53 protein-coding genes and 1 tRNA gene (2 of these 54 cut by a window edge) are annotated in these 57,671 nt (G+C 58.3%); 22 read left to right on the forward strand and 32 right to left on the reverse strand.

The annotated features are described in order from the left end of the window. On the forward strand, nucleotides 1–1,414 hold the 3' portion of the coding sequence (locus IEU99_RS06970) for an alpha-1,4-glucan--maltose-1-phosphate maltosyltransferase (RefSeq protein ID WP_128889996.1). It extends 605 nt beyond the left edge of the window; only the last 1,414 of its 2,019 coding nucleotides appear in the window; the start codon falls outside the window, past its left edge; the stop codon is at nucleotides 1,412–1,414. A 14-nt stretch (nucleotides 1,415–1,428) separates the two neighbouring features. Next, nucleotides 1,429–3,600 carry a 1,4-alpha-glucan branching protein GlgB gene (gene glgB / locus IEU99_RS06975; RefSeq protein ID WP_128889997.1) on the forward strand — a complete coding sequence of 724 codons (2,172 nt, stop codon included), beginning with the start codon at nucleotides 1,429–1,431 and terminating at the stop codon, nucleotides 3,598–3,600. 107 nt (nucleotides 3,601–3,707) lie between these two features. Here the strand turns inward: glgB and IEU99_RS06980 are convergent, their stop codons facing one another. Then, entirely contained in the window at nucleotides 3,708–4,580 is an 873-nt protein-coding gene (locus tag IEU99_RS06980) for a tetratricopeptide repeat protein (protein WP_128889998.1), read from the reverse strand. A gap of 2 nt (nucleotides 4,581–4,582) precedes the next feature. Continuing rightward, nucleotides 4,583–4,894 carry a thiamine-binding protein gene (locus IEU99_RS06985; RefSeq protein WP_128889999.1) on the reverse strand — a complete coding sequence of 104 codons (312 nt, stop codon included), beginning with the start codon at nucleotides 4,892–4,894 and terminating at the stop codon, nucleotides 4,583–4,585. Between the two features lie 84 nt (nucleotides 4,895–4,978). Here IEU99_RS06985 and mce point away from each other — a divergent pair, with 84 nt between their 5' ends. Beyond that, complete coding sequence (gene mce / locus IEU99_RS06990; RefSeq protein WP_128890000.1) at nucleotides 4,979–5,437, forward strand: methylmalonyl-CoA epimerase; 459 nt, start codon at nucleotides 4,979–4,981, stop codon at nucleotides 5,435–5,437. Nucleotides 5,438–5,471: 34 nt separating this feature from the next. On the opposite strand, the gene IEU99_RS06995 is transcribed toward mce, so the two are convergent. From IEU99_RS06995 to rho, 17 genes are all read right to left on the reverse strand, one after another. After that, entirely contained in the window at nucleotides 5,472–5,756 is a 285-nt protein-coding gene (locus IEU99_RS06995; protein WP_128890001.1) for an Rv1322 family protein, read from the reverse strand. Continuing rightward, nucleotides 5,757–6,431 carry an endonuclease NucS gene (gene nucS, locus IEU99_RS07000; RefSeq protein WP_128890002.1) on the reverse strand — a complete coding sequence of 225 codons (675 nt, stop codon included), beginning with the start codon at nucleotides 6,429–6,431 and terminating at the stop codon, nucleotides 5,757–5,759. Nucleotides 6,432–6,446: 15 nt separating this feature from the next. Next, nucleotides 6,447–6,911 carry a DUF2550 domain-containing protein gene (locus tag IEU99_RS07005; RefSeq protein ID WP_229718421.1) on the reverse strand — a complete coding sequence of 155 codons (465 nt, stop codon included), beginning with the start codon at nucleotides 6,909–6,911 and terminating at the stop codon, nucleotides 6,447–6,449. Nucleotides 6,912–7,034: 123 nt separating this feature from the next. Further along, on the reverse strand, nucleotides 7,035–7,406 hold the full coding sequence (locus IEU99_RS07010) for a F0F1 ATP synthase subunit epsilon (protein ID WP_128890003.1): 372 nt from the start codon (nucleotides 7,404–7,406) through the stop codon (nucleotides 7,035–7,037). Nucleotides 7,407–7,417: 11 nt separating this feature from the next. Then, on the reverse strand, nucleotides 7,418–8,863 hold the full coding sequence (gene atpD / locus IEU99_RS07015) for a F0F1 ATP synthase subunit beta (RefSeq protein ID WP_128890004.1): 1,446 nt from the start codon (nucleotides 8,861–8,863) through the stop codon (nucleotides 7,418–7,420). Between the two features lie 3 nt (nucleotides 8,864–8,866). Next, the gene (locus IEU99_RS07020) at nucleotides 8,867–9,844 is read right to left on the reverse strand and encodes a F0F1 ATP synthase subunit gamma (protein WP_128890005.1); all 978 of its coding nucleotides are present in this window, start codon (nucleotides 9,842–9,844) and stop codon (nucleotides 8,867–8,869) included. Nucleotides 9,845–9,900: 56 nt separating this feature from the next. Further along, nucleotides 9,901–11,529, reverse strand: coding sequence for a F0F1 ATP synthase subunit alpha (atpA, locus tag IEU99_RS07025; RefSeq protein ID WP_128890006.1), 1,629 nt, complete (start codon nucleotides 11,527–11,529; stop codon nucleotides 9,901–9,903). A 55-nt stretch (nucleotides 11,530–11,584) separates the two neighbouring features. Next, the gene (locus IEU99_RS07030) at nucleotides 11,585–12,406 is read right to left on the reverse strand and encodes a F0F1 ATP synthase subunit delta (RefSeq protein ID WP_128890007.1); all 822 of its coding nucleotides are present in this window, start codon (nucleotides 12,404–12,406) and stop codon (nucleotides 11,585–11,587) included. A gap of 5 nt (nucleotides 12,407–12,411) precedes the next feature. Then, nucleotides 12,412–12,981 carry a F0F1 ATP synthase subunit B gene (locus IEU99_RS07035; RefSeq protein ID WP_128890008.1) on the reverse strand — a complete coding sequence of 190 codons (570 nt, stop codon included), beginning with the start codon at nucleotides 12,979–12,981 and terminating at the stop codon, nucleotides 12,412–12,414. 29 nt (nucleotides 12,982–13,010) lie between these two features. Then, entirely contained in the window at nucleotides 13,011–13,253 is a 243-nt protein-coding gene (locus IEU99_RS07040) for an ATP synthase F0 subunit C (protein WP_123960393.1), read from the reverse strand. A gap of 93 nt (nucleotides 13,254–13,346) precedes the next feature. Continuing rightward, nucleotides 13,347–14,132, reverse strand: a complete 786-nt coding sequence (gene atpB / locus IEU99_RS07045) for a F0F1 ATP synthase subunit A (RefSeq protein ID WP_128890009.1) — start codon at nucleotides 14,130–14,132, stop codon at nucleotides 13,347–13,349. A gap of 468 nt (nucleotides 14,133–14,600) precedes the next feature. After that, complete coding sequence (locus IEU99_RS07050) at nucleotides 14,601–15,038, reverse strand: Cg1360 family ATP-synthase-associated protein (protein ID WP_128890010.1); 438 nt, start codon at nucleotides 15,036–15,038, stop codon at nucleotides 14,601–14,603. Between the two features lie 6 nt (nucleotides 15,039–15,044). Next, a complete protein-coding gene (locus IEU99_RS07055) occupies nucleotides 15,045–16,190 on the reverse strand; it encodes an MraY family glycosyltransferase (RefSeq protein WP_128890011.1) in 1,146 nt (381 codons plus the stop codon). After that, complete coding sequence (locus IEU99_RS07060; protein WP_128890012.1) at nucleotides 16,190–16,843, reverse strand: L-threonylcarbamoyladenylate synthase; 654 nt, start codon at nucleotides 16,841–16,843, stop codon at nucleotides 16,190–16,192. Before IEU99_RS07060 ends, IEU99_RS07055 begins: the two co-directional genes overlap by 1 nt. Next, nucleotides 16,840–17,700, reverse strand: coding sequence for a peptide chain release factor N(5)-glutamine methyltransferase (gene prmC / locus IEU99_RS07065; RefSeq protein WP_128890013.1), 861 nt, complete (start codon nucleotides 17,698–17,700; stop codon nucleotides 16,840–16,842). The genes IEU99_RS07060 and prmC overlap by 4 nt, the downstream gene beginning before the upstream one ends. 8 nt (nucleotides 17,701–17,708) lie before the next feature. Continuing rightward, a complete protein-coding gene (gene prfA / locus IEU99_RS07070; RefSeq protein WP_128890014.1) occupies nucleotides 17,709–18,782 on the reverse strand; it encodes a peptide chain release factor 1 in 1,074 nt (357 codons plus the stop codon). Between the two features lie 7 nt (nucleotides 18,783–18,789). Continuing rightward, complete coding sequence (gene rho, locus IEU99_RS07075; protein ID WP_371869480.1) at nucleotides 18,790–20,790, reverse strand: transcription termination factor Rho; 2,001 nt, start codon at nucleotides 20,788–20,790, stop codon at nucleotides 18,790–18,792. A gap of 550 nt (nucleotides 20,791–21,340) precedes the next feature. On the opposite strand from rho, the gene IEU99_RS07080 reads away from it, so the two are divergent. The 5 genes from IEU99_RS07080 to mobA all read left to right on the forward strand — a co-directional run bounded on the left by IEU99_RS07080 (nucleotide 21,341) and on the right by mobA (nucleotide 26,678). Further along, nucleotides 21,341–23,080 carry a long-chain fatty-acid--CoA ligase gene (locus tag IEU99_RS07080; RefSeq protein ID WP_128890016.1) on the forward strand — a complete coding sequence of 580 codons (1,740 nt, stop codon included), beginning with the start codon at nucleotides 21,341–21,343 and terminating at the stop codon, nucleotides 23,078–23,080. 137 nt (nucleotides 23,081–23,217) lie between these two features. Then, nucleotides 23,218–24,291: a GTP 3',8-cyclase MoaA gene (gene moaA / locus IEU99_RS07085; RefSeq protein ID WP_128890842.1), complete on the forward strand. Its 1,074-nt coding sequence runs from the start codon at nucleotides 23,218–23,220 to the stop codon at nucleotides 24,289–24,291. Nucleotides 24,292–24,352: 61 nt separating this feature from the next. Further along, on the forward strand, nucleotides 24,353–25,606 hold the full coding sequence (locus IEU99_RS07090) for a molybdopterin molybdotransferase MoeA (RefSeq protein WP_128890017.1): 1,254 nt from the start codon (nucleotides 24,353–24,355) through the stop codon (nucleotides 25,604–25,606). Between the two features lie 51 nt (nucleotides 25,607–25,657). Continuing rightward, complete coding sequence (gene moaC / locus IEU99_RS07095) at nucleotides 25,658–26,134, forward strand: cyclic pyranopterin monophosphate synthase MoaC (protein WP_128890018.1); 477 nt, start codon at nucleotides 25,658–25,660, stop codon at nucleotides 26,132–26,134. Further along, nucleotides 26,118–26,678 carry a molybdenum cofactor guanylyltransferase gene (gene mobA, locus IEU99_RS07100; protein WP_128890019.1) on the forward strand — a complete coding sequence of 187 codons (561 nt, stop codon included), beginning with the start codon at nucleotides 26,118–26,120 and terminating at the stop codon, nucleotides 26,676–26,678. The genes moaC and mobA overlap by 17 nt, the downstream gene beginning before the upstream one ends. Here the strand turns inward: mobA and IEU99_RS07105 are convergent. From IEU99_RS07105 to IEU99_RS07115, 3 genes are read right to left on the reverse strand one after another with little or no spacing between them, the layout of a single operon-like run. Further along, entirely contained in the window at nucleotides 26,675–27,079 is a 405-nt protein-coding gene (locus IEU99_RS07105) for a cupredoxin domain-containing protein (RefSeq protein WP_128890020.1), read from the reverse strand. The genes mobA and IEU99_RS07105 overlap by 4 nt on opposite strands. Next, the gene (locus tag IEU99_RS07110; RefSeq protein WP_128890021.1) at nucleotides 27,072–28,358 is read right to left on the reverse strand and encodes a beta-carotene 15,15'-monooxygenase; all 1,287 of its coding nucleotides are present in this window, start codon (nucleotides 28,356–28,358) and stop codon (nucleotides 27,072–27,074) included. Before IEU99_RS07110 ends, IEU99_RS07105 begins: the two co-directional genes overlap by 8 nt. Further along, on the reverse strand, nucleotides 28,339–29,436 hold the full coding sequence (locus IEU99_RS07115) for a DUF8744 domain-containing protein (protein WP_128890022.1): 1,098 nt from the start codon (nucleotides 29,434–29,436) through the stop codon (nucleotides 28,339–28,341). The genes IEU99_RS07110 and IEU99_RS07115 overlap by 20 nt, the downstream gene beginning before the upstream one ends. 30 nt (nucleotides 29,437–29,466) lie before the next feature. Between IEU99_RS07115 and IEU99_RS07120 the strand changes: the two genes are divergently transcribed. Beyond that, nucleotides 29,467–29,718: a DUF2249 domain-containing protein gene (locus IEU99_RS07120; protein WP_128890023.1), complete on the forward strand. Its 252-nt coding sequence runs from the start codon at nucleotides 29,467–29,469 to the stop codon at nucleotides 29,716–29,718. Between the two features lie 217 nt (nucleotides 29,719–29,935). On the opposite strand, the gene IEU99_RS07125 is transcribed toward IEU99_RS07120, so the two are convergent. Beyond that, on the reverse strand, nucleotides 29,936–30,508 hold the full coding sequence (locus IEU99_RS07125; RefSeq protein ID WP_164931163.1) for a molybdopterin-binding protein: 573 nt from the start codon (nucleotides 30,506–30,508) through the stop codon (nucleotides 29,936–29,938). 286 nt (nucleotides 30,509–30,794) lie between these two features. Here IEU99_RS07125 and IEU99_RS07130 point away from each other — a divergent pair, with 286 nt between their 5' ends. The 8 genes from IEU99_RS07130 to IEU99_RS07165 all read left to right on the forward strand — a co-directional run bounded on the left by IEU99_RS07130 (nucleotide 30,795) and on the right by IEU99_RS07165 (nucleotide 42,307). After that, nucleotides 30,795–32,120 (forward strand): nitrate/nitrite transporter, encoded by a 1,326-nt coding sequence (locus tag IEU99_RS07130; RefSeq protein ID WP_128890025.1) that lies wholly within the window; start codon nucleotides 30,795–30,797, stop codon nucleotides 32,118–32,120. Nucleotides 32,121–32,175: 55 nt separating this feature from the next. Further along, entirely contained in the window at nucleotides 32,176–35,901 is a 3,726-nt protein-coding gene (locus IEU99_RS07135) for a nitrate reductase subunit alpha (protein ID WP_128890026.1), read from the forward strand. Continuing rightward, on the forward strand, nucleotides 35,901–37,490 hold the full coding sequence (gene narH / locus IEU99_RS07140; RefSeq protein ID WP_123960411.1) for a nitrate reductase subunit beta: 1,590 nt from the start codon (nucleotides 35,901–35,903) through the stop codon (nucleotides 37,488–37,490). Before IEU99_RS07135 ends, narH begins: the two co-directional genes overlap by 1 nt. After that, complete coding sequence (gene narJ, locus IEU99_RS07145) at nucleotides 37,491–38,168, forward strand: nitrate reductase molybdenum cofactor assembly chaperone (RefSeq protein ID WP_128890027.1); 678 nt, start codon at nucleotides 37,491–37,493, stop codon at nucleotides 38,166–38,168. Between the two features lie 13 nt (nucleotides 38,169–38,181). Next, nucleotides 38,182–38,970 carry a respiratory nitrate reductase subunit gamma gene (narI, locus tag IEU99_RS07150; RefSeq protein ID WP_128890028.1) on the forward strand — a complete coding sequence of 263 codons (789 nt, stop codon included), beginning with the start codon at nucleotides 38,182–38,184 and terminating at the stop codon, nucleotides 38,968–38,970. A 63-nt stretch (nucleotides 38,971–39,033) separates the two neighbouring features. Continuing rightward, nucleotides 39,034–39,738 carry a molybdate ABC transporter substrate-binding protein gene (gene modA, locus IEU99_RS07155; protein ID WP_128890029.1) on the forward strand — a complete coding sequence of 235 codons (705 nt, stop codon included), beginning with the start codon at nucleotides 39,034–39,036 and terminating at the stop codon, nucleotides 39,736–39,738. Between the two features lie 86 nt (nucleotides 39,739–39,824). Next, nucleotides 39,825–41,615, forward strand: a complete 1,791-nt coding sequence (locus IEU99_RS07160) for an ATP-binding cassette domain-containing protein (RefSeq protein WP_229718422.1) — start codon at nucleotides 39,825–39,827, stop codon at nucleotides 41,613–41,615. After that, the gene (locus tag IEU99_RS07165) at nucleotides 41,612–42,307 is read left to right on the forward strand and encodes a helix-turn-helix transcriptional regulator (RefSeq protein WP_128890030.1); all 696 of its coding nucleotides are present in this window, start codon (nucleotides 41,612–41,614) and stop codon (nucleotides 42,305–42,307) included. Before IEU99_RS07160 ends, IEU99_RS07165 begins: the two co-directional genes overlap by 4 nt. Here IEU99_RS07165 and thrB read toward each other — a convergent pair. The 5 genes from thrB to IEU99_RS07190 form a co-directional block, all read right to left on the reverse strand. Continuing rightward, a complete protein-coding gene (gene thrB / locus IEU99_RS07170) occupies nucleotides 42,304–43,227 on the reverse strand; it encodes a homoserine kinase (protein WP_128890031.1) in 924 nt (307 codons plus the stop codon). The genes IEU99_RS07165 and thrB overlap by 4 nt on opposite strands. After that, a complete protein-coding gene (locus IEU99_RS07175; RefSeq protein ID WP_128890032.1) occupies nucleotides 43,227–44,570 on the reverse strand; it encodes a homoserine dehydrogenase in 1,344 nt (447 codons plus the stop codon). The genes thrB and IEU99_RS07175 overlap by 1 nt, the downstream gene beginning before the upstream one ends. Before the next feature lie 124 nt (nucleotides 44,571–44,694). Continuing rightward, nucleotides 44,695–46,089: a diaminopimelate decarboxylase gene (gene lysA / locus IEU99_RS07180; protein WP_128890033.1), complete on the reverse strand. Its 1,395-nt coding sequence runs from the start codon at nucleotides 46,087–46,089 to the stop codon at nucleotides 44,695–44,697. 126 nt (nucleotides 46,090–46,215) lie between these two features. Then, the gene (gene argS / locus IEU99_RS07185; protein WP_128890034.1) at nucleotides 46,216–47,868 is read right to left on the reverse strand and encodes an arginine--tRNA ligase; all 1,653 of its coding nucleotides are present in this window, start codon (nucleotides 47,866–47,868) and stop codon (nucleotides 46,216–46,218) included. 39 nt (nucleotides 47,869–47,907) lie between these two features. Next, on the reverse strand, nucleotides 47,908–49,560 hold the full coding sequence (locus tag IEU99_RS07190) for an L-lactate permease (RefSeq protein WP_128890035.1): 1,653 nt from the start codon (nucleotides 49,558–49,560) through the stop codon (nucleotides 47,908–47,910). A gap of 461 nt (nucleotides 49,561–50,021) precedes the next feature. Here IEU99_RS07190 and IEU99_RS07195 point away from each other — a divergent pair, with 461 nt between their 5' ends. From IEU99_RS07195 to IEU99_RS07210, 4 genes are all read left to right on the forward strand, one after another. After that, a complete protein-coding gene (locus IEU99_RS07195; RefSeq protein WP_128890036.1) occupies nucleotides 50,022–50,807 on the forward strand; it encodes a (Fe-S)-binding protein in 786 nt (261 codons plus the stop codon). Then, nucleotides 50,804–52,330: a LutB/LldF family L-lactate oxidation iron-sulfur protein gene (locus IEU99_RS07200; protein WP_128890037.1), complete on the forward strand. Its 1,527-nt coding sequence runs from the start codon at nucleotides 50,804–50,806 to the stop codon at nucleotides 52,328–52,330. The genes IEU99_RS07195 and IEU99_RS07200 overlap by 4 nt, the downstream gene beginning before the upstream one ends. 4 nt (nucleotides 52,331–52,334) lie before the next feature. Beyond that, entirely contained in the window at nucleotides 52,335–52,964 is a 630-nt protein-coding gene (locus tag IEU99_RS07205) for a LutC/YkgG family protein (protein ID WP_128890038.1), read from the forward strand. Between the two features lie 252 nt (nucleotides 52,965–53,216). Further along, nucleotides 53,217–53,289: transfer RNA gene (locus IEU99_RS07210), tRNA-Arg, on the forward strand. 50 nt (nucleotides 53,290–53,339) lie between these two features. On the opposite strand, the gene IEU99_RS07215 is transcribed toward IEU99_RS07210, so the two are convergent. After that, nucleotides 53,340–53,543, reverse strand: a complete 204-nt coding sequence (locus tag IEU99_RS07215) for a PspC domain-containing protein (protein WP_128890039.1) — start codon at nucleotides 53,541–53,543, stop codon at nucleotides 53,340–53,342. Beyond that, complete coding sequence (locus tag IEU99_RS07220) at nucleotides 53,536–54,024, reverse strand: MarR family winged helix-turn-helix transcriptional regulator (RefSeq protein WP_128890040.1); 489 nt, start codon at nucleotides 54,022–54,024, stop codon at nucleotides 53,536–53,538. The genes IEU99_RS07215 and IEU99_RS07220 overlap by 8 nt, the downstream gene beginning before the upstream one ends. Before the next feature lie 172 nt (nucleotides 54,025–54,196). Between IEU99_RS07220 and IEU99_RS07225 the strand changes: the two genes are divergently transcribed. Further along, nucleotides 54,197–54,721 (forward strand): YceI family protein, encoded by a 525-nt coding sequence (locus IEU99_RS07225; RefSeq protein ID WP_128890041.1) that lies wholly within the window; start codon nucleotides 54,197–54,199, stop codon nucleotides 54,719–54,721. On the opposite strand, the gene IEU99_RS07230 is transcribed toward IEU99_RS07225, so the two are convergent. Together IEU99_RS07230 and IEU99_RS07235 are read right to left on the reverse strand one after the other, a co-directional pair. Beyond that, entirely contained in the window at nucleotides 54,718–57,315 is a 2,598-nt protein-coding gene (locus tag IEU99_RS07230) for an AAA family ATPase (protein ID WP_128890042.1), read from the reverse strand. The two genes, IEU99_RS07225 and IEU99_RS07230, sit on opposite strands and share 4 nt — an antisense overlap. Then, nucleotides 57,312–57,671: the 3' end of a metallophosphoesterase family protein gene (locus tag IEU99_RS07235; protein WP_128890043.1), read on the reverse strand. Its footprint extends 777 nt past the window's final position; the window shows 360 of its 1,137 coding nt (coding positions 778–1,137); the start codon falls outside the window, past its right edge — the gene reads right to left on this strand; its stop codon occupies nucleotides 57,312–57,314. Before IEU99_RS07235 ends, IEU99_RS07230 begins: the two co-directional genes overlap by 4 nt.

The following is a 57,671-nucleotide window of genomic DNA, read 5'->3' on the forward strand; positions in this document are numbered from 1 at the left end:
ATTCCCGCGCTCTACCGGCGGTTGGGATGAACACGGCAAGCCCGTGCACGGCACCTTTGCCACCACCGCCGATGCGCTGGAGCGTGTTGCACGGATGGGCTTTGACACGGTCTACTTCCCGCCGATTCACCCCATCGGAGAGGTCAACCGAAAAGGCCGCAATAACACCTTGATTCCCGAGCCGGGCGATGTTGGCTCGCCCTGGGCAATTGGTTCTGCCGAAGGCGGCCACGATGCCACGCACCCTGCCCTGGGAACGCTCAAAGACTTTGCCAAGCTCATGCAGCGCGCCGAGGCACTCGGCCTGGAGGTGGCACTAGATCTTGCGCTCCAAGCTGCCCCGGATCACCCCTGGGCGAAAAGCCACCCGGAGTTTTTCACCGTCCTCGCCGATGGCACCATCGCCTATGCCGAAAACCCGCCCAAGAAGTACCAGGACATTTACCCGCTGAACTTCGATAACGCCCCGAAGAAGATCTACAACGAGGTGCTTCGGGTGGTGGAATTCTGGATCCAGCAGGGTGTGCGCACCTTCCGCGTGGATAACCCACACACCAAACCCACCAACTTCTGGCACTGGCTGATCTCCACGGTGCACGAGCAACACCCCGAGGTGATCTTCCTCGCAGAGGCCTTTACTCGCCCAGCGCGTCTCTATGGCTTGGCTAAGGCTGGTTTTAGCCAGTCGTACACATACTTCACCTGGAAAACCACCAAGGAAGAGCTCGAAGAATTTGGCCAAGACATCGCCTCAATGGCCGATGTGATGCGCCCGAATCTCTTTGTCAACACTCCCGATATCCTCCACGCTTCGCTGCAATATGGCGGACCTGCCATGTTCGCCATTCGCGCAACTTTGGCATCCACCATGTCGCCACTGTGGGGCGTGTACTCGGGCTTTGAAATTTTCGAGCACCGCGCATTGCACCACGGCAGCGAGGAGTACTTGGATTCTGAGAAGTTCCAGCTTCGCCCCCGCGATTTTGATGGTCCTTTGCACCGCAACGAGTCGCTTGAGCCCTATCTGACGCTGCTGAACCAGATCCGCCGCGATCATCCTGCCCTGCAGCAACAGCGCATCTTGGATTTCCACCCCACCAGCAACGAGAAGCTCTTGGCCTACTCCAAGGTCGATCCAGCCAGCGGCAATGCCGTGTTGGTGGTGGTGAACCTCGATTCCGAGTTCACGCAAGAAGGCACCGTGGATCTTCGCATGGATCGCATTGGCCAGGAAGACTATGCCGAATTCCAGGTTCGCGATTTGGTCAGTGCCAATGAATTCCCCTGGCGCAAGCACACCTTTGTGCGTTTGGATCCGCACAGCGATGTTGCCCACATTCTTGAGCTGCCCGATGTTCCACCAGAAGCCCGCGAGCAGCTTGCGTGGCGCGATGAAGTCGATTACCACAACTAACCCAAAAGGAAATCATGTCCGAGCACATTCATATCAGCGAGCATGATCGCCACTTGCTCACCACCTGCCGCCATTTCAATCCCCACGGCGTGCTGGGTTGGCACCTAATCGACGAGCGCAATGCTGTGATTCGCACCCGCCAACTTGGCGCTGAGCGCGTGACGGTCTTCAGCGATGGGCGTCGCTATGAAATGAACCCCATCGGCGACGATATCTTTGCCGTGGTGGTTGATTCCACGATCAGCGACTACGTCTTTGAAATCGACTGGCACGGCGGACACCACTCCACCACCGCTGATGCCTACCACTTCTTGCCGAGCATTGGTGAATTCGATCTTCACCTCATTCGCGAAGGGCGCCACGAGCGTCTCTGGGAAGTCCTTGGCGCCCGCCCCTCCCACATGGGAGATGTGGCAGGAACGGCCTTCGCAGTCTGGGCTCCGAATGCTGCTGGCGTGGCTGTGATCGGTGATTTCTGCGGTTGGAATCCCAACCAGTACCCCATGCGTTCCCTCGGCGCATCCGGCGTGTGGGAGCTCTTCATCCCCGGCATCGGACCTGGTGAGGTGTATAAGTTCTGTATCCACACCCCCGATGGGCGTCGCATTGATAAGGCGGATCCGCTCGCGCGCCAAACCGAGGCTCCTCCTGCTACTGGCTCCGTTATTGCCGGCAGCCACTACTCCTGGAATGACGATGCCTGGCTTGAGGCCCGCGCTCGCCGCGACCACATCAGCTCGCCTATGAGCGTCTACGAGGTTCACCTCGGCTCTTGGCGCCAAGGATTAAGCTACGCCGATTTGGCTACGGAGCTGGTGGATTATGTCGAGGAAATGGGCTACACCCACGTGGAGTTCCTGCCGGTAGCCGAGCACCCCTTCGGCGGTTCCTGGGGCTATCAGGTATCCGGCTACTATGCCCCCTCCGCGCGCTGGGGTTCTCCCGATGAGCTTCGTGCGCTTATCGACGCCTTCCACGCCCGCAATATCGGCGTGATCGTCGACTGGGTGCCGGCACACTTCCCCAAAGACGACTTCGCCCTCGGCCGTTTCGATGGCCAGGCTTTGTACGAGCACCCCGATTGGCGACGCGGCGAACAACGCGACTGGGGCACCTACGTCTTTGACTTTGGCCGCCCAGAGGTGCGCAACTTCCTGGTGGCCAATGCCTTGTACTGGCTAGAAGAATTCCACGTCGATGGTCTCCGCGTGGATGCAGTGGCCTCCATGCTGTATCTGGATTACTCCCGCGAAGAAGGCGAATGGCTGCCCAATATCCACGGCGGGCGTGAAAACCTCGAAGCGGTGCAGTTCCTCCAGGAGATGAACGCCACTGTGCATAAGACCCACCAAGGCGTACTGACCATCGCTGAGGAATCAACCTCCTGGCCTGGTGTGACCTCACCTACGGATCAAGGCGGCCTGGGCTTTAACCTCAAGTGGAATATGGGTTGGATGAATGACACCCTCGAGTATTTCTCTGAGGATCCCATCAACCGCATGTACCACCATCACGAGATCACCTTCTCCTTGGTTTATGCCTACTCCGAGCGCTTCATCCTGCCCTTTAGCCACGATGAGGTCGTGCACGGCAAGGGCTCACTGTGGACGAAGATGCCAGGTGATGCATGGAATAAGGCCGCGGGACTTCGCGCCCTCTACGCCTACATGTACGCCCACCCCGGCAAGAAGCTGCTCTTCCAAGGCCAAGAGTTTGCTCAGGTGCTCGAATGGTCCGAGGGCCGCTCGCTCGACTGGGACGATTGCGTTGGTTGGGAAGGCGAATACCACGAGGGCATTCGCTTGATGGTCAGCGACCTCAATCGCCTCTACCGCGACTCCACGGCGCTCTTTACCCAAGACGATCTGCCAGAAGGTTTCTCCTGGACCAAAGCCGATGATGCACAGAACAACATCCTGTCCTTCGTGCGCTACGGCAATAATGGCGAACGCATCCTCGCCACCTTCAACTTCGGTGGCACCTCTCAGCCGAACTACAAACTCGGCGTACCCAATGGTGGACGATGGGAATGCATCTTTAATTCCGACGCCGGCGTGTACGAGGGTGCAGACAACTGCCTCGAACAAACCGTCACCGCGTGGGACACCGGTTGGGATGGCTATAGCCACTCGCTCACCGTGCATATCCCGGCCATGAGCGCGCAGTTCTATCGCTGGATTGACTAAGAGCTCAAACAAGCACGCGGCCTTTCACCTGTGTTGGTGAAAGGCCGCGATTGCGATTTTCTAGTACCTAGCGCCGCATATCGGCTCCGGCTAGGCACCGCGGAACACTAAAACAGTGCGTTCGCCATCTCTCCGCGGGCGCGCAGCACTCGCGGGTCCGTTGATGGAAAGAGCGCGAACAGCTCCACGAGCCGCTCCCGAATCTCGTTTTTCTCTTTCCCGCTGCTTTGGCGCAACAATGCGATCAGACGATCAAATGCGCCGCCGGCGTCACCATTGGCGATCTGCGCATCGGCGGCAGCAAACGCAAGGGAGATATCTTCAGGCGAAGCATCTGCCAACGCAATAGGATCCTCACCCTTATGTGCCTCAAGACGCTGCAATAACCGCACATTATCGCGAGCCTGCTGTGCTTCAAGGTTTTTAGGTTCGCTGGCCAGAATCTTCTCATACACAGCGATGGCGGCGTCGAAATCGCCCTGGTTGAGCGCCTGCGTTGCCTCTGCAAAGCGTGGATCCTCGGCGGGTTGCTCCGGCTCCTGCTCCCCTGTGGCACCGGTGGCCTTTTGGATTGCGTTAATCCACTGCTGAAGGGCCTCTTTTGGCTGGGCACCTTCAAAATTGGCCAGGGGCTGGCCTTGGTAGAGCGCCACCACCGTCGGTAACGCACGCACGCCGAACATTTGGGCAACATCCGCGGCTTGATCGGCATCAACGTAAGCAAAGCGGAACGCTGCCGGCATTTCTGTGCTGAGTTCTTGGAAGTGCTGGCGCAGTTGCACCGATGCCTCGCTGCGCTGGGTGCCGATCAGCACCACCACGGGTGTGGAGTTCGAGATCTCTACCAATTGCTGCACATTGCCCGCATTGACGTTCAGCTCACCTGCGCCGCCTTCCTGCTGTGCTTGGGAAGCGCGCTGCGATTGTTGGGCAAGTGCGCCGAGATCGATCGCACCTTGGGCAAATTGCGGCTCTGTCATCGCTATTTAGCTCCTTGCTTCAAGTGGCGTTCTACGGATTCCACCTTGGTGGTGATCTGCTCATCGTATCCGGGGCGGATATCGGCCTTGAGTACAAGGCCCACGCGCGGCGATACGGCAAGTACTGCGTCGGTGGCGCGTTTGACCACATCCATCACCTCGTCCCACTCCCCTTCGATGAGGGTGAACATGGCGTTAGTCTCATTGGGTAGTCCGGATTCGCGCACCACCCGGATTGCTTCGGCCACGGCCTCCGACATTTCTGCCTGGGCATTTGGCACCTCGGTGGGGGCAACTGAAAAGGCGATAATCACAATGCCCCATCCTAGCGAAAAGCTGCTGGCAGGTGAGTTTTTTCACCCTGCGCGAACACGATTGCAGTACTAAACTGGTTGCCTATGAGCCACAATGTAGCTGATATTGAAATTCCCCACGAGCTTGTGATCTGCCTTGATCACGTTGGCATCGCGGTTCCTGATCTCGACGCAGCGGTGGAGTTCTACCGCAGCGCCTTCGGGTGGGTCAATCACCACCAGGAGACTAACGAGGAACAAGGTGTTACCGAGGCCATGATCGGCCCGAAGAACCTCAAGGAAACCGACGGCATGATCCAGCTCCTCGCGCCCTTGAACGAGGACTCCACCATTGCCAAGTTCATTGATAAAAAAGGCCCCGGCTTGCAGCAGATGTGCCTGCGCACCTCGAACATCGATGAGCTCTCCGCTCACCTGAAGGAACAGGGCGTTCGCCTGCTGTACCCAGAGCCCAAGCGCGGCACCGGCGGGGCTCGCATCAACTTCGTGCACCCCAAGGATGCCGGCGGAGTGCTGCTTGAGCTCACCGAACCCGCTGCCTAATACTTCCACCGCCTTCGGGCGGTGTTTTTTTAGCTTATCGACGTTCCCAGCATCCCTTATGCCAATGACGTCGATCTTCCGCCCCGCGCCCATAGTCTCGTGGCCACGCCACGATATGGGCGATACCGGGCGGAATATTTTGGTTACAACCGGGGCAGATATAGAACTTCTGCGCCGCATGTGAACCCATCTGCCGCATCAGGTAAATCTCGCCATTGGCCCATTTGGGGCCTTCTACCGCGCGTGTGCCGAAATAGGCGCCGCCATCGCGAGGCAATGGCCTGGCTGAGTAGTGCTGGCGTCGGTTTTTGCGTGCCATTTAAAACAGACGCAATTCTTGAGACTCTGCGCCGCGAAGCTCATCGTAGTCAAGCGTGACGCAGCGAATACCGCGGTCTTCTGCCAAGGTTCTTGCCTGCGGCTTGATCTGCTGTGCGGCAAACACACCTTGGACTGGGGCTAGGAGCTCGTCGCGATTGAGCAGTTCCAAATAGCGGCTCAATTGCTCAACGCCATCAATGCCGCCGCGGCGCTTTACTTCTACGGCGACGGTCTTGCCATCGGCGTCGCGACACAAAATATCCACCGGCCCGATCGCGGTGGGATATTCCCGACGCACCAAGGAGTAGTCGTCTCCTAGTGTTTCAATATGCTCGGCCAAAAGCGCTTGGAGGTGATCTTCCACCCCGTCTTTTTGCAGGCCGGGATCCTCCCCGAGGTCATAGCTGAGCTCGGAATGAATTTCTTCGATGTGGATGCGGAGCTGTTCTTTTTTCTTGTTCTCTACGACCCACAACACCGCGCCGTCTTCGAGTGCTTCTTCTACCAGGGAGCACGGGGGCGTCATCCAGTTCAGTGGCTTATAGGCGCGGTCATCGGCGTGGATGGAGACAGAGCCATCGGCTTTCACCATGAGCAATCGATCTGCCATGGGCAAATGGGCTTGGAGCCTACCTACATAATCCACGCTGCAGCGAGCAATAACGAGACGCATGCGCACTACCCTAGCTCATACGCTGGGGCGGTTTGTGCTCATCTTTCTACGCAGGGCTTTTACGTCGATTCGTTCCATGCGGGCATCGGGGGCAGCCTCGATCCAGGCGGTAAAGGCCATCTCTGCGCGGGGCTCAAGGGCCAGTTCGTACTCACGACCGTTAAAACGGACTTCAAGAATGTGTTGCGCTGGGGACAAAAATTCGGCCTCGTCCTGCGTAAGCGGACGATGGCCGATAAGCGCAACATCTTTGCGTTGGAAGGTCACGTTGGCGAAGGGAAGCACGGAGCGAAGCTTGTAATACTGCAGCGAAGAACCCGAATATCGGAACATGCCATGACGCCAACCATGCACACCTTGGGCGGGCATTCGACGCAGGGTGACGGATGTTCCACGGGAACGCAGGGTGATGAATCGCCAAGCAATGAGCATGGCAAACACGGCGAGTACTACAACCACGGAAAAGAGGAGAAACGCCACGTCAATTCACCTTTATGCTCGACCTGATGTGTCACTTGAGGCAAATACTACCCCTCTTTTTCCGTCCTGCAAACCACATGCAAAAGCTCCCATGAATTCTCATGGGAGCTTTGTGCTTGAGCGTTAAGACTCAGTGCTGCGACGCACGGCCTTGAGGTGAGCGCCAGCGCGCGCCTTCATAGCCTCGTCTTCGCTATGCAGGTTTTGTTCCGCCTCGGCGGTGTCTACCTCATCGGCCCAGACAGCGTAGTCGGCGAGGATGGTGACCTTCTCCTTCGTCACGGAGAGGAAACCACCCTGCACCGCCGCTACCTTCTTGGCACCGTCGATAGGACGAATGGTCACAACACCATCTTCGACCAATTGGCCAAACATGGGTTCGTGGCCGGGCAGCACGCCGATCTCACCCTCAGTGGTCTGCGCGGTGACGATGCTCGCCTTACCGGACCAAAGCAGTCGTTCGACGGAGACCAGTTCTACGGTGATGTCAGCCATGTGCGTGCCTCCTACTTCTCGGTCATCTTCTTGTAGGCAGCCTCAACGTCATCCAAACCACCCAAGCCGTTGAAGGCCTGCTCTGGGTAGTGGTCGAAGTCGCCGTTGCAGATGCGCTCGAAGGCGTCGATCGTGTGAGACAGCGGCACGTAGGAGCCTGGGATGCCGGTGAACTTCTCTGCGACGAAGAAGTTCTGGCCCAGGAAGCGCTCCAGACGACGTGCACGCTGCACGGTGATCTTGTCTTCTTCAGAGAGCTCGTCCATACCGAGGATGGCGATGATGTCCTGCAGTTCCTTGTTCTTCTGCAGAATGTGGATCACACGCTGGGCAACCTCGTAGTGGCGCTCGCCGACGATACCGGGCTCGAGGATACGAGAGGTAGAGGTCAGCGGGTTCACTGCGGGGTAAATACCCTTCGATGCAATCGCACGGTCGAGCTCGGTGGTTGCGTCCAGGTGGGCGAAGGTGGTGGCAGGAGCCGGGTCGGTGTAGTCGTCGGCAGGCACGTACACGGCCTGCAGCGAGGTAATCGACTTACCACGGGTGGAGGTAATGCGCTCCTGCAGCACACCCATCTCGTCAGCCAGGGTGGGCTGGTAGCCCACGGCGGAAGGCATACGACCCAGCAGGGTCGAAACCTCAGAGCCGGCCTGGGTGAAACGGAAGATGTTGTCGATGAACAACAGCACGTCCTGGTGCTGCACATCGCGGAAGTACTCCGCCATGGTCAGACCGGACAGCGCCACGCGCATACGAACTCCTGGGGGCTCGTCCATCTGGCCGAACACCAGGGCGGTGTCTTGGAGCACGCCCATCTCTTCCATTTCCAGGAAGAGGTCGGTGCCCTCACGGGTACGCTCACCGACGCCGGCGAACACCGAGGTACCGGAGAACTCGCGGGCGATACGGGTGATCATCTCCTGGATGAGCACGGTCTTGCCCACACCGGCACCACCGAACAGGCCAATCTTGCCACCCTTCACATAAGGGGTAAGCAGGTCGATGACCTTAATGCCGGTTTCGAGGATCTCAGTCTTACCTTCGAGCTGATCGAAGGGCGGCGGGTCGCGGTGGATGCCCCACTGCTCGCCGTCGCGGCCGAGGCCGGGCTCGTCGAGGCAATCGCCCAGTGCGTTGAAGACGTGGCCTTTCACCACATCGCCAACGGGCACCGAGATCGGCTTGCCGCTGTCTTTTACCTCAGCGCCACGGACGAGGCCGTCGGTCGGTGCCATGGACACCGTGCGCACGAGGTTATCGCCGAGGTGCTGAGCCACCTCGAGGGTGATGGTCTTGGCGACTGCTTCGAGGGTGACCTCGACAGTCAGCGCGTTATAGAGGGCCGGCAGCTCGCCGCGCGGGAATTCCACGTCGACGACCGGACCGATGACGCGCACAACGCGACCGGCGGAAGCCGCCTGTTGCGTGTTCTGCTCTTGTAGAGCTGTGGTCATAATCTAGTCACTTTCTCCGCTTTCGGCGAGCGCGCCTGCGCCACCGACGATCTCTGTGATTTCCTGGGTAATCTGTGCTTGGCGAGCCTGGTTAGCAACACGCGAAAGGTCTTTGACCAGCGCGGTTGCATTGTCAGTAGCCGACTTCATTGCCGTACGGCGTGAAGCGGATTCGGCTGCTGCTGCCTCGAGGAAGATAGCGAACAGGCTGCGGGACACGTACTTGGGAAGCAAAGCCTCCAAGAGGGTGTCGGCATCCGGCTCGAAATCAACGTCTGCGTGTGGGTCACCTGCATCCGTAAGGATGTCTTCGCCTTGTGGGATCGGCTCGGTGTGAATCACCGGTTCGATCGGCAGAAGCTGGTGCACAACGGCAGTCTGGGTCAGCATCGACTCGAATTCGGTGTACACGACGTGTACCTGGTCGAAGCCTTGAACGTCGTGGTCTTCATCGGCGTTCAAGCCAGCGCGTTGCTTCGTGGTGCCACCGGATCCGGCGATAAAGCCGTCGATCATGTGGCGACGAACATCGTGTGTTTCTTCCCACGAAGGATCCTGCGAGAAGCCTGTCCAAGCGCCAGCCACGGGCTCGTCGCGGAAGCGGTAGTAGCCAACGCCCTTGTTACCGGTGACATAGCGAACTACTTCATAACCGTTGTCTTCGAGCATCCGAATGAGTTCGGCTGCCTTCTTGAACACGTTGTAGTTGTAGCCACCGGCCATGCCGCGGTCACTGGTGACCACGAGCACGGCAGCACGACGTCCGCCTTCACGTTCGCGAAGCATCGGGTGATCAAGGGAGCTCGCCGATGCCAAGCGTTCCATAACGCTGTGGATCTCGTTGGCGTAGGGCTGTGAAGCTTCCACCCTGGCTTGAGCTTTGGTGATGCGCGAGGTTGCGATCAGCTCTTGAGCCTTGGTGATCTTCTTCGTGGAGTTCACTGACCGGATGCGGTCGCGTAGCTCTCGAAGATTAGCCATAAATCCTTCGCCTCCCTTCTGTACCTTGATGGATCATTGTTTGCAAGGCTTTAGCCTTACTTCTTAACGTTCAGCGTGTTCTTCTTCACCTGGTCGGCCGGCAGTGCGTCGACCTCAGGCTCATTGATCACAGGCTTGCCATCAGTGGTTTGGAAGGTGCGCTTGAAATCGTCGGTCGCTGCAACGAGGGCCTCTTGGGATTCCTCGGAAAGCTGAGCGCCACCGGCGATCTGCTCGAACACCTCAGGGGTAGCAGAGTGCAGATGATCAACCAGTTCAACTTCAAAGCGACGGATGTCTTCGACGGGAACGGTGTCGAAGTGGCCGTTGCCTGCAAGCCAAATGGTGACGATCTGGTGCTCTACGGACTGCGGTGCGTTCTCGGCCTGCTTGAGCAGCTCAACCAGACGTGCACCACGATCGAGCTGCTTCTTCGAAGCTGCGTCGAGGTCCGAGGCGAATGCGGCGAATGCTTCCAGGTCACGGTATGCAGCGAGGTCAAGACGCAAGCTACCGGAAACCTTCTTCATGCCCTTGGTCTGTGCTGCGCCACCCACACGGGAAACGGAGACACCGACATTAATAGCAGGGCGAACACCCTGGTTGAAGAGGTCAGACTCCAGGAAGACCTGACCGTCGGTGATCGAAATGACGTTGGTGGGGATGAAGGCAGACACGTCGTTTGCCTTGGTTTCAATGATCGGCAAGGCGGTCATCGAACCTGCACCCATGTCGTCGGAGAGCTTTGCAGCACGCTCCAACAGACGGGAGTGGAGGTAGAAGACGTCACCGGGGTAAGCCTCGCGTCCCGGAGGACGACGAAGCAGCAGGGAGATGGCGCGGTAGGCCTCGGCCTGCTTGGTCAGATCATCGTAGATCACCAGAACGTGGTTGCCCTGGTACATCCAGTGCTGGCCAAGTGCGGCACCTGCAAACGGTGCGAGCCACTTGAAGCCTGCGGAGTCGGATGCGGGAGCTGCCACGATGGTGGTGTACTCCAGTGCGCCGTGCTCTTCGAGCGTCTTGCGCACAGCAGCGATGGTCGAGCCCTTCTGGCCGATGGCGACGTAGATGCAGCGAACCTGCTTGTTCTTGTCGCCAGACTCCCAGTTGGACTTCTGGTTCAAGATGGTGTCGATGCAGACCGCGGTCTTACCGGTCTTACGGTCACCAATGATGAGCTGACGCTGACCACGACCAATGGGGGTCATTGCGTCGATCGCCTTGATGCCGGTTTGCATCGGCTCTTCCACGGGCTGACGCTGCAGCACCGAAGGTGCCTGCAACTCGAGCACGCGTTGTTCTTCGGCCTCGATTTCGCCAAGGCCATCAATAGGCTGACCAAGCGGGTTGATCACACGGCCCAAGAACTTGTCACCCACGGGGATGGACAAGACTTCGCCGGTGCGTCGGACTTCGTCGCCTTCTTTTAGGGTTTCGTAGTTACCCAAGACCACCACACCGATGCGATCGGTGTCGAGGTTCTGTGCGACGCCGATGACGCCGCCGGGGAACTCAATGAGCTCATTTGCCATAACTGAGGGCAGCCCGGATACCTGGGCAATACCATCAGCCGCGGAAATGACCACGCCGACCTCCTCACGGGAGGCCTCCGCGGAGTAGCTCGAGGTGTAGTTCGCAATCGCGCTACGGATCTCATCGGAGGAGATCGTAAGCTCCGCCATGTTCTTCCTGCTCTCGGTAGTTTCTTCCAGCAATTTCTTCTTCTGTCGTCGCGTATTAGACGAGGTGCGCACGGAGACGCTCGAGCTTGCCCGAGGTGGATCCGTCGATAACTTCGTCGTCTACACGGATGACCATGCCGCCGAGGAGGCTGGGATCAACCTCAGAGTGGATGGACATCTCGCGACCATAAATTCGCTCTAGCTTGTGCGACAGTGCGTCGGTCTGCTCGTTGCTCAAGGGTGATGCGGCCACCACGTGCGCGACCGTGCGACCCTGCAGTGCTGCAACGTCGTCGGAGATTGCACGGATGTCGTCGATGACGTTGTGCTCCGGTCGAGCAATGGCCTGCAGTGCCAGGGCCTCGGTCACAGCGGTGACCTTGCCGTAGAGCACCTTCGCCATGAGGTCACGTCGCCTGCTCGGTGCAGCACTGCGCTCGTCGAGCAACAGCGTCAGCTCCGGCTCACGTTCCAGGATTCGCGAAAGCTGGAAGAGTTCATCTTCCACCTGTGCGAGCTGGCCTTGACCCTCGGCGGAGCGCATCAGCGAACGGCGTCCCAGTGAAACCAAGCCTGCGCGGAATTCGCGCGGGTTGGACCACGTCTCGCGAGCGGAGGTGATGAGCACCTCAAGCGTCGCGGGGGAAACCTTTCCCTCAAACACTGCAGCAACCAAGCCGGCGCGCTGGTCTGCGCTCGTTGAAGCATCGGCAACCGCAACGCGCAGGGAACGATCCTGATCGAGGACGTCGACGACGTCGAAAAGCTCGGCGCCGATTTGTGCTGCGGTAGGGGCTGCCTGCTCCTTTGCATCCCACAACGCTTGATCGAGGTGGGAGGTAACGGCGGCTAGTGCTTCGCGGCTCGCTGCGTGCATGGTGCTCACTTTCCTGCGGGAGACACGGTATCGAGATCGGCCAGGAACCGGTCAATCGTGCCGGAGCGCTTGATGTCGTCGGAGAGCTGATCTCCAAGCAGACGCTCTGCAAGATTGATGGAGTTCTGTCCCATCTCGCGGCGAAGTTCAGTCACAACCTGCTCGCGCTGAGCAAGAAGCTGACGCTCACCGGATTCGATGATGCGGGCGCTTTCTTCGGTGGCCTTTGCCTTCATGTCAGCTTCGATCTGCTTGCCCTTAGCGCGGGCTTCTTCGCGGATCTCGGCTGCTTCGGCGCGTGCCTCAGCGAGCTGTGCGTTGTACTTCTCCAATGCGGCCTTGGCTTCTGCCTGAGCAGCCTCGGCGCGCTGGATACCGCCCTTGATTCGATCTTCGCGCTCGGCCAGCACTTCCTGGAACTTAGGTAGCACCAGCTTGGTGAACAGCAGCGCGACCACAACGAGCACGACGAGCGACCAGACGATGTCGTATCCAGCAGGAAGGAGCGGGTTAGGAGCCTCTTCCAAAGGCAGATGCTCTCCCTCTGCTGCAAGGTATTGAATGACGTTCGTCATGATTCTCGGCTTTCGTGTCGAAGTGTGATTTAGGTGAGGACGAAGCCTGCGGCGAGGCCGATCAGGGCGAGGGCCTCAACGAATGCGATACCGATGAACATGTTGGTGGTCAGCTTGCCGGCCATCTCGGGCTGACGTGCCATGCCCTCGAGAGCCTTGCCCACGAGGATGCCGATGCCGATGCCCGGACCCATGGTGCCCAGACCGTAGCCGACGGTTGCGATGTTGCCGGTGATGCCTTCAGCACCCTGGGCCAGAATGACTTCGTTCATGAGAATGTCGTTCCCTTTCTAGGTGCCCGGATGAAGTGTGTCTTCCGAGCGTTGGTGTTATTGAAACTTTGTGTCCGCTTGTGGCAAGCGAGGTCAGTGTTCGTCAGCGTGCAGCGACAATTCGATGTACACCGCACTCAGCAGAGCGAAGATGTACGCCTGGATGAAGACCACCAGGAGTTCGAATAGCGTGAACGCGACCGCGGCAACGAGGGTTACTGCGGACAGCGCCGTCCAGCCATTGAGCTGCCAGAAGAAGAAGTTCGTGGCAGAAAACAGCAGAACGAGAATGATGTGTCCGGCCAGCATGTTGGCCAACAAACGAATGGTCAACGTTGCGGGACGGAGGATGAAGGTGGAGAGGAATTCCAGGGGCACCACAAGCAGGTGCAGCAAGGGGTGCAGATTAGGAATAACCACCGAAGACTTCACGTACTTAAAGAAGCCGTAGCGCTTCGCGCCTGCGTAGATGAAGGCGATATAACCAAAAACAGCCAGCACCAAAGGCATGCCAACGCGGGCATTTGGCGAGATGTTAAGGAAAGGGATCACCGAAGGCAGGTTGCCGAACAGCACGATGAAGAAGATGGTCGCGAGCACAGGTAGGAAGCGCTTCGCTTCCTTTTTGCCCAAGATCTCTTCAGCGATGTTGATTCGGACGAAGTCCAACATGATCTCGGCGACGTTTTGCAGGCCGCTTGGGATCAGCTTCGGCTTACGCATTGCGATACCGAAGAATAGGACGATTACCAGGCCCATCAGCAGACGGACGAACATCAGACGGTCGATTGCGAACCAATCACTGTTAGCAAACCAGATTGGTTCCGGGAAGAATTCGTGTCCCACGGTGGGTGCATGAAATTCACCCTTCGTGGCCATAAATGTAACGCTCAGCGTTCTCTCCCGTGTTCGGGCCGATGCACATCACCGCAAAAACGGCGATACGCTCCGGTGCGATGGACGTCTGAAAACTCTCATGACTACCAAGGATTCCGTCGCACATCAGCAAGGTAGCCACTGGGATTAACACGGCCTAAAGCGCAAGGCGCAGCAGGTGTTTATCCGTTAAGAAACTCTATCAGGGGTTTCCCACAAATATCGACACACCTTCGAGCCATTTATTACCCCCGCGTTCACCTCTCGCACGCCATGCCCCTATGCAGGAAAAACAGTGGGTTGTAAGGTCGCTCACACCCGCCTTTTAGGGGCAAAAAGAAGCCGGGCAGAGCCCGGCTTGAGCACTTTTGAGCTTCAACCCTACCCCCGGCTACCCCCGGTATGCTTCGATGAGCTTCTTTGGATTGAAGATTTTTTACGGGTGTATCGAGGCGATGAATGCCAGCCCACTTACTCCGGGCGCTGCGATTCGGAAACGTAGGTCACGTTGGTGGTGATCACGCCGTACATCTCGCTGGCGAGCACGCAGATCATGGCAATGACCACGGTGACGAATAAGGCCATGTGATCGTAGAAGTACAGATCCTTGAGCACCACCATGATGATGAGGAAGACGATGATCTTCAGCAGCCAGCCTCCAAGGACCACGGCACCAGTAGTGGTGGTGGAGGTTCGCGCTGTGGCCAGGACGCTAATGACGGTGAGCAGCATAAAGCCGCCACCGATGGCAGCCCCGAGGAGCACACCCCAGATGCCAGGCAAGCCACGGAAGGCTCCCCAGGCTGCAAGGGAGATGATGCTGACGGCAATGAGGGCTCCGGTGCCAAGTTTGAGCGCACGCTGGAGCGGGCGACGGTGATCGTCGTAAGGCGATTGCGGAGTAGTCACGAAGCACTACCCTACTGCAGTCGGCTGTGAACGTTGCCTTGGGCGCCAAGTAAAGACCGCCGCCACTGCCGCTGAAATGACAATAAAGGCGATGGCATAGAGCGGCGGCACGATGGAAAAGGCCACCGCTCCGAAGGCGACCACCGACACCCAGGAGTACAGCACCAGTACCACTCGGCGGTGGGTATGGCCCATGCGCAGCAGGCGGTGGTGCAAGTGCATCTTATCGGCAGAAAAGGGCGACTTACCTGCGCGCATGCGGCGAACAACCGCCATGACCAGATCGAGGAGCGGGACAAAGACCGCGGCTACCACCACGATCAAAGGCGACATCAAGGCGAGCACATCTGCTACGCCAAACAGGCTCATATCGATTTTGCCGCTTGCAGAGGTCGAACCGGCAGCGAGCAATAAGCCGATCAGCATGGAGCCTGTATCACCCATGAAGATTCGCGCCGGCTCGAAATTATGGGGCAAGATGCCAGCGCAGATTCCAACGAGTGCCGCGGCGATGATCGCTGGCGGGTACGCCGAGACCATGCCGCCTTGGTCGTGCAAGACGGTGAGCGAAAACATCAAGATGCTTAGCCCGGCGATGCCACCCAGGCCAGCAGCTAAGCCATCGAGGCCATCGACGAAGTTGATGGCGTTAATCAACGTGACGGTCAGCAATACCGTCAGGATGGTGGAGGCCACGGGATCGAGCACCAAGGTGGTGCCGCCGCCGAAGGGGATGTAGATCACCGACCAGGTCAAGCCCAAAAGGCTCATCACGAAGCCTGCGAGGATTTGGCCTGCGAGTTTGGTAAAGGCGTCGAGCTCTAAGAGGTCATCTAAAACGCCAACCATCACGATGATAAACGCCGCCCACGTCACGGCATTCATCTCCGGGGTCACCGGCTGGAAGCCGCGAGTCAAGGCTGGAAGCTGGTCTGCAAGGAATACCGCGGCTAAAAATCCTGAGAACATTGCCACCCCGCCGAGGCGAGGGGTGGGCACGCGGTGCACGTCGCGTTCTCGAATTTCTGCCATGCGTCCACTGCTGACCATGATCACTCGCACCGCACCAGTGCAGAGGTACGTCAACGAGGCTGCGACTAAGAGCACGAGTCCTAGTTCACGCAGCGGTACGCCGGCTACTCCCAATCCCATTAGCGCTGCTTGACCTCGACGCTGGTGCCGAGCACCTCTTCGATGCGAGTCGCGCTAATCGAACCTTCGCGCAGCACCCGGGGTGTGGCACCGGAGACATCCACGATGGTGGATGCCTGGCCAACGGGGGTCTCTCCCCCGTTGAGGTAGACGCTGACGGCGTCGCCAAGTTGCTGCTTGGCAGCAATCGCCGTCTTTGGTGGTGTATTGCCGGTGATATTGGCGCTTGAGACTGCCATCGGCCCAGTCTCGCGAAGCAGCTCAATGGCGATGGGGTGCAGCGGCATGCGCAGCAGCACGGTGCCGCGGGTATCGCCGAGGTTCCACGGCAGGCTGGGCGCCTGGGATACGACGATGCTCAATGCACCCGGCCAAAATGCCTCGATGAGCGTTTCCAGGCGGTGATCAAAGCTGTGCACCAAACCGCGGGCGGTATCCCAGCTTCCCACCAACACTGGCACCGGCATATCCGGGCCGCGTTTCTTGGTGGCTAAAAGGTTGGCTACTGCCTGGTTATTAAAGGCATCACAGCCAAGTCCGTAGAGCGTATCGGTGGGTAACACCACCAGTCGCCCATCGGAGACAGCCGATTGGGCTGCTTTAATGCCGGCCTGGCGAGTGGCGCTATTGCTGCAATCGAAGATTCTGCTCACGAGTGTCCATTCAATATTGGGCTAGTGCGTTGGATTAGTTTACTCCCGGTGACAAAACGTGCTCGACCGGTGAAATCTTTGAGCACCCGAATGTCGCAAAAACCTGTGGCGGCAAAGGCTTCTTGCACCGCCTCGGAGGTGGCATCATCATGTTCCACACCGATCACCCCACCGTCTTTGAGCAGGCGAAACGCAACCTCTAAGAGGTTTGGAATCAGCGCCATCCCGTCGGCGCCGGCAAAGACAGCCTCGTGGGGATCAAAGTAGACCTCGGGTGACAAATCCTTGCTTTCTGGCACATAGGGTGGATTGCTCACCACCACATCGACGGATTGAGCAAGGTGTTCAAGCCCCGCTAGGTGCTCGATATCCCCCGCATCGCCTTGAATCAGGTGCACAGACTCAGGGAGGTTTCTTCTGGCGTATGCCGCGGCGTGCTCAGAGCGCTCCACCGCCCACACCTCGGCGTCGCAGTAGTAGGCGATGTATGCGGCGAGTGCACCGGAGCCGGTGCAGAGATCAACCACGGTGGCAGCAGGTGGGGTGTGTTTGACTGCCCAATCGGCAAGCACTTCGGTTTCGGGCCGTGGGATAAACACTCCCTCGCCTACGGTGAGCTCGAGGGGGCCAAAGGGGGCATGGCCGAGGATATGTTGCAGTGGTTCGCGAGCTTTTCGACGTTCCACGGCCTCCCAAAACCCTGTGGGGGTTGGCTCGTTGAGGTGGAAATGAAGCTCCAGAGTGCTACATCCGAGCAGATCGGATGCGATAAGTTTGGCGTCGACAAGCGGAGAGGCCACCCCTGCTTGCGCAAGAATGGCCTCGGCCTGACGCAACGCTTGAGCTAGATGCGTCACTGTGATGCTTACTCCGCTTCGAGACGTTCGGCGCGTTCAGCCGCTTGGAGCGCGGTGAACAGATCATCTAAGTCGCCGCCGAGCACCGAGTCAAGGTTATTGGCTTTAAAACCAATGCGGTGATCGGTAATGCGGTTTTCCGGCCAGTTGTAGGTGCGGATGCGTTCCGAACGATCCATCGTGCGGATCTGTGCTGCGCGGCCCTCGGCGGCCTCGGCATTGGCCTCTTCTTCTGCAATTGCCTGCAAACGAGCAGCCAACACCTGCATGGCACGAGCCTTGTTCTGGATCTGCGAACGTTCCTTCTGGCAAGTCACCACCAAGCCGGTAGGCAGGTGGGTGATACGCACGGCAGAGTCGGTGGTGTTCACGCCCTGGCCACCTTTGCCCGAAGAACGGTAGACGTCGATGCGAAGGTCCTTCTCATCGATTTCCACCTCGCCGACCTCGTCCGGCTCGGGGTAAACCAGCACACCTGCGGCAGAGGTCTGGATGCGCCCCTGCGATTCGGTCACTGGCACACGCTGCACACGGTGCACGCCGCCTTCGAACTTGAACACGCTCCACGCACCATCGCGGGAGGGTTGCTTGGAACGAATCGAAAGGGTCATGTCTTTCACACCACCCAGATCCGACTCCGAAAGGCCGAGCACTTCCATGCTGAACCCGTGCTTATCGGCATAGCGCTGGTACATGCGCACCAGCTCGCCTGCGAATAGGGCTGCTTCTTCTCCGCCTGCGCCTGCCTTGACCTCCATGACGATGTCATCGCCATCGTGGGGGTCGCGGGGTGCAAGCAGGTCTGCGAGCTGCTCTTCGAGGTTGACGATCTCAGCCTCAAGGCGCTGGGCTTCTTCTTTAAACTCAGCGTCTTCATGTGCCATTTCGGCGGCAGCCTCGTGATCTTCACGAGCCTGCACCAATTGGTTATTCACATTGATAATCGGCTGAAGCTCGGAGTATCGCTTCGAAAGCTTACGAAATAGCGCCTGGTCGCCCATGGTTTCCGGGTCGGCCATTTGCATCTCGATGCCCTGGTACTCGGCGACGATATCGTCAACCGCCGATACTTGGTTTGCCACGGGCGAATTACTCCTCTTCCGAATCTGCAGCCATTGGTGCAGAAGACATCACCTGCATGAGGAACTCCCCATTGTTGCGCGTCTTCTTCAACTGCTTGATCAGCAAATCGATCGCTGCCTGGGAATCCAGTGCAGAAAGGATCCTGCGCAGCTTGTGCATGACCCTTGCCTCCTCCGGAGGCAGCAGCAGCTCGTCCTTGCGGGTACCCGATGGATTGACGTCCACAGCCGGGAATACGCGACGCTCGGAGATCTTGCGATCGAGCTTGAGCTCCGCGTTACCGGTGCCCTTGAACTCTTCGAAGATCACCGTATCGCCGGCAGAACCGGTCTCGACCATTGCCGTGGCAATGATGGTAAGCGAGCCACCGTTTTCGATGTTGCGGGCAGCACCAAGGAAACGCTTTGGCGGGTACAGCGCGTTGGAGTCCACACCACCGGAGAGGATTCGACCGGATGCCGGGGAGCTGTTGTTGTATGCACGACCCAGGCGGGTGATGGAATCGAGCAGCACCACCACGTCGAGACCCTGTTCCACCAGGCGCTTTGCGCGCTCGATGGCCAACTCGGCCACGGCGGTGTGCTCGCTCGGTGGGCGGTCGAAGGTGGAGGCAATGACCTCGCCCTTCACGCTGCGCTGCATATCGGTGACTTCTTCGGGGCGCTCATCAACCAACACCACCATGAGGTAGCACTCGGGGTTGTTGGTGGCAATCGCGTTCGCCACGTTTTGCAGGATCGTGGTCTTACCGGCCTTCGGCGGGGAGACGATCAAGGCGCGCTGGCCCTTACCGATGGGCATGATCAAGTCGATCACACGGGTGGTGAGGATCTTCGGATCAGTTTCCAGGCGCAGACGCTGGTTCGGGTACAGCGGGGTGAGCTTGGAAAACTGCGGGCGCTGCTTGGCTTCTTCTACCCCAACGCCGTTGACGGAGTCCACGCGCACGAGCGGGTTGTACTTCTGGCGGTTGCGGCCGCGACCACCCTGGTCGTTATTGGCGCGTGCTTTACCAATGATCGCGTCGCCGGCGCGCAGGCCGAAGCGGCGAACCATCTGGCCATTGACATACACGTCGGCAGGGCCTGCGTGGTAGCCGGTGGTGCGAATGAAGGCAACGTTGTTATCGACGATGTCGAGGATGCCGGCTACGTCGAGAAGCTGCTCGTCATCGCGGGGCTGGTTGTTGTTTTGCTGAGCGTCTCCGCGGTTGTCATTGCGGTTATCCTCGCGGCCACGACGGTTGCGGCGGTTGCGGCGGTTGCCACGCTCGTTGTTATCGCCACGGTCGTTGTTGCGATCGTTGCGGTCATTGTTACGGTCGCCGCGGTCGTTATTGCGGTCGCCACGGTCGCCACCGCGATCATTACGGTCGTTGCGACCGCGCTTTTCGCGCTTATCCTGCTCAGCATCATCATCCTGACGCTGATCCTGGCGTTGATCGCGCTCTGCATCCTGCTGCTGGTTGTTGTCGCGATCATCGCGCTGTTCGCGGCGAGCACGGTTGCGGCGTGCGCGGCGAGCTGCGGAACGGGATTCATAGCGCTCATTGTCTTCGCGCTCTGCGTTGTTGTCCTTGGAGTCCTTGTCCTTGGAGTCATTAGCGTCCTTGGATCCCTTGGCGTCTTGGTCCTTGGAATCCTTGGAGCCCTTGGACTGATCCTCTGCATGGTCTTGCTCTGCTGGATCAACCTGCGAGGTGCGCACAGCACGACGGCGGCGCTTGGGCTGGTGCTCTTCTTGCTCAGATTGCTGAGCAGCCGATTGCTTCGAACCCTCTTGTTGCTGCACATCCCCCTCGGGTGCAGCTTCTTGGGCAGGGGCATTGTTTCGAGACGATGCCTTCTTGGCGCTTGCCTTCGGCTTGGAACCCGCTGCGGCTGGCTTATCTCCAGCTTGTGCACCGCTGATGGCGGCGATCAGATCGCCCTTGCGCAGTGCGGAAGTCCCCTTCAAGCCCAGTTCGCTGGCGAGTTTGCGCAGCTCGGGCAGGCGGAGAGCCGCCAAGTTTCTGTCTTGGCGAGGTGCGCCTTGATCTGTTTGGCTCACAGATTTCCTTTCGTCGCTGCTCGTCGAGTTTTTTCACATCACTGAGCATTCGGAAGCTGCAATGATGCAATACGCCTGGTAACGAGCATGCCGTGTGGTTATTTCCCAGTTTCCGGTGTGCCACCGGTCGTCGGTATGTAAAAACTCCTACTGCTTTTCAGCCACGTTTCGAGCCCGGCGTGCCGCAAGCCGCGATCACAAGCGCTATCTCCAAGGCTTGGAATGCGGGGCGGTTGGCGTCGAAACGCTAGAAAATGCCGATGTTGTAGCAGTGCCGCTCCAAGCAAGAAACCTTGCTCGGGCGAGAATCTTGGTTGAACTTCGCGCTCACGATGCCAACGTACTATGACCAGGAGCCGACAAAGAGCTTGTCTTTGATGGTGGAAGTTCTTGGTTGAGTGTATCGCAAGTTTTCTTCCGGCGCGATCTGCCACGCGTCTAGAAGGCACACACCGTATCTCTACCCGGGCGTATCGATAAGCCTCAAGCAAGCACTAGGGTTAGGTACATGCAGAGCACGATGCAGGAACTGCCCTTAAACCTCCAACGCATTCTTAGTTATGGAGCAAGTGTCCACGCTGGCACTGCGATTACCACCTTTGAAGGCGAGGTTCCTCAAGAAACCAGTTTTGGTGAGGTAGCCGCCCGAGCCGCCGCCTTGGCCCATGCCTTGCGCGATGAGCTTGGGATTCAAGGCGATCAGCGCGTGGCAAGCCTGATGTATAACTGCAACGAGCACTTAGAAACGCTCTTTGCCGTGGCATGCATGGGCGCTGTGTTTAATCCGCTGAACAAGCAATTGATGAATGACCAGATTCGTCACATCATTAATCACGCTGAGGATGAGGTGATCGTGGCGGATCAGCGCCTGGCCAAGCAGCTCGGTTCCGTTCTGGCCGAAGGCTGCCCGCTGGTGCGTGCTGTGGTGTTTATTGGCAGGTCGGATATTCGCCAGGCAGCAGCCCATATCCCGGAGCATATTCGCTGCTATAGCTATGAATCGCTTCTCGACGGCCGAAGCACCGTATATCACTGGCCGGTATTGGAAGAAACCACCGCAGCGGTGATTTGCTATTCCACCGGCACCACCGGAGCGCCGAAGGGCGTGGCTTATTCGCACCGCTCCTTATATCTTCAAGCGATGAACCTGCGCACCACCGACTCGCTGGCTGTGGCGCATGGGCAGTCGTTCCTGTGTTGCGTGCCGATTTATCACATTCTGAGCTGGTGCGTTCCCATCGCAGCCTTCATGTCTGGCACGCCACTGATCTTCCCCGGCGCCGATGTTTCGGCCCCCTCGTTGGCTCATATGATTGCCACCTCGCACCCGCGTGTGGCCAATGGCGTGCCAACCTTGTGGATTCAGCTCATGGTGCACTACATGCGCAATGCCCCTGAACGCATGAGCTTGCAGGAAATTTTCGTTGGCGGCTCGGCAGTCCCACCGATGCTGATCGACCTGTGGGAGGAACGCTACGGCGTGGATGTGGTGCATGTCTGGGGCATGACAGAAACTCTGGCTATCGGCACCGTCGCCCGCCCGCCGTCGGGAGTCTCTGGCGAGACGCGCCGCGAATACCGCATTTCTCAGGGCCGCTTCCCCGCATCCTTGGAGTACCGGGTTGTGAATGACGGCGAGGTGATGAGCTCCACCGACCGCAACCAGGGTGAGATTCAGGTTCGCGGCAACTGGGTGACGGGTTCCTATTATCAATCCGCCACCGAAGAAGCCGGCGGGATTGCCTCTACTTTCCGCACCCAGCAAGTTGATCATGCTCCGGAGCAATTTACTCCCGATGGATGGTTGCGCACCGGCGATGTTGGTTCAGTGACCCGTGATGGCTTCCTTACCGTCAAAGACCGTGCCCGTGATGTGATTCGTTCCGGCGGCGAGTGGATCTATTCGGCCATGTTGGAAAACGCGATTATGAATCAAACCGTGGTGGTAGAAGCCGCGGTGATTGGGTATCCGGATAGGAAGTGGGGCGAACGTCCCCTGGCCGTGACCCGCTTGGCTGATGGCACGCCCCCGGATGCCGAAACTGCCGAGCGTTTGCGCGATAAGTTGCGAGGGATGTTCCCAAGCTGGATGCTGCCGGAGTATTGGGCCTTTGTGAACTATATTGACAAGACTTCGGTGGGTAAGTTCGACAAGATTGATCTTCGCGAACATGTTGCAGCAGGTGACTTTGAGGTCATCGCCCTTCAAGGGCCTGGCTCCGATTCACCAACGCCCAACAATGGGTGATTTACTCCCGTTTTTACCGTAGAATATCTGGGTATATAACCACCGACACATCGATCCCGAACCACCTCCCCTGCCCGCATCCCCTGTTCGCCTCCACGCCCGAAGGAGCACTGCCGGAAGTGACTATCTCACTGGCAATGCCGACGATTCGCCAAAGCAAACCCCCAAGCGGGACCTTGCTTGATAATGGCGTGGGCGCCTTACGCGATCACACCGGGCGGGTGGCCAAAGACCTACGCGTCTCGCTCACAGATCGCTGCAATCTGCGCTGCACCTACTGCATGCCCGAAGAAGGCATGGAGTGGATCCCCAGTGAGGAAGTTTTAAGCGATGAAGAAGTCATCCGCCTGATCCGCATTGGAGTCGAGCGCCTTGGCATTGAACAAGTGCGCTTTACCGGCGGCGAACCGCTCCTGCGGCGCTCCCTTGAGCAGATCATTGCCCAGGCTGCGCAGCTTCAAACCCGCACGGGCACAAAACCCACTATCGCGCTGACTTCCAATGCCCTTGGCCTTGATAAACGCGCCAAGGCCTTAGCAGCAGCCGGTCTCGACCGAGTCAATCTCTCTTTGGATACCCTTGATCCCCAGCGCTATAAGGCACTGACCAGGCGCGATCGCCTCCACGATGCCATCGCGGGGATTGAAGCCGCCATCGACGCAGGACTGCAGCCAGTAAAGATCAATACCGTGGTGATGAAGGGCGTGAATGAAGATGACGTGCTCCCCCTTGCACGCTTTGCCCTTAAGCACCGCTGCCAGCTTCGCTTTATTGAGCAAATGCCCATCGGCCCGCGTGAGCAGTGGCGCCGAGAAGACATGGTCACCGCCGAGGCAATTATCACCACCTTGAGCACCGCGTTTTCCATGACCCCAAGCAGCAAGCCTCGCGGTTCTGCCCCTGCTGCGTTGTGGCAGGCCCAAGCCAAAGACGATGCGCAGCTTGCAGGATCAATCGGCGTGATCGCCTCAGTCACCCATCCTTTTTGCGGCGATTGCGACCGCACGAGGCTTACCACCGATGGCGCTATTCGCAACTGCCTCTTTGCCCACAGCGAAACCAGCCTGCGCAATCTCATGCGAGACGGCGCCACGGACGCAGTCCTTGCCGAGGCCTGGGCTCAGGCAATGTGGCCGAAGGCCTATGGGCATGGGATTAATGATCCCTCCTTCGTGCAACCAGAGCGCACCATGTCTGCCATTGGCGGTTAGGCTGGCAGGCAGCCGGGTTTTTCGCACCCCACCTTAAAAAAACAATCAAGGAGCAGCTCCTATGTCTTGTGAGCACAGTAGTTTTGATCGCAGCGTCGACGAGCATCGCGCCGCAATTATCGATGGCCTCCAGCCACTGCCTACGCAGCACATCCCGGTGGCTGCGGCCGCAGGCCGCGTGCTGGCAAGCGATGTGCAAGCGCAATTAGCTGTGCCGCCTTTTAGCAATTCGGCCATGGACGGCTTTTTAGTTCACCGTGGGGACCTTCGCGGTGAGGCACCCTGGGAATTTCCAGTGATCGCCGATGTGCCGGCTGGAGCAGTGGCCCCGGACTTTGGCCGCGGTGAGGCTTTGAGGATCATGACGGGTGCTGCCTGCGGTGAGCAGTGTGAAGACTATGTGGTGATCCCGGTAGAAGACACCGATGCCTACCCTGCGCAACGCGAGGTGCCCACGACAGTGCAGGTGCGTGCTGCCAATCCCGAGCGCAGCCATATTCGACGTCGCGGTGAGGATGCAGCCATCGGCGAGGTGGTCTTAGAAGCCGGTACTGAGCTCGACGCCGGTGCGATCGCCGCTTTAACCTCGATCGGCGTGGTGGAAGTAGAGGTACACGCCCTGCCTATGGTCTGCGTGCTTTCTTCTGGAGATGAGCTCGCTGCCGCCGGCACCCTTCCTGGCCCAGGGCAGATTCCGGATTCGAATCGCCCGATGATTGCCGAGGCATGTCGCCGTCTGGGCATCAACGTCACCCAACGGCATGTTCCCGATGATCCGGCAGCCTTTGAGCAGGCCTTACAAGAAGCCACGGCCAGTGCCGATGTTGTGATCACCACCGGCGGGGTTTCGGCCGGCGCTTTCGATGTGGTCAAAGAGGTCTTGGGGTCCAGCATGTGGTTTGGCCATGTGGCCATGCAACCGGGCAAACCTCAAGGCGCAGGCATCCACCAGGCGGGGAATCGCCAAGCGGTGGTGCTGTGTCTGCCGGGCAATCCGGTGAGCGCCTATGTGTCCTTCTTCCTGTTTGCCCAGCCTGTGCTGCGTCGCCTCAGCGGCTTTGATGCACAGCGCTGCTTAGAGCTTGTGCAGGTTCAAGCCCGAAGCGCTACTGCCCTTCCCGCCAACGGATCCCGCGAGCAGTTCATCCCCACCTCACTTGAGATGCGCGATCAGCTTGAGGCCACACCCCGCTTGGCTCAAGGGGTTGGTTCCCACCGCGTTGCGTCACTGGCACATGTCCGTGGAATGATTCGACGCGCCCCTGATCACCCAGCAGTTGAAGCTGGCGATAGTGTCGATGTGATTCTTTTTTAGCTTGAATGCTTCTTCTGCCCTGCTTCTACTGTTAGTTTGAGGAACAATCCCATGCGCTTTACCCACCTAAACGACGCCGGTGCCGCCTACATGGTGGATGTGACCAATAAACAGCCCACGGTGCGTGAGGCCACCGCCGAGGGCGAGGTTGCGTGTTCGCCCGAGGTACTCCAGGCGCTGCGCGATGGCAGCGTGCCAAAAGGTGATGTGTTGGCGATAGCCCGCGTTGCAGGTATCGCTGCGGCAAAGCGCGTTCCTGAGCTTTTGCCCTTAGCCCACACCATCGGGGTGCATGGTTGCGCCGTTGAGCTTGAGATCAAAGAAGATCATGTGTGGATTCAAGCCACCGTGCGCACCGCGGACCGCACCGGTGTGGAGATGGAAGCCCTCACCGCGGTCAGTGTGGCTGCGTTGAGCATTGTGGATATGGTCAAGGGCGTAGATCGCTCCGCCTATATCCGTACCTGTGGCATCGTTGCGAAATCCGGCGGGCGCTCTGGGGATTGGTCGCGTGAGCTTCCCCGCTAGCACCTCGGTGATTGTGCTCGCCGGCGGTAAAAGTGAGCGCATGGGCCACGATAAGGCGCAGGTCAAGGTCAATGGCATTCGGCTTTTCGACGCCACACTGGCCAATATCCCACCGCAATGCGAGGTGGTGGCCGTAAGCCCCGTCGAGCTGGGTTTTCACCCACGGGTGTGTGAATCACCAGCATATGGTGGCCCGGTAGCAGGCATTGCGGCGGCACTGCCCTGGTGCACCGGGCAACTGGTGGGCATTATGGCTGTGGATGCCCCCGCGGCACCGTTGCTATTGCCGCGCATGGCAGCGCTCTTAGCCGAGCACGCAGTCGATGCTGTGGTAGTAAGCGATGGGACGCATCGCAATGCCTTGTGCTCTTTATGGCATGCCCAAGCCCTGCGCCAAGCGCTGGCGCGATTGGATCGCACCCGCGATATTGCGGCCAAAAAATTGCTCGATCACGCCAAGGTTTATGCGCTGCAAGGAGGTGGCTTGGAGCAAGATTATGACACGCCCGAGCAGCTCCGCCGCCTTGGCAACATCAGCTTCTAGCGCAGGCGAATATCCAGCACCATGCCTTGTTGGCGATGCCCTGGCAAGGAGCACCAGCCCCGCATGCCCTGATGCACAGTGATGCGAATATGATCGCGCTGGCCTGGTGCAAGCAGCGCTGTGCGCTGAGAGCCGAGCACCAGATCGTGGGTCATATCGCCGGTGTTGTGCACTTCAATGTCCAATGTTTGGCCAGGAGATGCCTCAATGACATCGGGCACAAACGATAAGCCTTCAATCCGTACCTGCACTGCCCTTCCGGCCTCCGCCTGCTGGGTGTGCGTGGCCTGCTGATCGGCGAGAACAAGCTGTGGCGCAAGGTGCTGCGCGAGGATACTGATCACGGCTGCGATGCCAAGACCGAGCAGGGCGAAGGTGAAGTTCTGCGTTTGTTTATCCATGGCGTAGGCCTTTTCTCTGTCGCACCACGGCAAAGCTCAGCGCGAGCACCGTCCAAAGCACACCAAGGCCTACCAGCACGATCCATAGGGGGCTTTGGAAAAGGGCAAGCAGGCTACCAACAATGATCAGCGCGATGCGCGCATAACCACTGCGTTGCGCCCTGGCACGGGCTCGTTGCACAGCCTTTGGGCCGCCACCAACCATGGTGGGCAATAAAAACTGCAGCACACTGAGCACCACCAATAACAGCACCGAAGCAAGCAACGCCGGGATGATCTGCTGGAATACCTCCCGAGGGTCACGTCCGAGGATGAGCGCTGTGGCGTCGAAAAGCTGCAAAGCAAGCAAGCTGCACAGCGCCACCACTACCCCGGCGGGTGCGGCATCAAGCCCGGAACTGTGGCGCACGGCGCTGCGCACGATAGGCCACAGCAACCAGGCGCCCACCGCACAAAGGCCAAGGCCGAAAACGCCGGCGATGCGCGGTAATTGGAAGATCAATAACCACACAATGTGCAACAAGCAAAGGCTGAGAAGAAACAGGGCGGGCGAAACGCGAGCGCGGGCTTCTTCGCTGATAGGGGTGGCACTCAATGTGGGCAACAAGGTCACAACGGTGCCGTACATGCTGAAACCAACAAAGCCCCACAGCGCTGCACGAGCATGTGCTGCGATCAGCCCGCTAAAACTGCCCAACCCGAACCCGGCGCACACCACGCAGCCAATGGCGATACATAGGGCAACGAGGGCGGCAATGTACATGGGCACGGTGCTAGCAAAGCGGCCGGAGAGGGAGCCACGCAGCCGGGTAATCACCCACCACAATTGCCACAGACTCGCCAGCGTGATTAGCGAGGCGCCGAGGGTTTCTAGCAGGTGCCAACTACTGGCGGGGCTCGACACCATGAGCAGGATCAGGCCCAGTTGGAGCAGGCCGATTCTTGTGGCGATGGCGCGGAAGCCACTGGGAGGTTGGCGGGTCAGCGCCTCCGTGAAGTGGGTGATGTAGCCGAAAATGGCGGTGGCGATTGCCCCGAGCGTTACGGTGTGGATGGCTTGCCACCAGCTCACCGGTTGGCCTAGAAAGCGAGCCACCCATGCAGCGATGGCGCTGAGCACCCACGCGGCGATGATGACAAAAAGACTGGTGTGCCAGCGTGCTCTCGTGGCTAAAGAATGATCACTTAGCGCCAATGTGGGCTTGGCGCTCGCAGGTGAAAGGCCTGCGAGAGCGCCGAGGGGTTGGGGCTTTGTAGGCTCAGGAGGCTGCAGTTGCACCGCGCACCTCCTTGGTGTTGCCTCGGATCACGCTCAGGCTGATGGCACAAGCCATAAACACCGCGATGGCGACAACGTTCGCGCTGATCGCTACCCGCCAGCTTGGCGTGAGCATCAATAGCGCGCTGAGTACCCGCAGCGCGAGGCTAAGGTGCAACACGATCAAGGGAATATACAGCACGGGGCTATATGGCAGCGGGCGTTTAGTAATAGCCGTGGCGATGGTGGGAGCGTGGGCGAAAATCATGGAAAATACGAAGCCCAAGAAGATCATGTGAACGCGCAGATCATACGGCCCATTGAGCATCCAGGTGCAGGCAGCAGCGATAAGCCAGCCATAGCCTGCGAGCATGCACCAGGCGCTATAGCGTGGCAGACCGGCAGCGTGGATGAGTCTGCGCGCTACGTCGATGTGCACCGAGCGCAGCGCCAATAAGAGCACGACGACGCCAAAGAGGCGGCCCGCGTGAGGGATCACGGCAGCAGCAAAGGCGCCAAGCACCAATACGGCGATGCTCGATTCCGCCTGCGCGCCGCTAAACGCTACTCGGGCAAGTTCCATGCGTTCACCGATGATGGTGGCGATAACAAAGATCGCCGCGAAGCTCAGTGCCGGGCTCAAGGTGTGGCTCAAAAGCCATTGCAGCACTGCACATGCTCCTGCGACCGCACCGACCAATTGCACCAGGATGGCGGTGGTGGCTGCGCGGCGTTGGATGCTGGCGTAGATCCCGCACAGTCCGCCGAAGGCGCCAAGCCAAGCCAGGCCGGCGATCGGGCCTAGGCCTACAAGCATGGCGAGGCTTCCGCTAAGCCCGAGGATGGGCACGATCCATGCCCAGGATTTCCGCACTGCAACGGCGCGTTCGAGGCTGATCACGGTGCCGAGAAAGCCAAAGACCATGAGGGCACCGTGATCGATGGGGTGTGATCGGATCTCAAGCGGTGCTTTCAACACTCCGCCAAGCCCGAGGCCGGCACCCAGGCCGATAGCGAGGGATACACCCGCGCCTGCCAGCAGCAGCAATCGGCCGATGGGTGCTCGTTGAGCCCCGGAATTGTTTTTCACATCTTTCATCGTAGTTATTCTCCGGCTATGCTTCCAACCATGCAATTACCCCTTTCAAGCACCGAACACACCCCCACTCTGAACGCCTGCGTAATCCCCCACGCCCTGCGCCACGGCGCGATCCACGGCGCATTGGGTTCCCGCGGGGTGGGCGAATCGATGATCCTGATTGCCCCGCACAACCCAATTCCATTGCTCAAAGAAGTTGAAGCGCGCGAAGAAACCTTCCAGGTGAAATACCTGCAGGAAGGCCCAAAGGATTGGCATATTCAATTCACCCGCACCGCCTAGCAGCAAGCCAGGGTCGGCGGTGGAGACCCGCCGGCCTTAAAGCCCTAAAACACTTCCACGCATCTGGATACGGCAGGTTGCTCGCCAGACTTCGGCTACCAACCTTCGACTAGCCGCCCCAAGCAACCACACTTCGGCACCGCCATAAGCTAAAAACGCGACACCACAGCTCCACAACACAGCGTGAGCACCTAACACCCCAGCAAGGCAGGGGCATTCACTCCTGAAGCCCCCAAGCCACGCTCTCATCTTTGTCAGGCTCCCCCGCACAGCAATGACCGGCTTGGGATCGAGCATCCGCCTCGCGGTGAGAATCAAGTGCCTCAGCAATGCTGTCCCACACGCCAGCGATCACCTCAAACACATCACAGACCCCACCGCGAGAGCTCGGCGTATTTATCAGTAGGCACGCCTCATTACCTACCCTGGCAATACCGATTACACCGCGACTTAAACCAGCCTTTTCGGTGTGCTCAAGCCCTTGAATAAGCACCTGCATTTCTAGGCCATATAGTCGCTGGATTATGTACTCCATGCTGATTTCTGGAGTGACATTACCCGGGTTCAAACCCGTGCCACCAGCGATAACGATCACTGCGGGCCGCATCGCAGCAGCCCAATCAAACGCTGAAACAAGTGGCTCACGCCCCTCCCCCACACAGCGTTGATGCACTTTTGCCACACCGAGCGCCTTGAGTTGCCTTTCGACTTCCGGACCGGCCTTGTTTGGCCGCTGACCGCGGATTATACGATCGCCAACCACGATGCTCACCGCATCCCAATCTTGCACGGCACTCCTTCCCTTCGGCGAATGCACAGCTTTTAAGTGCCGCCATCACGGCATGAGGTGACTAGCCCCGGCATTTAAAGCCCAACCACCACCACAGACAGCGGCAGGTGACCAATACCTTCACGCGTACCGCCTGAACTTTCCGCAGATCAGGGGTGACAACGATACTTTTTTTGACTTTTTTCGTGAAAATTTAGCTTTTTAAGTATTAAACACGGTAAATTCGAAGTCAATTAGCGTGAGGTGACAGGCACCTCATAGCGCCCCCTTTTTCCAAAGGAATCACATGATGCAACTACGCACCGACCAACGCGTGCTTGAGGGCTGGGATCCCGAGCACCAAGAAACCTGGGACAGCAAAATTGCCTGGACCACGTTGTGGATCTCCACCATCGTGCTGATCATCGGCTTCGCTACCTGGTATCTCGTCTCTGCTATCGCGCCGATGCTCAATCAAATCGGCTTCGACCTGAGCAAATCGCAGCTCTACTGGCTCACCGCCATCCCCGGACTCTCCTGCGGTATCTTCCGACTCATCTTCATGTTCTTGCCGCCTATGATCGGCACCCGGAAGCTCGTGAGCATGTCCTCCCTGCTGTTCATCATCCCGATGATCGGCTGGTTCTTCGCCGTCCAAAACTCCGATACCCCCTACTGGTGGCTGCTCACCCTCGCTTTCATCTCAGGCATCGGCGGTGGCGTCTTCTCAGGCTTCATGCCCTCCACCGGCTACTTCTTTCCCAAGCGCCTCCAAGGAACAGCCTTGGGCATCCAGGCCGGCATTGGTAACTTCGGCATTTCCTTTATCCAGCTCGTAGCCCCTTGGCTCATGGGCTTTAGCCTCCTCGGCCTTGGCTTCGTGGCTCCACAACGCACCGACGATGGCGAAGTATTCGTCCACACCCCCGCCATCATCATGGTGCCCTGGGCTATCGTCGGCGCCATCGTGGCTTGGATGCTGCTTAAAGATGTGCCGGTTAAGGCAAATATCCGCCAGCAGATCGACATCTTCGGCAACAAGAACACCTGGATCCTCACCGTGGTGTATCTGATGACCTTCGGCGCATTCTCCGGTTTCGCCGCACAGCTCGCACTGCTGATCAACAACGTCTTTGGCGAGGCCTCCCAATTCGCAGGCCAGTACGCAGACCTTCCCAAGGGCGCAAAATATGCCTTCCTTGGCCCCCTGATCGGTGCACTGGTTCGCGCCATGTGGGGCCCTTTGTGCGACCGTTTCGGTGGTGCAATCTGGACCTTCATCGGCGGCCTTGGCATGACCATCTTCACTGCTTTGGCAGCCTTGACGCTGAATCCCGATGAGCCCGGCCAGTACAAGTGGTTCTTAATTTTCATGCTCATCGTCTTCTTCTTCACAGGCCTCGGCAATGCGGGCACCTTCAAGCAGATGCCCATGATTTTGCCCAAGCGCCAAGCCGGCGGCGTGATCGGTTGGACCGGTGGCATTGCAGCATTCGGCCCGTTTATTTGCGGTGTGCTGTTGTCGCTGATGGCACCACAGGTGTTCTTCTTCGGTTGCGTGGTCTTCTTCGCCATCACCACGGCCTTGGTGTGGATCTACTACGCCCGACCCGGCGCTCCCTTCCCAGGTTAAGCCGCATTTCGTGCCCCTTATCACTATCGACAGCAAATAAGAAAGGGTCCTTACGATGCCAACAGCTTCGCAATCGTCTAACCCCCTCTTCCAAATGGGCAGCTTCTTGCGCAAGGGCGAAACCGGCAAAGAAGGCCAGCAAATCTTCCTCAAAGGTGGCCGGCAGGCGGATGTGTTTTATCGCGACCGCTGGGCTTTTGACAAGGTTGTGCGTTCAACCCACGGCGTGAACTGCACTGGTTCTTGTTCCTGGAAGGTCTACGTTAAAGATGGCGTGATCACCTGGGAATCCCAGGCAGTGGATTACCCAACCACCGGGCCCGACATGCCCGATTATGAGCCTCGTGGTTGCCCCCGCGGCGCATCCTTTTCCTGGTACACCTACTCGCCTACGCGCATTCGCTACCCCTATATCCGCGGCGTTCTTCTTGATATGTTCCGCGAGGCCAAGGGGCGTTTGCGCGACCCAGTATTGGCTTGGCGCGAGATCGTGGAAACACCAGAAAAGCGCGAGGCATATATCTCTCAGCGTGGCAAAGGTGGTTTGGTGCGTGTGGGCTATGACGAGGCAATGGAAATTGCGGCAGCAGCCCATGTTTACACCGTCAAGCAATATGGCCCTGACCGCATCGCAGGCTTCACCGTCATCCCGGCGATGTCGCAAGTGTCCTACGGTGCAGGTACTCGCTTCCTGCAACTCATCGGCGGCGTGGCGCTGTCTTTCTACGACTGGTACGCAGACCTTCCGCCGGCTTCCCCGCAAACCTTCGGTGATCAAACCGATGTGCCAGAATCTGGCGATTGGTACAACTCCAGTTACTTAATGATGTGGGGATCTAATATCCCCGTCACGCGTACTCCCGATGCGCACTTTATGGCAGAGACGCGCTATAAGGGCACCAAGGTTGTGGTGGTGTCTCCCGACTTTGCAGATAACACCAAGTTTGCTGATGAATGGCTCAGGCTTGCACCTGGCACCGATGGTGCGCTGGCTTTTGCCATGGGCCATGTGATCTTGAGTGAATTCCATGTGGGCAAGAAGGAGCCTTTCTTCCTTGACTACATGCGGCAATTCACCGATGCCCCCTTCTTAGTGGAGCTGGATCAACGAGCAGACGGCACTTTCACCCCAGGCAAGTTCCTCAGTGCAGCCCAAAGCGGTGACGATTCGCTGGCAAGCACGGCCAATGCCACCCACCGCCTGCTGGTGATGGAAGCTGATGGAGCCATCAAGGATCCCGGCGGCACCGTGGCCGATCGCTGGGGTGATGATGGCGAGGGCAAGTGGAACCTCAAGCTCGATGGTGTTGCCCCGGTGATGTCGGTGGCAGAAACCAACGGCTTTGATACTGCCGAGGTGTGCTTCCCGCGCTTTGATCTTCCAGGCGGCGGCGATCAGGAAGGCCCTGTTGGTGCCGGCGTCGTGCACCGTGGTGTGCCCACGCGAAAGGTCAACGGCAAGCTGGTTACCACCGTGTATGACTTGATGCTCGCCCACTATGGTGTGAGCCGCGCAGAGCTGAACTTGCCTGGTCAGTGGCCCGAAGATTTCTTTGACGCATCTGTGGTGGGCACTCCCGCATGGCAAGAAGAGCTCACCGGCGTGCCCGCTAATGCGGCGATTCGTATTGGGCGAGAATTTGCTCAAAATGCTGTGGATTCCGGTGGACGTTCGCAGATCATCATGGGCGCTGGTGTCAACCACTACTTCCATGCTGATTCCATCTATCGCACCTTCTTGGCACTGACCTCGATGTGCGGTACCCAGGGCGTCAATGGTGGCGGCTGGGCGCACTATGTGGGTCAAGAAAAGCTGCGTCCGATGAATGGTTGGGGCCAGTACGCTTTTGCTGGCGATTGGAACCGCCCGCCGCGTCAGATGATTTCTACCGGCTTCTACTACCTCACCACTGATCAGTGGCGCTATGACTCCACCAAAGCCGCACGTTTGGCCTCGCCTTTGGCAAACCGTGGCGTGGTGGGTAATAAGACCACCGCCGATACGCTGGTGGAATCGATGAAGCGCGGTTGGATGCCTGCGTATCCGCAGTTTGATCGCAACACCTTGTTGCTTGCCGAAGAAGCCAAGCAACAAGGCATCTCACCTCAAGAACACATTGCCAATGAGCTCAACGCGGGCAATCTTCACTTTGCTTGCGAGGATCCCGATAATCCGCAGAACTATCCGCGTATTTTGCTTAACTGGCGTACCAACCTTTTGGGTTCTTCTGCCAAGGGCACGGAGTTCTTCTTACGCCACATGCTTGGTATTGATTCTGATGCTTCTGCCGAAGAGATCGGCCCTGAGGATCGCCCCGAGCAGATGGTCTGGCGCGATGAGGCCCCGAAGGGGAAGTTGGATCTGATGATGACCACCGACTTCCGCAACACCTCTACCTCACTGAGCTCGGATATCGTGCTGCCTGCTGCTACTTGGTATGAAAAGCACGATATGTCTTCTACAGACATGCACCCCTTCTTGCACTCCTTTAATGCAGCCATTAATCCGCCCTGGGAGGCACGAAGCGATTTCGAGGTCTTCCGCGATTTGGCCGCTGCGTTTTCCAAGCTCGCAGCCAAGTGGTTGGGTACCCAAACAGATGTGGTGGCTGCACCGCTTGCCCACGACTCCCCCGATGAGCTGGCCATGCCCGGTGGTGTGGTGCCTCCGCTGGATGAGCATGGCTATGTGCCAGGTAAGACGATGGCCAAGCTCATTCCTGTCGAGCGCGATTACGGCGCTGTGTATGAAAAATGGATGCACCTAGGCCCACTAACAGGCAAGCTGGGCACCGGTGTGCACGGCACGGCCTATGACGTGTCCAAGCAAACTGATGAGTTGCGTCTGATCTTGGGTGAATCCGAGACTGCTAGTGCCGGTATGCGCCCGGATCTCAGTTCGGCCCCGAAGGTGATCAACATGATCTTGCACCTTTCTGGAGTCTCAAATGGCGAGGTGGCAGCCGAAGGCTTCCGCAATCAGGCAAAGCGCACAGGCCTGGATAACCTCCATGAGCTCGTCGATAATGTAGAAGGCACGCGCATCAACTGGGACATGATCAAGGAACGCCCGGCGGAAGTCATCACTTCTCCTGAGTGGACGGGTATTAAAAAGGATGGTCGGCGCTACACGGCGTTTTCGATCAACCGCGAGTACTTAAAGCCCTTCCATACTTTGTCTGGTCGTATGCACTACTACCTCGACCACGACTGGTTCATTGATTATGGCGAGGCCTTGCCCATGTATCGCCCGCCGCTTGATCACTTGCACGTCCACGGCGAGACGGCTCCGGGTGAGCTGTTGCAAAACAACGCCGGAGATCCAGAGGTCACCGTTCGCTACCTCACCACGCACAATAAGTGGTCGATTCACTCGCAGTACTACGACAACCTGCATGTGTTGTCTATCTCTCGTGGTGGCCAGGTGATTTGGATGTCCCAAAAAGACGCCGACAAGCTTGGTGTTCGCGATAACGACTGGGTTGAGGCTTATAACCGCAATGGTGTGGTTTCGGCTCGCGCGATCGTTTCTTATCGCATCCCTGAAGGCACGGTGTTTATGAACCACGCCCAGGAACGCACTACGGGCACGCCGCTCAATGAGTCCACCGGACGCCGCGGCGGTACCCACAATTCGCTTACCCGCATCATGATCAAGCCGATTCACGTCGCCGGTGGCTATGGCCACCTCACCTACGGCTTCAACTACATCGGCCCCACTGGCAATAACCGTGACGAGGTCACGCGCATCCGCCGCCGCTCCCAGGAGGTTGAATACTAATGAAGGTCATGGCCCAAATTGCGATGATCATGAACCTAGACAAGTGCATCGGCTGCCACACGTGTTCTGTGACCTGTAAGCAGGCATGGACCAACCGCGAGGGCACCGAGTACATGTGGTTCAACAACGTAGAAACGCGCCCTGGCGTTGGTTATCCCTATGGCTGGGAAGATCAAGGCAAGTGGGAAGGCGGCTGGGTGCTTGATAAGCGCGGCAAGCTCAAGCCTCGTTCGGGTGGGCGTTTAAAAAAGCTCGCCACCATCTTCCATAACCCCAAGCTGCCTACGATCGAGGATTATTACGAGCCTTGGACCTATGAGTATGAAAAGCTGCTCTCGGCTCCTGCAGGGCAAAAGACCCAGCCCACTGCTCGGCCTGTGTCGCAGCTCGATGGCCGGCCGATCGATACCATCAAGTGGTCTTCTAACTGGGATGATAACCTCGGCGGCTCCGGGCAAACACTTGATGATGACCCAGTGCTCAAGCAGATGAATATGCAGGTGCGCAAGGAGATCGAAGATGCCTTCATGTTCTATCTTCCGCGTATTTGCGAGCACTGTCTGAACCCCACCTGCGTTTCTTCTTGCCCTTCGGGGGCGATGTATAAGCGCAGTGAAGACGGCATCGTGTTGGTAGATCAAGATCGTTGCCGTGGTTGGCGCATGTGTGTTTCGGGCTGTCCGTATAAGAAGGTCTACTTCAACCACAAAACCGGCAAGGCCGAAAAATGTACCTTGTGTTATCCACGCATCGAGGTTGGCCAGCCCACCGTGTGTTCGGAAACCTGCGTCGGCCGCCTTCGTTACCTAGGAGTCTTGCTTTACGACGCCGACCGTGTGGCATCGGCAGCCTCCACACCGGAAGAAGGCGATCTCTTCCAAGCCCAAAAAGATATTCTGCTTGATCCCCATGATCCTGAGGTTCAGCGCGCGGCAGTAGAAGCTGGCATCCCGCACTCCTGGATCGATGCTGCACAGCAATCTCCCATCTGGGATCTCATCTTCCGTTATGAGGTGGCCGTGCCCTTGCACCCGGAGTATCGCACCTTGCCTATGGTGTGGTACATCCCGCCACTGAGCCCAGTGGTGGATGCCGTGACTGCCTCTGGCGCAGATGGCGAGCACCACAAGGTGTTGCTCTCTGCCATTTCCAATATGCGTATCCCCCTGGAGTACCTCGCGGGGCTGTTTACCGCCGGCGATACAGCGGCGGTAGAAAAGGTGCTGCGCAGGCTTGCCGCAATGCGTTCGTATATGCGCGATATCAACCTCGGCCAAAAGCCGCAGGAAGCTATTGCCGCTTCGGTGGGCATGACCGGCAAGGACATGGAAGCGATGTATCGCTTGCTTGCCATTGCCAAGTATGACGATCGCTACGTTATCCCCACTGCTTCGCCGGAGACACCGCGCGGTATTTCCTCGCTGCCTTCTTTCGGCGGCGCGGATCCTGCTGCCAGCGTGGAACAATTCCACGGTTTGGGTGAAGGCGCCCCCGAGGCCTGCCACAGCGGCGCAGGCGCAGGGCCTGTAGCGCTTACTTCTTGGAGTGCTGGGCAGCGTCCAGACTCGATGTTTCCAAGGAGCCGATAGATGCGTACCCACGTCGGCATCGTCCCGGCTCCAACCCCGGCCGTAACTGTTACCCAGCAGCAACGCCGCAGGCTGTTTATGGCCTGTTCCCTACTGCTGGACTACCCGGATGAGGTCTTAATCCAACGCATCCCCACGGTTCACAAAGCGCTAGGTGCTATGCCTGCAGCGATTGAAGCGGAACTCGAAGCGTTTTTCCACGCTGTTGCTATCCACTCTGCTCGCTGGTTGGAGGAACACTATGTAGATACCTTTGATCAGCGCCGCCGCTGTTCGCTGTTTTTGAGCTACTACGCTGTTGGCGATACTCGCCAGCGTGGCACAGCCATCTTGGCGTTTCGTGATGCACTTGGCGCCTTAGGCTTTGAGCTCGATCGCGATGAACTTCCCGACCACTTGTGCGTTTTGCTCGAAGCTGCAGGGCTTGCTCAAGGCGAGGCGCATGATCAAGCAACCCAAATTCTTGCCACCCACCGCGATGGCATCGAGGTGCTGCGCGCAGCCCTTGAAACCTTCAATTCTCCCTATGCGCACCTGATCAAGGCTGTGTGCATGGCGTTGCCGGAGATTGACCAAGAGCTTGCTCAGCACTTTATGGAGCTAATTCGTCAGGGGCCACCCTCCGAACTGGTTGGCCTTGGCACCCCATTTCCCTTTGCCCAAACCGAAAACCCCTAAATAAGGAATCACCATGACTTCTATTGACACGTTCTTGTGGGTCGCGTTTCCTTGGCTTGCCATCGTCGCGTTTGTGCTGGGCATGTCTTGGCGTTGGCGTACCGATCAATTTGGTTGGACCACACATTCCACCCAAATCTATGAATCAAAGCTGCTGCGCATCTCCTCGCCACTATTTCACTGGGGCATGATGTTTGTGATCCTTGGCCACATCATGGGCTTGGCATTTCCTAAGTCCTGGACTCGTGCCGTAGGCATCTCAGATGCCGCCTATCACCTCATCGCTACCATCCCCGGCACCATCGCCGGTATCGCCGCGGTGCTGGGATTAGTGGGATTGATATATCGCCGCGTGCACACCCGCTCGGTGTTCCTATCCACCTCCACCTCAGACAAGGTGATGTATGTGCTGCTTGGCCTCGCCATCTTGAGCGGCTTTGTTGCCACGGTGAGCACCCAGGTCTTCGGTGGACCTCATGGCTACGATTACCGCGAGACCATCTCTCCTTGGCTGCGCCAATTACTCATCTTTAACGCACACCCGGAATGGATGGCTACGGTACCCTGGCAATTCAAAGTCCATGTACTTGCCGGTTTTACCCTGCTAGCTATTTGGCCTTTTACTCGCTTGGTGCACGTGTTTTCTGCTCCAGTTGGCTATACCACTCGCCCCTATGTGGTGTACCGCTCCCGGGATACCAGAACACAGCCCACTCGCCAACATGTGGCTTGGGAGCCGGTACGCTCAAACAAACGCCAGGTGCATGAACCCAATGATGAAGGCCAGTGGTACGGCGCATAGTCTTCCAAGGGCACCGCGCACCAGCGTTGGTGCCCACCACTTTTCCCAGGAGGAACGCCCTTCATGCGTATCGCGCTGCCGCTGGCCCTCGTTTTGCTTCTTTCAGCCTGCGCACAAAATGGGCAGCTCACGGTTTTTGGAGCTGCCTCGACTCGTCTGATTAATGAGTCCCTAGTCCAGCAAAGCGGTGAAGACCTGCAATTTCACAACGCCGGTTCCGCCACCTTGGTGCAACAACTTCGTGAGGGCGCACCGGCAGACGTGCTCATCACCGCCAATGAGGCCACGATGCAACAAGCCCAAGACGCAGGCCTTGTCACTCACCCGCGCGCGGTGGCCACTAATTCCATGGTGTTGATCGTGCCCAAGGGCAACCCCGCGGGAGTTCGCGGCATCGACGATCTGGACAAGGCTGTGGTGGTGATATGCGATGTGCAAGTGCCCTGTGGCGATACCACCGCTCGCTTAGAAAAGGCCAATAATGCCACCATCACACCGGCCTCGCTTGAACAATCCGTTTCGGATGTGTTGGGCAAGGTGACTTCCGGCGAGGCCGACGCAGGAGTGGTCTACCAAAGCGATGCCGCCGCCGCGGGCGATAGCGTGGAAGTAATTGAGATCCCTCACGCCAATGAATACCCCAACCGCATCATGGCGGCGGTGGTCAAGGATAGCTCCCATCGCGACCAAGCCCAGGCGGTTGTCGATACTCTAGGCTCAGAGCAGTTTCGTGCCATTTGGCAAGAGCAAGGATTTACACCTCAGTGATACAGCGACGAGCCCCTAGCGCCCCTGTGTGGGTTCATTTCCTTTCGGCGCTTGCCGGGGCATTCCTCCTGCTGCCACTCATAGCCTTGCTCACACGGGTTGCCTGGTCGGATGTGTTCAGCGTCGGTGTGCGCGAAGATTCACTCGCGATGTTCGCCTTAAGCCTGAGCTCCGCTGTGATTGCCACACTGTGTTGTGTGCTGCTGGGTGTGCCCCTTGCATTGTGTTTGCAGCTTCTCCCCCGTGGCGCAGGTCTTGCCCGCGGTTTGGTGCTGTTGCCTTTGGCCATGCCTCCAGTGGTAGCCGGTCTAGCTCTTAGTGCCGCCTTCGGGCGTCAAGGTCTGATGGCACCGCTTTTTGATGCCACCGGCATCCAATTGGCGTTTAGCTTCGCCGGGGTTGTGGTGGCGCATTGTTTCATTGCGCTTCCTTTTGTGGTGGTCACCGTGGATGCAGCCTTAAGGCAATTTGATCGCGAGGTGTGGTACTCGGCCCAAGCCGTTGGCATGACCCCCACCAGGGTCATGCGCCAGGTGCTCTTGCCTGGGGTGCGTCCGGCGATCCTCAGTGGCGCCGGCTTGGCTTTTGTGCGCTCACTGGGAGAGTTTGGTACCACCTTGACCTTCGCCGGTTCTTTGCCGGGTGTCACCCGCACCCTGCCGGTGGGCATCTATTTAGCTAGGGAGACGGATCCCAATCAGGCCTACGTCTTAGCGGCGTTGTTGGTTGGATTGGCTGTAGCAGTACTTGCTCTGGTGGCGGCGCTTGGGAAACGCCCCCGCGGTGGCGTTCACGAGGCAGTGGAGCTCGGAGCCATTGATGTTGCAGCCCTGAGTGCGCTCAGTGCAAGTGATGCACAAGCCCCCAGTATCACGGTGGATGATTTCCACGCCCCGGCTGGGCACACCACTGCCCTGATTGGCCCGAATGGCGCAGGCAAGAGCACGCTGCTTGGCAAGATCGCTGGAAGGATCAACGCCGAGGTGTACCTGGACGCCCATCAAACCACCGAGCCGATGTGGCGGCGCGGAGTGGTCATGCTGCGGCAGAATCCAGGGTTGCCGCAGCACTGCACCGTAGAAGAAGCCATTGCCATGGTGCACCCGAAGGCTGCTGCATTGTTACGCGCTGCGGGCTTAGATCCGCTTGCTGCGGTGCCTACGGCTGAGCTTTCTGGTGGCCAGGCTGCTCAGGTGGCTTTGTTGCGGGCTTTAGCGGCCAGACCTCGGGTGTTATTGCTTGATGAGCCCCTCGCGGCGGTGGATGTTGCGGCAGCCCAGCATTGGCGCGCGTTGCTTGCCGCTGCCACCAAGGGGCGCACGGTGGTGTTGATTAGCCACGATCCCACCGATGTTGCCACCTTGAGCACGAAGGTTGCGGTGATGGAGCAGGCGAAGGTGTTGAGCATCGTGGATACGCAGCAGGAATTTAGCCGCCCCAGGACTACCTTTGCCGCGTCTTTTGCCGGTATTAACCGCCTTGAAGGCCAGGTGCTTGGCTATGAGAAGGGCATTGCGCGGATGCGCGTCGGAGATATCGACGTGGTGGGCAGAGCCGATGAGGATCTACGCCTTGGCCAGCAGGCTGTTGCGGTCTTTGCCCCTGATGCGGTGACCTTGAAGGTTCCCCAGGATCCGGTGGGGGTAGAGTCGGCGCGAAATCAGTGGGAGGGGCGGATCACATCGCTGGAGTTCCATAAAAATATTGTGTTTGTACGTGTAAAATTTGCTACAGCATCGATTGCGTTGCACACGACCCAAGCCTCCGCGTTGCGCTTGTCTTTGGATGTTGGCAGCAGCGTGATCTGTGCTGTGAAAGCGCTCAATGTGCATGTTTATCGTGCGCCTACCCCACACGTCAGCACCGAGGAATCATGAACCAGCACCCCCCTCGTCCCGCAACGGATCTTTTTCCAGAGGCTCTAAAGCTCAGCCCGAAACAACGGCTGGTGCTTGATACCTTGGCCAATTATCCGGATGGGTCGCGCGTGTATGAGTTGGCCGAAGAATTAAATATGCACGCCAATACTATTCGCGGTCACCTTGATGAGCTCACCGAACGTGGCGCTGTGCATTCCTTTACCGCCCCTGCCATTGGCCGCGGTCGCCCCTCGTTGATTTATAAGGTTCGCATCCCCGATAACCGCACGGTGGCCGCCGAGTACGTCACCCTGATCGAGGTCATGGGCGATTACCTGGAGGAACAAGCAGCCACGCCCGAGGAATCAGCGGCGATGGCTCAGGCCATTGGTAAGCGTTGGGGCGAGAAGCTGCGCGAGCGAGGCCTGGAAAATCCCGAGTCCAGCCAGGGTTTTTTAGGCAGGATCACGGCCTATCTTCGCAGCATGGGCTTTGATCCCATCCAGGAAGTCAGCACCGAAGACGGCACAAGCATCTCCATGCGCAGTTGCCCTTTGAGCTCTAATGAGTTCCACCCAACACCGTTTATTTGTGCAGTGCACGAGGGCACCTTGCAGCAATTGCTTGACGACGACCGCATGCACCTAAATCTTGTGCCCTACGATCAGCCGGGCCAGTGTTGCGTGGAAATCACGCGAAAGCAGGCTTAGGCCTCTAAGACCTCGGTCTGCACCGGTCCGGCCACGCTGAGTGGCAGCACCCGCATGCCGGAGCTTTCTGCCTCTTGCAGCAACTGGGGGTCGAGTTCTTCGCTAATGAGCACCATGGCGGTCGGGCCTGCACCTGAAAGGTAGGCGGCAACGCCACGGTTACGCAGTCTATTGACCCACTCCGCGGTCAAAGGAAGCACATCCGCGCGGTAGGGCTGGTGGAGGCGATCCCTGGTTGCTTCCCACAACAGCTCGGGGTGATGTTGCAGCGCAACCGTCATCAATGCCGCGCGAGAAACATTGAAGCGGGCATCAATATGGCTGATCTCGTTCGGGAGTACCTGGCGCACCGCATCAGTAGAGGCACGCTCGCTCGGGATCAGTGCGATGCCACGGATGGATTCGTGCACCGGGATTGGCACGGCCTTGTACTGGGGATCAGTGCCATCGACGGGAGTGGATGTCCACGACACCACTGCCCCACCCATCACCGAGGCGGCGGCATTATCGGGGTGGCCTTCAAATGCGGAAGACAATTGCACCAGATCGGCGGTGCTCAATACGTGTCCGGCCAAGGCATTGGCTGCGGCGACACCGGCAACGGCAGCGGCAGCAGAAGATCCCAAACCGCGTGATTGAGGAATGCGGTTGTGGCAGTGCACTTTCAGCCCCGGTGCTTGAACGCCGGCGGCTTCAAGTCCAGAGCGAATGGCGCGCACTACGAGGTGGCGCTCATCAAGTGGGACTTCACCCTCGCCTTCACCTTCGACGATAACTTCTAAGCCTTCAGAGGTGATTTCGACCCAGATGTCGTCGTAAAGCGAAAGGGCAAGCCCTAGGGTGTCGAAGCCTGGGCCAAGGTTCGCAGAGGACGCGGGCACGCGCACATGCACGCGACGCCCGATGCTCAATTGCTGCATTAGTTCTCCATCAAACGGATCACGCTGGTGATCTTTTGTACCGCATCGATGCTCTTGATCTTTTCCACGGTTGCTTGCAAGTCTTTTTCCTTGGCCGCGTGGGTCACCACGATCAGGCGGGCAACGTCCTCGCCACCTTCCTGGCGCACTGTCCGCAGGGAGATGCCGTTATCGGCGAAGATCTTTGCAAGTTCTGCCAGCACACCCTGGCGCTCTTCTACTTCCATATCGATGTGGTAGCAGGTCAGCACGTCGCCGAAATCGGCGATCGGGAGGTTGGCGTAGGTGGACTCACCGGGGGCGCGGCCACCGAAGACCTTGTTGCGGGCGGCTCCAACAATATCGCCGAGCACCGCAGAGGCGGTGGGGTTACCGCCGGCGCCGTTGCCGTAGAACATCAAACGTCCAGCGGCTTCGGCCTCAACGAACACGGCGTTGAAAGACTTGGACACGCTCGCCAGCGGGTGCTCGCGATCCACCAGGGTGGGGTGCACGCGCGCCGAGACTTTTTCTTCGCCCTGCTCATCGCGGAAGCGCTCGCAGATGGCCAGAAGCTTGATGGTTTGGCCTGCTTGCTTAGCCGCCTCAATATCATCGGCGGTGATATGGGAAATGCCCTCGCAGTACACATCTTCGAAGGTCACGCGGGTGTGGAATGCAAGAGAGGCCAAAATAGCGGCCTTGGATGCGGCATCGTGGCCTTCCACATCGGCGGTGGGATCGGCCTCTGCATAGCCCAGGCGAGTGGCCTCGGCGAGCATGTCATCGTAGGAGGCGCCGGTGGAATCCATCGCATCGAGGATGAAGTTGGTGGTGCCGTTGACGATGCCGGCTACCGTCTCCACCTGGTCGCCTGCCAGGGAACGACGCAGCGGTCCTACCACCGGGATAGCTGCTGCAACAGCGGCCTCGAAGTACAAATCAACGCCGGCTTCATCGGCTGCCTGAGCCAGTTCCTCGGAGTGCGCAGCCACCAGCGCCTTATTGGCGGTGACCACGGACTTGCCGGCCTTGAGAGCCTCAAGCACAAGCTTGCGGGGGTAATCAATACCGCCGATCACTTCCACCACGATGTCCACATCGTCGCGTCGAAGCAGCGACTCAGCATCGGTGGTGAGCAAACCAAGCTCGCTAGCAAGGGAGCCCTCGTGCTTTTCTAGGCTCGAGGCAGCCACACCGCGGATCTCCAGCGGGCCACCGGCGCGGTGGAGGAAGTCCTCGCTATTTTCGTGGATCAAACGAAGCACCTGGCTACCGACGGTGCCATAACCTAAGATGGCCAGGCCAACGGGCTCACCTGCGCCCTTACCGGGCTTGAACATGGTTTGAGGTGCGGTGGTCATAGTGCTCCTAGAAAATGTTGAGGCAAATGCCCATCTATATTAACTACACAAGAATACTTAGCGCTTCTTCGCTGGGATAGATACCCCTTGGCCAAGGCCGTCGCAAAGGCCTTCAAGCGCGCTTCTAGCCTTCCATGGCAAGGAAGTCCTCGATGGTTTCGCGGCGAACCATCAGGCGCGCTTTGCCATCTTTGACGCTGACGACAGCCGGGCGGGTAAACATGTTGTAGCGGCTGGCCATGGCAAAGCAATAGGCACCAGTAGCTGCTAAAGCCAGCAAATCGCCAGGGCGAATATCATCCGGGTAACGCTGATCGGCAATTAAAATATCGCCCGATTCGCAGTGGCTTCCCACCACGCGGGAATCGCAAAGCTCGCCTTCGCACAGGCGGCTGACCACGCGCGCATCGTATTCTGCCTGGTACAGCGCTGGGCGAATATTATCGCTCATGCCGCCGTCGACGGCGATATAACGCCTGGTCAGCTCGTCGGTCACGTTCACGTCCTTGATGGTGCCCACCTCATAGATCGTGACGGTGGAAGGACCTGCGATAGCTCGGCCGGGCTCCACCATGATGGTGGGGGCTTCGAGCCCGAGGCGATCTGCTTCTATCTGGACGCGACGAATCAGGTCTTCTGCCACAGCCTGCACATCGAGCGGGGTGTCTTTTTCGGTATAGGCAATGCCATAGCCGCCACCAAGGTCAAGAATGGGCAGGCGGGTATCGAGTTCTTCTTGCAAGGTGTTTTGCAAACGCATCAGGCGCTTGGCCGCCAGCGAGAAGCCCTCGGCATCAAAGACCTGGCTACCCACGTGGCAGTGCAGGCCTCGCAGATCCAACCAGGGGTGGTGGAAGGCTTGCTCGGCGGCTTGTTTTGCTGCCCCGCTGGCAAGCGAGAATCCGAATTTCTGGTCCTCGTGGCTGGTGGCAATAAATTCATGGGTGTGGGCATCAACACCGGGGGTTACACGCACCAGAACCGGCTGCACCTTGCCCTGGCGCTCGGCTTCTGCACCAAGGGATGCAATTTCTTGGAAGCTATCGAGCACCACGTGCTCAACGCCGGCGCTCACACAAGCCTGAAGGTACTGGGCGGACTTGTTATTGCCGTGCGCGGTGATGCGCTCTGCGGGAAATTCCGCGGCTTGAGCCACCCGCAGTTCGCCATAGCTTGCTACGTCGAGCGAGAGGCCTTCTTGGGCCACCCACCTGGCAATTTCGCGGGTTAAAAAGGCCTTGGAGGCATAGTGCACACGCTCAGGGCCGCGATAGGCACGGGCAAGATCACGGCAGCGGCTACGGAAGTCGTCTTCATCCACCACAAACAGTGGCGTGCCAAATTCTTGGGCGAGTTCCGGCAGCGACACCCCGGCGATGCTGACTACGCCGCTCTCATCGCGGGAGGCATTTTTTGGCCACACATGCGCAGGCAAGCCGTTGAAATCACCTTCGGGAAAGGTGATGCGCTTGGTAGGCGAATAGCTAGAGGTGTACTGAATACCGACTACGTGATCCATGCGAGGTTTTCTCGTTTCTATACAAACGCCACCAGGCTTGATGCCTGTGCAGCACAGTGCTGTTGAACATCTAAAGATGCACCTAGCACTGATCTAGGCGCATCTTCAGTGTGGTGTGCCCGCTTTTTACATGCGCTCCGGTGCGCTCACACCGAGCAGGCCAAGAGCATTGGCCAGTACCTGTCGGGTGGCTGCTGCAAGCGCCAGGCGTGCGCTGTGCAAATCGCTGGCCTGCTCGTCTTGCTTGGGCAGGATCTGGCAGGAGTCGTAGAAGCGGTGGAAGGTGCCCGCGAGCTGCTCGGCATAGCGCGCCACGCGGTGAGGTTCGCGCAAGGTGGCGGCTGCTTTGACTACGGCGGGGAATTCACCAAGGGTGCGAATAAGCTCGCCTTCGCGCTCATGGCTGAGCAGGCCCAGGTTATCGGTGCTTGAGGCCACACCGAGGGCTTCTGCCTTGCGGGCAATGGAGCACAGGCGGGCGTGGCCGTATTGCACGTAGTAGACGGGGTTGTCGCTGGATTGGGAAGACCACAGCTCCAAGTCGATGTCCAGGCTGGAATCAACGGAGGATCGAATCATGGCATAGCGTGCTGCATCCACGCCGATGGCCTCGACCAGGTCGTCCAAGGTGATGACGGTGCCGGCGCGCTTGGACATCTTTACTGCCTGGCCATCGCGAACCAGGTTGACCATCTGGCCAATGAGCACTTCCACCGTGTCTGCGTCGTAGCCCATGGCTGCGGTGGCTGCACGCAGACGGTTGATATAGCCGTGGTGATCGGCGCCGAGCATGTAGATGCAGAGGTTGAAGCCGCGTTCGATCTTATTGGCAACATAGGCGATATCACCGGCGATATAGGCGGCCTCGCCGTCGGATTTGATCACCACACGGTCTTTATCGTCGCCGTAGTCGGTGGACTTCAGCCACCAGGCGCCATCTTCAAAGTAGAGATTGCCATTGGCCTTGAGCTTTTCGACGGCCTTTTCCACAGCGCCAGTTTCAAAGAGTTCATTTTCGTGGAAGTAGACATCGAAATCAGTGCCGAATTCGTGCAGCGATGCCTTGATGTGAGCGAACATCAGCTCCACGCCGCGGGCGCGGAATGCCTCGCTTTGTTCTTCGCCTTCAAGCTCCATCACCTCAGGGGCGGACTGCACGATATCTGCAGCGATCTCCTGGATATAGTCTCCGCCATAGCCGTTTTCAGGAGTGGGCTCACCCTTGGCAGCAGCCACAAGGGAGTCGGTGAAGTTATTGATCTGCTTGCCGTGGTCGTTGAAGTAGTACTCGCGGGTCACCGATGCGCCGGAGGCTTCTAAGACTCGACCTAAAGCATCGCCCACAGCAGCCCAGCGGGTGCCGCCAAGGTGGATGGGGCCGGTGGGGTTTGCAGAGACGAACTCAAGATTGACGTTGCGGTCTGCGTAGATCTCAGAGTGGCCGAAGGCCTTGGCCTCGGAAAGAATATTGGCCACGATTTTGCCTTGGGCGTCTGCGGCAAGGCGGATATTCAAAAAGCCGGGGCCGGCGATCTCGGCGACCTCGATGGCTTCGTTGCTGCTCAGGGCGTCGGCAAGCAACTGGCCAAGCTCGCGGGGGTTCATGCCGACCTTCTTGGCCACTTGGAGTGCAATATTCGTGGCGTAATCGCCGTGCTCGGGGTTACGAGGGCGCTCCACCACCACCTGCTGTGGCAGCACAGAGGCGTCGAGCTCGCGGCTTTGCAGCAGCTCGGTGGCGGTGGAATGAATCAGGTGGCTTAGGTCGGCTGGAGTCATGACTAAGCAGTCTAATTGCCCCAGCCCTTGGGCGAAAACCTAGCCCACAACCATCCAGCCGAGCACGGAGGTGGACTGCAGATAGACGATGATGCAGATATACACCAGCAAGCCAAGGGAGTACTTCCAAGCCTGCGCCATGATCTTTCTTTCGCCGTTTTCCATCGCCACCGCAGTCGCCGCGATCGTCAGGGTTTGAGGGCTCATCATCTTGCCCAAGGTGGCGCCGGCGGTATTGGCACCAATCAGCAGTGTTGGGCTGACACCCACCTGCTGCGCGGTGGTGGCCTGCATCTGAGAAAACAGTGCATTTGCCGAGGTTGCGGAGCCGGTGACCCAGGTACCGATCCAACCCAGCACGGGTGAAAGCAGCGGGAAGATGGTGCCGGTTGCTGCCAGGAAGGCGCCGATGGACGCGGTTTGTCCTGACATATTCATCACATAGGCCAATCCCATCACTGCGGCGATGGTCAGTGCCGAATAGCGCATCTTGTAGCCACCTTCACCCAAGGCCGCAAAGGCCTTGAGCAAGGACATCGGGTACTTACCGCCCTCGGAGGTCGCGGCATAGACCAAGGCGGTGATGATGCCGCAGAAGAACAAGATGGTGCCCGGTGTGGACAGCCAGTTGAAGTTGAAGATGGTGTTGGTAATTGGCTCTCCTGCCTCATTGACCAGGTTGCCGTGTAGGCCTGGCCATTCAATCTTGATCGAGGTGCTATTGAGCGCTGCCGGGAGATCAACGCCGATGCGCCAGAGGCTGGTAATGGAGAACACCACCACGATCAGCACATATGGGAACAGTGCGAGCACGGCGTTGCGGGTATCCAGGTGCAGTTGGGAAGCGTCGATTTCCGAGGCCTGTTCCTTCGGGGTGGTTGGCTTCCATACTCGCAGCAGCAAGACGCCGGCGGTGAGCGAAAGCAGGCAGGCGACGACGTCGGTGAGCACATAGGAGAAGTAGTTCGAGGCGAGGAATTGTCCTCCGCCGAAGGTCACGCCGAGGGTGATGGCCATGGGCCAGGTTTGGCGCACGCCTCGCATACCGTCCATGATCAGCGCGAGCACGAAGGGCACCACCAGCGCAATCAGCGAGACTTGACGTCCTGCCATCGCAGCGACCTGGGCGCCTGGCAGCTCGTTGAGCAAACCGGCGGTGGTCACAGGGATGGCCATAGCCCCGAAGGCCACCGGTGAAGCATTGGCCACGAAGGTGACGAGCACGGCTTTCATGGGTTTGAGCCCGATGGCTAGCAGCATCGCGGCCACGATGGCGATGGGTGCGCCGAAACCTGCCAGTGCTTCGAGGAGTCCGCCGAAGGCGAAGCCGATGAGCATGGCCTGGACGCGCATGTCGCCGCGGCCGATTTTGGAGAAGATGGTGCGAAGGTCTTCGAATCGTCCGGATTTGACGGTGAGGTCATAGACCCATACGGCCATCCAGATGATGTACACCACGGGGAAAAGGCCGAAGGCCACGCCTTGGGTCAGCGAGGCAAAGGCCAGGTTGGCGGGCATGCCAAAGAGCAGGATGCCGGTGGCCAGGGCCACGCCCACGGAGGCGATGGCCGACCAGTGCGCCTTCATTTTCAGCACCATGAGGAAGACGAAGAAACCCACGAGCGGCAAGATTGCGCACAGGGCCGAGAGTCCGAGGCTGCCGCCTACGGCACTCGTGGAGGGGGTAAACATGATTGGGAGTGCTCCTTCATGCACAGCGCAGAGTGTGTAATAAGACACAAAGGGTCTGCGAACGTTTCCATTTCACTGCTTCCCACTATTGACCCGCACCGCGGAACTAGACAACTTTTGCATCCGGCAACAAAGCAAGATCGGCCGCGGGAAGTTCGGGAAAGTAGCTAGGAACGGGGAAAAGAATTAAAACGTATTTTCCACCACATTTCTTTTGGCGCGGGCTCAAATCCACGTCGGCTCAGGCCATGATTTCCTTTGCAGAAGTCGCTTCTAGCCAGAGGAAAAGGGATTTAAGAAACATTGGTATTTCTTAAGTCTTTGCAGCTCAACCGCTATCTCGGGCGAAAAGTTACCCAAGATTTTTCGCTAGGATGGCCATCGACCGGTGACACCTAGGGCTTTGCCCCTTGAACGTGCCACACCAGCATTTCCAGAAATATTTTGAAGGAGCAAGAAACGTGAGAGTTGCGCTCTTTTCCACGTGTATCGGCGACGCGATGTTCCCCGATGCATCCAAGGCCACCGCGCTGATCCTTTCCAGGCTCGGCTATGAAGTGGTCTTCCCCGATGCCCAAACCTGCTGCGGGCAGATGCACGTCAATACCGGCTACCAAAAAGAAGCCGTGCCGTTGATTCGCACCTACGTCGACGCCTTCGCCGATCCTTCCATCGACTTCGTGGTCGCACCTTCCGGCTCCTGCGTCGGCGCTGTGCGCGAGCAGCACGAACACGTAGCCTCCCGTTATGGCGATGCTGCCTTGGTGGATGGCGCGAAGAAGGCCGCGAAGAAGACCTATGATTTGCCGGAATTTCTTATCGACGTCGCCGGCACCGACCAGCTCGGAGCCTTCTTCCCCCACCGGGTGACCTACCACCCCTCCTGCCACGGCTTGCGCTTTATCAAGCTGGGCGATCGCCCCTATCGCCTCCTGCAAAACGTGGAAGGCATCGACCTGGTCACCTTGCCCAATGCTGAGGAGTGCTGTGGCTTTGGTGGCACCTTTGCCCTGAAAAACGCCGAGACTTCGGCGGCCATGGTCTCTGATAAGGCTCGAAATATTAAGTCCACCGATGCCGAGTACGTCACCGGCGGTGATTCTTCCTGCCTGATGAATATTGCAGGTTCGCTTTCTCGCCAGCATATGGGCGTGCGAGCAATTCACCTGGCCGAAATTCTGGCTTCTACCAAGCAACATCCCTGGACTCCCACCACCGCCGCTTACTCGAAGGAGAGCATGCTGTGAGCGTTTCACTCGGAACCCCCAAGATGCCGCCGCGCGCCTCGGATATTTCCCTGCTGCGTGGCAAAGAGCGCTTTCCTAAGGCCGCCCACGACGGGCTGTATAACGCCACACAGCGTCGTAACCTGCACAAGGCAACCACCACCATTCGCGAGAAGCGCGCCAACGTCATCAACGAGATCGACGATTGGGAGGCCCTGCGCGAGGCAGGCTCTGCCACCAAGCGCGATGTACTCGCCCGCCTTCCTGAGCTGCTGGAGCAATTTGAAGCAGCAGTGACTGCCCGCGGCGGCCATGTGCACTGGGCACGCGACGCCGAAGAGGCCGGTCGCATTGTCAAAGACCTTGTGCAGGCCACCGGCGAGAAGGAGGTGGTCAAGATTAAGTCGATGGCCACCCAGGAAATTGCTTTAAATGAGCAGCTCGAATCCGTTGGTATCCACGCCCAAGAAACGGACTTGGCGGAGCTGATTGTGCAGCTTGGCCACGACCGCCCCTCGCATATTTTGGTGCCGGCTATTCACCGTAACCGCGCCGAGATTCGCGATATTTTCGTCCACGAGATGCCCAACACCGATGAGTCCTTAAGCTCGGAGCCTGCGGAGCTGGCCGAGGCCTCGCGTAGTTTCCTGCGCGAGCAGTTTATGAAGGCCAAGGTTGCTATCTGCGGCGCCAACTTCGGTATTGCCGAAACCGGCCACGTCACCATCGTGGAATCTGAGGGCAATGGCCGCATGTGCCTCACCTTGCCGGAAACCCTGATCTCTGTGATGGGCATTGAAAAGATCTTGCCCACCTTTGCCGATTATGAGGTGTTCTTGCAGCTTCTGCCCCGCTCTTCTACCGGCGAGCGCATGAACCCCTACACCTCCTTGTGGAGCGGCGTGACCGAAGGCGATGGCCCTGAGAATTTCCACATCGTGCTGCTCGATAATGGCCGCACGGCTGCCCTTTCCAACGAGATTGGGCGCGAGGCACTCAAGTGCATTCGTTGTTCTGCCTGCCTGAATGTCTGCCCAGTCTACGAGCGTGCCGGCGGCCATGCCTATGGCTCGACCTACCCAGGTCCCATTGGCGCGATTTTGACCCCGCAGCTTACGGGCATGGAGGATGATCAATCGATCAATGGCTCGCTGCCCTTTGCCTCCTCACTGTGTGGGCGTTGCAATGAGGTGTGCCCGGTAAAGATTCCTATTACCGATGCCCTGTTGGAGTTGCGCCACCAGAAGGTCAGCGAACACAAGCCCTTCGTTGAAGGCTCATTGATGACTGCCATGCAGTTCACCTGGGGCAATGAGACGGTGTGGAATACCTTGTCGCGCATGGTCTTCCTCGGCCGCGTCATGGGTGGCTTCAAAGGCAAGATCACTCACCTGCCCAGCTTCCTATCTGGTTGGACGGATTTCCGCGATGTGCCTGTGCCGCCGAAGAAGTCCTTTAGGCAATGGTTCGAAAGCGATGAAGCTCGCGAACTGCTCACCCAAGCCCGCGAGCAAGGCCTCGCAGACGATTCCAAGGAGAACTAAAACCATGTCTGCGAAATCAACGATTCTGCAGCGTATCCGCGATGCTCACAAGCTCGCCGGCACCCCAGAAGGTGGCGTGGAGATTCCCCGCAATTACAACCGCGAGTACTCCTATAGCCGCGCCGAGCTCAAAGAGATCCTGATTGATCGCCTCGAAGATTACAAAGCCATCGTGGTGGAGTCTTCCGAGGATGATCTTGGCGCCACCATCGCCGAGCAGCTTCACCAGCGCCAGGCCAAGCAGGTGCGCTACGCCGAGGGCCTTTCACCTGAGCTCTTTGAGCTTTTCGACGGTCAAGCCAGCGCCGATAATCGCTCCAGTGATCCAAGGGAGCTCAATGAGGTTGATGCGGTGGTCACCGATTCCCACGTCAGCTCTGCTCAAACAGGCACCATCTGCCTGGAGTCCAATGAGCTGTGTGGCAGACGTGCACTGACGCTGGTTCCCGATTGCCACGTATGCATCGTGCGCATGGACAATGTGGTCTACGGTGTGCCGGAAATGATCGCAGCCCTCGGGCGCGAAAAGCCAGTGACGATGATCTCCGGACCTTCGGCCACCTCCGATATTGAGCTCAATCGCGTGGAGGGCGTGCACGGTCCTCGCACATTGATCTGCGTGGTTGTGGACTAGCCATTTTTCGGCCCTGACCCTCAGCACCAAGCCAGCTATCAGGCCTTCGAGCAACAGATGCTCGAAGGCCTGTGGTGTTATGGGCCTGCACAAGTACCCCAGTCGTATTTGGCACCAGCTTCAGTTTGGGTGATTTGTGCAGCTCAACCGGCACGTTTGCCCACTGCTCTGCCGATGATCATCTTGGGATATGGCTCTGCTCCTGGGGTTTTCTATTCCCTTGAGCGCTAGTGCTAGGATTGGGCGTTGCGCGTCTCCGTAGCTCAGTGGATAGAGCATTGGTTTCCGGTACCAAAGGTCGCACGTTCGAATCGTGTCGGGGACACAAGCAAGTGCCCCTACCTCATTCGGTAGGGGCACGTTTTCTTTGCTCTTTTAAAAGGGCCGCTTGGGCATGATTGCCCACGCCACCAGGTACACCAGCACCTGCGGGCCAGGCAAAATGATGCTGGCCACGGTGAGTACGCGAAGCAGGGTGGCATCAATGCCGTAGGTTTCTGCTACGCCACCGAGCACACCTCCAAGGAATTTGTTAGTGGTGCTTCGATACAGCTTGCGCTTCCACAAAGACTCAGCCATGGTTCTCACCTTTCGGAATATTCAAGTGCTCTACGTCCGAGCCTAGTACTGCAAGGGAGAATTCGCGGATGGCTGCTGCCTGCTCCTCGCTTAAACGATCAAACACTAACTCGCGCACCATTTGAACGTGCTCGGGCACCGCCTGCTTTAAGCGGCGCTCACCTTCTTTGGTCAGCGCAACCAGTACGCCACGTCCATCGCCGGTGCAGCGTTGCTTATCTACCAATCCGCGGCGTTCCATGCGGGTAATTTGGTGCGAGGTTCGCGAGCGATCCCAATTCAGCGCCGCGCAAAGCTCTCGCAGGCGCATGCACTGCTCTGGGTGTTCAGAAAGGCTAACGAGCACTCCGAATTCTGGAGTGGTGAGGTCATAACCGTTGTTGAGCGATTCTTCAATCGCGCGATCAACTTTTCGGTTCGCTGCCAGCATCAGACGCCAGAGCCGTTGTTCCTCGTCGCTAAGCCATTGTGGGGTATTCATGCAGACAACATTAAACGTCCGGGTTCAGCAATGAAAAATATACCCGTTTGCCTGCTCAAAGTCTGTTGGCAGGTTCAAGCCAACGCCCCTTTTGTTGATATGTCTCCAATTTCGTGTATTGTGATGCCCGTACCGCACAAGCGTGCAAGAACAACAACGATTGGATGAAAACATGAACATCAATGGCACTTTCCAGCTCGATGCCTCCCACTCCTCTGTCGCCTTCGTGGCTCGCCACGCAATGGTGACCAAGGTGCGCGGCACCTTTAACCAGGTTGAAGCCACCATCGTCCTCGATGGCGAGAACTCCAAAGTGCAGGGCACCGCGCAGGCAGCCAGCATCGACACCGGCAATAGCGATCGCGACGAGCACGTTCGTGGCGATGACTTCTTCGCCGTAGAGCAGCACCCCACCATCACCTTCGAGTCCACCTCTGTGGAACTCAACGGCGAAGAGGGCAAGGTGCACGGCAACCTTGAGATCAAGGGCAACTCCAAGCCCGTTACCTTCGATGTGGAGATCAATGGCATTGCCGAAGACCCCTTCGGCAACACCCGTCTCGGCTTCGAAGCATCCACCAAGATCAACCGCAAGGACTTCGGCATCGACTTCAACGCTCCTTTGAACACCGGCGGCATGCTGGTGTCCGAAGAAATCAAGATCGAGATCGACGGCTCCGCCATCAAGCAGGACTAGTAGTAGCGGGCAAGCTCCGCGAGTGAATGGGCCTGCCGGCCAGGGACCTTTTGAAAGCGTTCCGGCTGGCAGGTCATTATGATCACCTGCTGCTTTTCGGCCATTTTCGCAAGAAGGGCGCTCATGCTGCCGATGCGGGCAGGATCGCTTGCACCCAAGGGATCATCCAACACCAGGCTGGTGTCTTCTCCCCCGGCGATCATGGCCAAGGCGATGCGAATAAGCACCGCGAGCTGTTCCCTGGCTCCCACCGAAAGGCGCTCGAGGGCAAGATGGCCATCCTGGGAGCTCCGGGCAGTCACGCTGAGGTTTTGGTCGAACTCAAACTCCACCTCCGAGCCATACACATAGGGCGCAAGCTGGCTGAGTTTTTGCCCTAGTGGCCGCGCGTAGCGTTCACGAGCCTCGTTCCGGTGGCGCTGCAGCACCTCGTATAAGAGCTTCACCGCATCGGCATCACGCTGCTCCACTGCGAGGCGCTGGCGCGCGGCCTGCAATGCACGTTCGGCTTGTTGCGCTTGTTCCGCAACACCAGATTGAGCATCAATTTCGCTTTGATTGACCTCAATCAGCGCCGTCTTCTTCGCAATATCCTGCTGAATGTTGTGCACTTCAGCCTTGGATTGCTCAAATTCCGAGGCAAGCTTTTCACCACCGAAAGCATCCACCTGCAACCCGGCTTGCTCAAGGCTGCCCTGCAGCTCTTCGCATGTGGCCACGCGCTGCGAAAGTTGCTGTTCAAGCTCCTCGGTAGGCTGCTTGCTTTCTGCCTTTTCTACATCCTTAGCTAGACCTTGCACCAAGGCTTGAGCGTGTTCGACTTTGGCTTCAATGCCATCAAGTGCACGCTGGGCAGGCCTGCTGCTGAGCGCTTCGCGGCGCTCGACAAGGCCTGTCTCTTCTGCCTGAAGGGCTTGGAGTTCTTCGCCTAAGGCTTCGCGGTCATCCTCACACTGCTCCGGAATATCCACGCCTTGCAACGCAAGCTCAAGTTCGGCCAGTCGCTGGCTAACCTCGGATTCTTCGCGCTGCCCTAAAATACCGGCACGTTCAAGCCGCACCTGGTGCAACGCTGTTTCGGCATCCTCGCGCTTAGTGCGCAGCTCTCGAAGCTGCTCAACGTCTTTTGCCGGAGTATCTTGCAGCGCTTGCTCTAAGGCTCGTTCTGCTTCCTTGACAGCCTGCGCACTCGCCTCGCTGCCCGCGCCCGGCTCCACCGAAATCTCCACACCGCCAATTTCGAGCTCGATGGCTTCGGTAACGGCAAAGCGCTGCTCTTGATCCACGGTGTGCTCTTGGCCGTTGAGCGCAATGTCCGTAGGCGCCTGGGCATTCAGGCGCAGTTGCGCACTTTGGCTCTCGTTGACGGCTCGAGCACTACGCAGGGCAGCCTGAGCATCGGCCACCGCATCCACCATCGCTTGTGTCACATTTGGAACCGACTCCAAGCTGAGCTGCTGTTTCTCCAGCTTCTCAAGCTGGGCGCGCTGCTCACGCAGGCGTTGTAATTCCTCGTTTTGCTCAATGAGCCTCAACGCGGCACTGCGCTGCTCAATGCTGCTGCTCAAGTGGGCGATCTGCTCACGGCAGGCTTTGAGCGCAGCCGCGACCTCTTCTACCTTGCGCTGCTCTTGTTGCTGGAGTGCTGCTTTGCCCTTTCGCTCCTCTTCAAGCTCCTGACACTGCAGCTCGTGCTGCTCCAGGGATTGCTTGAGCTCTTTACGCTGCTCAAGTTCCCGTTTTGCCGCCTCCAATAAGGCTAAAGCGTCCGCATGGCGCTGCTTCAAGGCTTCAAGTTCGTCCTGGGCTTGCTTCATCGAGCGATACTCTTGCTCTTTTGCCTGAAGCTCTTTTTCTGCTTGTGGCAAGCGCTGCTCTAAGGCGAGGATCTCGGGCTTGGTCTTATCTACCAAATCAACCCTGGCTTCGATCTGCTTGAACTGATCACTCGCCGTGCTATTCCATTCTTCGGCCTCCTCCACGGCCTTGATCGCCGTCTGCAGTGAACTGCCAGCTTTGGGGCGACCTGTTGCCGTAAAGGTGGCGCTGTAGCGCTTGCCCAGCTTTGCCAACAGCTCTGTGTCTTCATCAAAAGCATCAGCATCATCATGATTGAGCATCGCCTGCAGCGAAGGAATGCCGGCTGCCTTCATATCTGCATCCAGTTTTTCCTGGGACACAAACAATGCCTCGAAAAGCTCAGGATCATTGGCCTCGCCTTTGACCAAGGCTTCGAGCCGATTGGCGGCTTCCGTCGACGTCCACTGCTGGCCCTTGAGCGGGCCTTCAAGGGCTTTGAGCTCTTCAACAGGCTTTTTTAACCAGCGCTTATGCAGCAACAGCCGGTGCTGCCCCATGGTCAGCTCAAGGCTAATCTCTGGGCCTTCATCTCGGGCGAGCGGGCGAAACGCCTCGATGTCCTTGCCTTTAGAGGTACTTTTGGTAAAAAGCGCGTGGCGGATGAGTTCGATGATCGTTGACTTGCCCGCCTCGTTTTCACCGTCAATGACCACGACGCCTTGGTTGGGAATATCTTCGAGCTTGAACTCAGCTACTTTGGCTGCGTTATGGATGTGGATCTTATGAAAAATCATGATGCATTCCTTCCCAAGCGCAGCAGCAATTTGGCCGCGTCGCGGGCTGTTTCGTCGTCTCGCTCTTGGAGCTCTTTTAAGGCCTCGCGGGCAAAGCCCGAAAGCCCCAGATTCTCAATCTCGCCTTCTTGGGGTTGGACAATCAGATCCATGGTGCGTTCATGGCTATAGAGGCAGGCGAAGGTATTTTCCAGCGTGTGTAGGCGTTCCTCTAACCACTGGGAAGTGCTTAGGTCTACAACCCCTTCGAGCGAATAGCGAATCGCGGTGTTGTACTTATCCTCGTATTGCTCAAGTTGGTTGATAAACGCCTCGGCATCTTCAAGAGAATTCACGTTTTGGTGAATATCGTGGAA

The organism is Corynebacterium pelargi, from assembly GCF_014635485.1.
Taxonomy (GTDB): Bacteria; Actinomycetota; Actinomycetes; order Mycobacteriales; family Mycobacteriaceae; genus Corynebacterium; species Corynebacterium pelargi.

Coding starts and splice junctions, on each gene's coding strand:
- nucS (WP_128890002.1), bottom strand. CDS start 6,431: ATGCGTCTCGTTATTGCTCGCTGCAGCGTGGATTATGTAGGTAGGCTC.
- IEU99_RS06980 (WP_128889998.1), bottom strand. CDS start 4,580: ATGACAGAGCCGCAATTTGCCCAAGGTGCGATCGATCTCGGCGCACTT.
- IEU99_RS07020 (WP_128890005.1), bottom strand. CDS start 9,844: ATGGCTAATCTTCGAGAGCTACGCGACCGCATCCGGTCAGTGAACTCC.
- IEU99_RS07105 (WP_128890020.1), bottom strand. CDS start 27,079: ATGGATAAACAAACGCAGAACTTCACCTTCGCCCTGCTCGGTCTTGGC.
- IEU99_RS07215 (WP_128890039.1), bottom strand. CDS start 53,543: ATGGCTGAGTCTTTGTGGAAGCGCAAGCTGTATCGAAGCACCACTAAC.
- narH (WP_123960411.1), top strand. CDS start 35,901: ATGAAGGTCATGGCCCAAATTGCGATGATCATGAACCTAGACAAGTGC.
- IEU99_RS07175 (WP_128890032.1), bottom strand. CDS start 44,570: ATGACCACCGCACCTCAAACCATGTTCAAGCCCGGTAAGGGCGCAGGT.
- narJ (WP_128890027.1), top strand. CDS start 37,491: ATGCGTACCCACGTCGGCATCGTCCCGGCTCCAACCCCGGCCGTAACT.
- IEU99_RS07130 (WP_128890025.1), top strand. CDS start 30,795: ATGATGCAACTACGCACCGACCAACGCGTGCTTGAGGGCTGGGATCCC.
- narI (WP_128890028.1), top strand. CDS start 38,182: ATGACTTCTATTGACACGTTCTTGTGGGTCGCGTTTCCTTGGCTTGCC.
- IEU99_RS07055 (WP_128890011.1), bottom strand. CDS start 16,190: ATGGGATTGGGAGTAGCCGGCGTACCGCTGCGTGAACTAGGACTCGTG.
- IEU99_RS07080 (WP_128890016.1), top strand. CDS start 21,341: ATGCAGAGCACGATGCAGGAACTGCCCTTAAACCTCCAACGCATTCTT.
- IEU99_RS07230 (WP_128890042.1), bottom strand. CDS start 57,315: ATGATTTTTCATAAGATCCACATCCATAACGCAGCCAAAGTAGCTGAG.
- IEU99_RS07030 (WP_128890007.1), bottom strand. CDS start 12,406: ATGCACGCAGCGAGCCGCGAAGCACTAGCCGCCGTTACCTCCCACCTC.
- mce (WP_128890000.1), top strand. CDS start 4,979: ATGAGCCACAATGTAGCTGATATTGAAATTCCCCACGAGCTTGTGATC.
- moaA (WP_128890842.1), top strand. CDS start 23,218: ATGCCGACGATTCGCCAAAGCAAACCCCCAAGCGGGACCTTGCTTGAT.
- IEU99_RS07090 (WP_128890017.1), top strand. CDS start 24,353: ATGTCTTGTGAGCACAGTAGTTTTGATCGCAGCGTCGACGAGCATCGC.
- IEU99_RS07225 (WP_128890041.1), top strand. CDS start 54,197: ATGAACATCAATGGCACTTTCCAGCTCGATGCCTCCCACTCCTCTGTC.
- IEU99_RS07120 (WP_128890023.1), top strand. CDS start 29,467: ATGCAATTACCCCTTTCAAGCACCGAACACACCCCCACTCTGAACGCC.
- IEU99_RS07035 (WP_128890008.1), bottom strand. CDS start 12,981: ATGACGAACGTCATTCAATACCTTGCAGCAGAGGGAGAGCATCTGCCT.
- argS (WP_128890034.1), bottom strand. CDS start 47,868: ATGACTCCAGCCGACCTAAGCCACCTGATTCATTCCACCGCCACCGAG.
- IEU99_RS07190 (WP_128890035.1), bottom strand. CDS start 49,560: ATGTTTACCCCCTCCACGAGTGCCGTAGGCGGCAGCCTCGGACTCTCG.
- glgB (WP_128889997.1), top strand. CDS start 1,429: ATGTCCGAGCACATTCATATCAGCGAGCATGATCGCCACTTGCTCACC.
- modA (WP_128890029.1), top strand. CDS start 39,034: ATGCGTATCGCGCTGCCGCTGGCCCTCGTTTTGCTTCTTTCAGCCTGC.
- thrB (WP_128890031.1), bottom strand. CDS start 43,227: ATGCAGCAATTGAGCATCGGGCGTCGCGTGCATGTGCGCGTGCCCGCG.
- atpD (WP_128890004.1), bottom strand. CDS start 8,863: ATGACCACAGCTCTACAAGAGCAGAACACGCAACAGGCGGCTTCCGCC.
- IEU99_RS06995 (WP_128890001.1), bottom strand. CDS start 5,756: ATGGCACGCAAAAACCGACGCCAGCACTACTCAGCCAGGCCATTGCCT.
- IEU99_RS07010 (WP_128890003.1), bottom strand. CDS start 7,406: ATGGCTGACATCACCGTAGAACTGGTCTCCGTCGAACGACTGCTTTGG.
- IEU99_RS07220 (WP_128890040.1), bottom strand. CDS start 54,024: ATGAATACCCCACAATGGCTTAGCGACGAGGAACAACGGCTCTGGCGT.
- atpA (WP_128890006.1), bottom strand. CDS start 11,529: ATGGCGGAGCTTACGATCTCCTCCGATGAGATCCGTAGCGCGATTGCG.
- lysA (WP_128890033.1), bottom strand. CDS start 46,089: ATGGATCACGTAGTCGGTATTCAGTACACCTCTAGCTATTCGCCTACC.
- atpB (WP_128890009.1), bottom strand. CDS start 14,132: ATGGCCACGAAGGGTGAATTTCATGCACCCACCGTGGGACACGAATTC.
- IEU99_RS07135 (WP_128890026.1), top strand. CDS start 32,176: ATGCCAACAGCTTCGCAATCGTCTAACCCCCTCTTCCAAATGGGCAGC.
- IEU99_RS07205 (WP_128890038.1), top strand. CDS start 52,335: ATGTCTGCGAAATCAACGATTCTGCAGCGTATCCGCGATGCTCACAAG.
- IEU99_RS07165 (WP_128890030.1), top strand. CDS start 41,612: ATGAACCAGCACCCCCCTCGTCCCGCAACGGATCTTTTTCCAGAGGCT.
- IEU99_RS07040 (WP_123960393.1), bottom strand. CDS start 13,253: ATGAACGAAGTCATTCTGGCCCAGGGTGCTGAAGGCATCACCGGCAAC.
- IEU99_RS07115 (WP_128890022.1), bottom strand. CDS start 29,436: ATGAAAGATGTGAAAAACAATTCCGGGGCTCAACGAGCACCCATCGGC.
- moaC (WP_128890018.1), top strand. CDS start 25,658: ATGCGCTTTACCCACCTAAACGACGCCGGTGCCGCCTACATGGTGGAT.